The sequence below is a fragment of the Chryseobacterium glaciei genome (genome assembly GCF_001648155.1).
GTDB classification, from domain to species: Bacteria; Bacteroidota; Bacteroidia; order Flavobacteriales; family Weeksellaceae; genus Chryseobacterium; species Chryseobacterium glaciei.
Window position 1 is genome coordinate 4541990 of sequence record NZ_CP015199.1, and the last position, 57671, is coordinate 4599660.

General features: G+C 33.1%; 58 protein-coding genes (2 of these 58 running past the window's edge). 22 read left to right on the plus strand and 36 right to left on the minus strand.

Features of this window, described 5'->3' with window-relative positions; translation table 11 throughout:
* The 4 genes in view from A0O34_RS20560 to A0O34_RS20575 are tightly spaced (at most 57 nt apart) and all read left to right on the plus strand, a layout consistent with a single transcriptional unit that may run on beyond the window.
* A protein-coding gene (locus A0O34_RS20560) for a D-2-hydroxyacid dehydrogenase (RefSeq protein ID WP_066758858.1) crosses the window boundary here: on the plus strand, positions 1-490 show its 3' portion. The gene continues 476 nt to the left of window position 1, outside the view; the window shows 490 of its 966 coding nt (coding positions 477-966); the start codon falls outside the window, past its left edge; it ends in the stop codon at positions 488-490.
* Positions 491-493: 3 nt separating this feature from the next.
* Positions 494-1738, plus strand: coding sequence for a DUF1015 domain-containing protein (locus A0O34_RS20565; protein ID WP_066758860.1), 1245 nt, complete (start codon positions 494-496; stop codon positions 1736-1738).
* Positions 1739-1795: 57 nt separating this feature from the next.
* Positions 1796-3202: a M28 family peptidase gene (locus A0O34_RS20570; RefSeq protein ID WP_066758862.1), complete on the plus strand. Its 1407-nt coding sequence runs from the start codon at positions 1796-1798 to the stop codon at positions 3200-3202.
* A 1-nt stretch (position 3203) separates the two neighbouring features.
* Complete coding sequence (locus tag A0O34_RS20575) at positions 3204-4562, plus strand: M20/M25/M40 family metallo-hydrolase (protein WP_066758864.1); 1359 nt, start codon at positions 3204-3206, stop codon at positions 4560-4562.
* Positions 4563-4629: 67 nt separating this feature from the next.
* On the opposite strand, the gene A0O34_RS20580 is transcribed toward A0O34_RS20575, so the two are convergent.
* Genes A0O34_RS20580 through A0O34_RS20600 form a run of 5 tightly spaced genes read right to left on the minus strand, consistent with a single transcriptional unit; the run spans position 4630 to position 8891 of the window.
* The gene (locus A0O34_RS20580) at positions 4630-5775 is read right to left on the minus strand and encodes a hypothetical protein (RefSeq protein WP_066758866.1); all 1146 of its coding nucleotides are present in this window, start codon (positions 5773-5775) and stop codon (positions 4630-4632) included.
* Between the two features lie 42 nt (positions 5776-5817).
* Positions 5818-6390, minus strand: coding sequence for a DUF6705 family protein (locus A0O34_RS20585; protein WP_066758868.1), 573 nt, complete (start codon positions 6388-6390; stop codon positions 5818-5820).
* Positions 6390-6962, minus strand: coding sequence for a DUF6705 family protein (locus A0O34_RS20590; RefSeq protein WP_157886083.1), 573 nt, complete (start codon positions 6960-6962; stop codon positions 6390-6392). The genes A0O34_RS20585 and A0O34_RS20590 overlap by 1 nt, the downstream gene beginning before the upstream one ends.
* Positions 6962-7540 carry a DUF6705 family protein gene (locus A0O34_RS20595; RefSeq protein ID WP_066758872.1) on the minus strand — a complete coding sequence of 193 codons (579 nt, stop codon included), beginning with the start codon at positions 7538-7540 and terminating at the stop codon, positions 6962-6964. The genes A0O34_RS20590 and A0O34_RS20595 overlap by 1 nt, the downstream gene beginning before the upstream one ends.
* A gap of 16 nt (positions 7541-7556) precedes the next feature.
* A complete protein-coding gene (locus tag A0O34_RS20600) occupies positions 7557-8891 on the minus strand; it encodes a hypothetical protein (RefSeq protein ID WP_066758874.1) in 1335 nt (444 codons plus the stop codon).
* A 130-nt stretch (positions 8892-9021) separates the two neighbouring features.
* On the opposite strand from A0O34_RS20600, the gene A0O34_RS20605 reads away from it, so the two are divergent.
* Together A0O34_RS20605 and A0O34_RS20610 are read left to right on the plus strand one after the other, a co-directional pair.
* Positions 9022-9387: a helix-turn-helix domain-containing protein gene (locus A0O34_RS20605; protein WP_066758876.1), complete on the plus strand. Its 366-nt coding sequence runs from the start codon at positions 9022-9024 to the stop codon at positions 9385-9387.
* A 347-nt stretch (positions 9388-9734) separates the two neighbouring features.
* Entirely contained in the window at positions 9735-10469 is a 735-nt protein-coding gene (locus A0O34_RS20610) for a DUF6261 family protein (protein ID WP_066758879.1), read from the plus strand.
* 315 nt (positions 10470-10784) lie between these two features.
* On the opposite strand, the gene A0O34_RS20620 is transcribed toward A0O34_RS20610, so the two are convergent.
* From A0O34_RS20620 to A0O34_RS20645, 6 genes are all read right to left on the minus strand, one after another.
* Entirely contained in the window at positions 10785-11948 is a 1164-nt protein-coding gene (locus A0O34_RS20620) for an aspartyl protease family protein (protein ID WP_066758883.1), read from the minus strand.
* A gap of 28 nt (positions 11949-11976) precedes the next feature.
* A complete protein-coding gene (gene kwaB, locus A0O34_RS20625; protein ID WP_066758885.1) occupies positions 11977-12939 on the minus strand; it encodes an anti-phage protein KwaB in 963 nt (320 codons plus the stop codon).
* Between the two features lie 2 nt (positions 12940-12941).
* Positions 12942-13499 carry an anti-phage protein KwaA gene (kwaA, locus tag A0O34_RS20630; protein WP_066758887.1) on the minus strand — a complete coding sequence of 186 codons (558 nt, stop codon included), beginning with the start codon at positions 13497-13499 and terminating at the stop codon, positions 12942-12944.
* Between the two features lie 148 nt (positions 13500-13647).
* Entirely contained in the window at positions 13648-14685 is a 1038-nt protein-coding gene (locus A0O34_RS20635) for a peptidylprolyl isomerase (protein ID WP_228394390.1), read from the minus strand.
* A gap of 77 nt (positions 14686-14762) precedes the next feature.
* Complete coding sequence (locus A0O34_RS20640; RefSeq protein WP_066758891.1) at positions 14763-15272, minus strand: FKBP-type peptidyl-prolyl cis-trans isomerase; 510 nt, start codon at positions 15270-15272, stop codon at positions 14763-14765.
* Positions 15273-15362: 90 nt separating this feature from the next.
* Positions 15363-16436, minus strand: a complete 1074-nt coding sequence (locus A0O34_RS20645; RefSeq protein ID WP_066758892.1) for a branched-chain amino acid aminotransferase — start codon at positions 16434-16436, stop codon at positions 15363-15365.
* A gap of 84 nt (positions 16437-16520) precedes the next feature.
* Here A0O34_RS20645 and mnmC2 point away from each other — a divergent pair, with 84 nt between their 5' ends.
* A complete protein-coding gene (gene mnmC2, locus A0O34_RS20650) occupies positions 16521-17195 on the plus strand; it encodes a tRNA (5-methylaminomethyl-2-thiouridine)(34)-methyltransferase MnmC2 (protein ID WP_066759894.1) in 675 nt (224 codons plus the stop codon).
* A 124-nt stretch (positions 17196-17319) separates the two neighbouring features.
* Positions 17320-17736 carry an NUDIX domain-containing protein gene (locus A0O34_RS20655; protein ID WP_066758894.1) on the plus strand — a complete coding sequence of 139 codons (417 nt, stop codon included), beginning with the start codon at positions 17320-17322 and terminating at the stop codon, positions 17734-17736.
* 34 nt (positions 17737-17770) lie between these two features.
* Here A0O34_RS20655 and A0O34_RS20660 read toward each other — a convergent pair whose 3' ends face one another.
* A complete protein-coding gene (locus A0O34_RS20660; protein WP_066758896.1) occupies positions 17771-18475 on the minus strand; it encodes a DUF4294 domain-containing protein in 705 nt (234 codons plus the stop codon).
* Between the two features lie 51 nt (positions 18476-18526).
* Here A0O34_RS20660 and chrP point away from each other — a divergent pair, with 51 nt between their 5' ends.
* From chrP to rpe, 3 genes are read left to right on the plus strand one after another with little or no spacing between them, the layout of a single operon-like run.
* Positions 18527-19600 (plus strand): chryseobasin maturation metalloprotease ChrP, encoded by a 1074-nt coding sequence (gene chrP, locus A0O34_RS20665; RefSeq protein WP_066758898.1) that lies wholly within the window; start codon positions 18527-18529, stop codon positions 19598-19600.
* Position 19601: 1 nt separating this feature from the next.
* Positions 19602-19901 carry a hypothetical protein gene (locus A0O34_RS20670; protein ID WP_066758900.1) on the plus strand — a complete coding sequence of 100 codons (300 nt, stop codon included), beginning with the start codon at positions 19602-19604 and terminating at the stop codon, positions 19899-19901.
* A gap of 27 nt (positions 19902-19928) precedes the next feature.
* Positions 19929-20579, plus strand: coding sequence for a ribulose-phosphate 3-epimerase (gene rpe / locus A0O34_RS20675; protein ID WP_066758901.1), 651 nt, complete (start codon positions 19929-19931; stop codon positions 20577-20579).
* A 229-nt stretch (positions 20580-20808) separates the two neighbouring features.
* On the opposite strand, the gene chrI is transcribed toward rpe, so the two are convergent.
* Positions 20809-21294 (minus strand): chryseobasin maturation helper ChrI, encoded by a 486-nt coding sequence (gene chrI / locus A0O34_RS20680; protein ID WP_228394327.1) that lies wholly within the window; start codon positions 21292-21294, stop codon positions 20809-20811.
* A gap of 193 nt (positions 21295-21487) precedes the next feature.
* On the opposite strand from chrI, the gene A0O34_RS20685 reads away from it, so the two are divergent.
* Positions 21488-23332 carry an alpha-L-fucosidase gene (locus tag A0O34_RS20685; RefSeq protein ID WP_066758904.1) on the plus strand — a complete coding sequence of 615 codons (1845 nt, stop codon included), beginning with the start codon at positions 21488-21490 and terminating at the stop codon, positions 23330-23332.
* A gap of 90 nt (positions 23333-23422) precedes the next feature.
* Here the strand turns inward: A0O34_RS20685 and A0O34_RS20690 are convergent, their stop codons facing one another.
* From A0O34_RS20690 to A0O34_RS20725, 8 genes are all read right to left on the minus strand, one after another.
* Positions 23423-23839 carry a nucleoside-diphosphate kinase gene (locus A0O34_RS20690; protein ID WP_066758910.1) on the minus strand — a complete coding sequence of 139 codons (417 nt, stop codon included), beginning with the start codon at positions 23837-23839 and terminating at the stop codon, positions 23423-23425.
* Positions 23840-24155: 316 nt separating this feature from the next.
* Positions 24156-25082 carry a ribosome small subunit-dependent GTPase A gene (gene rsgA / locus A0O34_RS20695; RefSeq protein WP_066758912.1) on the minus strand — a complete coding sequence of 309 codons (927 nt, stop codon included), beginning with the start codon at positions 25080-25082 and terminating at the stop codon, positions 24156-24158.
* 127 nt (positions 25083-25209) lie between these two features.
* Positions 25210-26292, minus strand: a complete 1083-nt coding sequence (locus tag A0O34_RS20700; RefSeq protein ID WP_066758914.1) for a chorismate mutase — start codon at positions 26290-26292, stop codon at positions 25210-25212.
* Positions 26293-26702: 410 nt separating this feature from the next.
* The gene (locus A0O34_RS22655; RefSeq protein ID WP_228394328.1) at positions 26703-27233 is read right to left on the minus strand and encodes a hypothetical protein; all 531 of its coding nucleotides are present in this window, start codon (positions 27231-27233) and stop codon (positions 26703-26705) included.
* Between the two features lie 86 nt (positions 27234-27319).
* The gene (dnaX, locus tag A0O34_RS20710) at positions 27320-28405 is read right to left on the minus strand and encodes a DNA polymerase III subunit gamma/tau (RefSeq protein WP_066758916.1); all 1086 of its coding nucleotides are present in this window, start codon (positions 28403-28405) and stop codon (positions 27320-27322) included.
* A 97-nt stretch (positions 28406-28502) separates the two neighbouring features.
* A complete protein-coding gene (locus tag A0O34_RS20715; RefSeq protein ID WP_066758918.1) occupies positions 28503-29132 on the minus strand; it encodes a TetR/AcrR family transcriptional regulator in 630 nt (209 codons plus the stop codon).
* 15 nt (positions 29133-29147) lie between these two features.
* A complete protein-coding gene (locus A0O34_RS20720; protein ID WP_066758920.1) occupies positions 29148-30404 on the minus strand; it encodes an aminotransferase class I/II-fold pyridoxal phosphate-dependent enzyme in 1257 nt (418 codons plus the stop codon).
* Positions 30405-30748: 344 nt separating this feature from the next.
* Entirely contained in the window at positions 30749-31492 is a 744-nt protein-coding gene (locus A0O34_RS20725; RefSeq protein ID WP_066758922.1) for a response regulator transcription factor, read from the minus strand.
* A 94-nt stretch (positions 31493-31586) separates the two neighbouring features.
* Between A0O34_RS20725 and A0O34_RS20730 the strand changes: the two genes are divergently transcribed.
* Positions 31587-32234: a DUF1349 domain-containing protein gene (locus A0O34_RS20730; RefSeq protein ID WP_066758923.1), complete on the plus strand. Its 648-nt coding sequence runs from the start codon at positions 31587-31589 to the stop codon at positions 32232-32234.
* A gap of 188 nt (positions 32235-32422) precedes the next feature.
* Here the strand turns inward: A0O34_RS20730 and A0O34_RS20735 are convergent, their stop codons facing one another.
* The 3 genes from A0O34_RS20735 to A0O34_RS20745 form a co-directional block, all read right to left on the minus strand.
* On the minus strand, positions 32423-33643 hold the full coding sequence (locus tag A0O34_RS20735) for a hypothetical protein (protein ID WP_066758925.1): 1221 nt from the start codon (positions 33641-33643) through the stop codon (positions 32423-32425).
* A gap of 409 nt (positions 33644-34052) precedes the next feature.
* Positions 34053-34922, minus strand: coding sequence for a LysR substrate-binding domain-containing protein (locus A0O34_RS20740; protein WP_066758927.1), 870 nt, complete (start codon positions 34920-34922; stop codon positions 34053-34055).
* 63 nt (positions 34923-34985) lie between these two features.
* Positions 34986-35195 carry a hypothetical protein gene (locus A0O34_RS20745; protein ID WP_066758929.1) on the minus strand — a complete coding sequence of 70 codons (210 nt, stop codon included), beginning with the start codon at positions 35193-35195 and terminating at the stop codon, positions 34986-34988.
* Positions 35196-35729: 534 nt separating this feature from the next.
* On the opposite strand from A0O34_RS20745, the gene A0O34_RS20750 reads away from it, so the two are divergent.
* Positions 35730-36062, plus strand: coding sequence for a hypothetical protein (locus A0O34_RS20750; protein ID WP_066758931.1), 333 nt, complete (start codon positions 35730-35732; stop codon positions 36060-36062).
* Positions 36063-36189: 127 nt separating this feature from the next.
* Here the strand turns inward: A0O34_RS20750 and A0O34_RS20755 are convergent, their stop codons facing one another.
* Complete coding sequence (locus tag A0O34_RS20755; protein ID WP_066758936.1) at positions 36190-37038, minus strand: hypothetical protein; 849 nt, start codon at positions 37036-37038, stop codon at positions 36190-36192.
* Between the two features lie 287 nt (positions 37039-37325).
* Between A0O34_RS20755 and A0O34_RS20760 the strand changes: the two genes are divergently transcribed.
* The 3 genes from A0O34_RS20760 to A0O34_RS20770 all read left to right on the plus strand — a co-directional run bounded on the left by A0O34_RS20760 (position 37326) and on the right by A0O34_RS20770 (position 40257).
* The gene (locus A0O34_RS20760; protein WP_066758938.1) at positions 37326-38309 is read left to right on the plus strand and encodes a helix-turn-helix domain-containing protein; all 984 of its coding nucleotides are present in this window, start codon (positions 37326-37328) and stop codon (positions 38307-38309) included.
* A gap of 131 nt (positions 38310-38440) precedes the next feature.
* Positions 38441-39628 carry an MFS transporter gene (locus tag A0O34_RS20765; RefSeq protein WP_066758940.1) on the plus strand — a complete coding sequence of 396 codons (1188 nt, stop codon included), beginning with the start codon at positions 38441-38443 and terminating at the stop codon, positions 39626-39628.
* 212 nt (positions 39629-39840) lie between these two features.
* Positions 39841-40257, plus strand: a complete 417-nt coding sequence (locus A0O34_RS20770; RefSeq protein WP_066758942.1) for a hypothetical protein — start codon at positions 39841-39843, stop codon at positions 40255-40257.
* Positions 40258-40322: 65 nt separating this feature from the next.
* Here the strand turns inward: A0O34_RS20770 and A0O34_RS20775 are convergent, their stop codons facing one another.
* Entirely contained in the window at positions 40323-42047 is a 1725-nt protein-coding gene (locus A0O34_RS20775) for an SNIPE associated domain-containing protein (protein WP_066758944.1), read from the minus strand.
* A 272-nt stretch (positions 42048-42319) separates the two neighbouring features.
* On the opposite strand from A0O34_RS20775, the gene A0O34_RS20780 reads away from it, so the two are divergent.
* Positions 42320-44710, plus strand: coding sequence for a hypothetical protein (locus A0O34_RS20780; RefSeq protein WP_066758947.1), 2391 nt, complete (start codon positions 42320-42322; stop codon positions 44708-44710).
* A gap of 79 nt (positions 44711-44789) precedes the next feature.
* Here A0O34_RS20780 and A0O34_RS20785 read toward each other — a convergent pair whose 3' ends face one another.
* From A0O34_RS20785 to A0O34_RS20795, 3 genes are all read right to left on the minus strand, one after another.
* A complete protein-coding gene (locus A0O34_RS20785; protein WP_066758949.1) occupies positions 44790-45200 on the minus strand; it encodes a hypothetical protein in 411 nt (136 codons plus the stop codon).
* Positions 45201-45213: 13 nt separating this feature from the next.
* Entirely contained in the window at positions 45214-45924 is a 711-nt protein-coding gene (locus A0O34_RS20790; protein ID WP_066758952.1) for a glycohydrolase toxin TNT-related protein, read from the minus strand.
* A gap of 620 nt (positions 45925-46544) precedes the next feature.
* A complete protein-coding gene (locus A0O34_RS20795) occupies positions 46545-47363 on the minus strand; it encodes an SDR family oxidoreductase (protein WP_066758954.1) in 819 nt (272 codons plus the stop codon).
* 152 nt (positions 47364-47515) lie between these two features.
* On the opposite strand from A0O34_RS20795, the gene A0O34_RS20800 reads away from it, so the two are divergent.
* Positions 47516-47950 (plus strand): winged helix-turn-helix transcriptional regulator, encoded by a 435-nt coding sequence (locus tag A0O34_RS20800; RefSeq protein WP_066758956.1) that lies wholly within the window; start codon positions 47516-47518, stop codon positions 47948-47950.
* 13 nt (positions 47951-47963) lie between these two features.
* Here the strand turns inward: A0O34_RS20800 and A0O34_RS20805 are convergent, their stop codons facing one another.
* Positions 47964-48446 (minus strand): GNAT family N-acetyltransferase, encoded by a 483-nt coding sequence (locus tag A0O34_RS20805; RefSeq protein ID WP_066758958.1) that lies wholly within the window; start codon positions 48444-48446, stop codon positions 47964-47966.
* Positions 48447-48587: 141 nt separating this feature from the next.
* Between A0O34_RS20805 and A0O34_RS20810 the strand changes: the two genes are divergently transcribed.
* On the plus strand, positions 48588-49196 hold the full coding sequence (locus tag A0O34_RS20810) for a DNA-3-methyladenine glycosylase (protein ID WP_066758960.1): 609 nt from the start codon (positions 48588-48590) through the stop codon (positions 49194-49196).
* Positions 49197-49201: 5 nt separating this feature from the next.
* Here the strand turns inward: A0O34_RS20810 and mug are convergent, their stop codons facing one another.
* On the minus strand, positions 49202-49711 hold the full coding sequence (mug, locus tag A0O34_RS20815; RefSeq protein ID WP_066758962.1) for a G/U mismatch-specific DNA glycosylase: 510 nt from the start codon (positions 49709-49711) through the stop codon (positions 49202-49204).
* 204 nt (positions 49712-49915) lie between these two features.
* Here mug and A0O34_RS20820 point away from each other — a divergent pair, with 204 nt between their 5' ends.
* A complete protein-coding gene (locus A0O34_RS20820) occupies positions 49916-52807 on the plus strand; it encodes an AsmA-like C-terminal region-containing protein (protein ID WP_066758964.1) in 2892 nt (963 codons plus the stop codon).
* Positions 52808-53065: 258 nt separating this feature from the next.
* Here A0O34_RS20820 and A0O34_RS20825 read toward each other — a convergent pair whose 3' ends face one another.
* The 4 genes from A0O34_RS20825 to A0O34_RS20840 all read right to left on the minus strand — a co-directional run bounded on the left by A0O34_RS20825 (position 53066) and on the right by A0O34_RS20840 (position 57089).
* Positions 53066-53680, minus strand: coding sequence for a hypothetical protein (locus tag A0O34_RS20825; protein ID WP_066758966.1), 615 nt, complete (start codon positions 53678-53680; stop codon positions 53066-53068).
* A 180-nt stretch (positions 53681-53860) separates the two neighbouring features.
* Positions 53861-56005 carry a catalase gene (locus tag A0O34_RS20830; RefSeq protein WP_066758968.1) on the minus strand — a complete coding sequence of 715 codons (2145 nt, stop codon included), beginning with the start codon at positions 56003-56005 and terminating at the stop codon, positions 53861-53863.
* Positions 56006-56216: 211 nt separating this feature from the next.
* Positions 56217-56435 carry a hypothetical protein gene (locus A0O34_RS20835; RefSeq protein WP_066758970.1) on the minus strand — a complete coding sequence of 73 codons (219 nt, stop codon included), beginning with the start codon at positions 56433-56435 and terminating at the stop codon, positions 56217-56219.
* A 93-nt stretch (positions 56436-56528) separates the two neighbouring features.
* A complete protein-coding gene (locus A0O34_RS20840) occupies positions 56529-57089 on the minus strand; it encodes a helix-turn-helix domain-containing protein (protein ID WP_066758972.1) in 561 nt (186 codons plus the stop codon).
* 233 nt (positions 57090-57322) lie between these two features.
* On the opposite strand from A0O34_RS20840, the gene A0O34_RS22745 reads away from it, so the two are divergent.
* The gene (locus A0O34_RS22745; protein ID WP_257737073.1) at positions 57323-57454 is read left to right on the plus strand and encodes a hypothetical protein; all 132 of its coding nucleotides are present in this window, start codon (positions 57323-57325) and stop codon (positions 57452-57454) included.
* Positions 57455-57535: 81 nt separating this feature from the next.
* On the opposite strand, the gene A0O34_RS20845 is transcribed toward A0O34_RS22745, so the two are convergent.
* Positions 57536-57671 carry the 3' portion of a YciE/YciF ferroxidase family protein gene (locus tag A0O34_RS20845; protein WP_066758974.1) on the minus strand. Its footprint extends 455 nt past the window's final position, so 136 of the gene's 591 nt are visible here — the last part of the coding sequence; its start codon lies off the right edge, out of view — the gene reads right to left on this strand; the stop codon is at positions 57536-57538.

Sequence of the window (57671 nt, forward strand, 5' to 3'; positions counted from 1 at the left end):
GGAAGTTGTGAAGATGGGAATTGCTTTAGGAATGAAAATTAAAGTCTTAACAAGAAAGCCTAAAACAAAGGTTCTTACGTTAGACTTTTTTGATGGACAGACTATAAATTTTGAAATCAGTTCAACTAATGATTCAGATGAATTCCTTAAAGACGTTGATTTCATTAGCATTAACACTCCAAAAACGAACGAATATATCATAGATACCGCCCAATTTGAAAAAATGAAAGACGGTGTTTATATTGTCAACACTGCAAGAGGCGGCGTTATTAATGAGGTTACTTTAATTGATTTTATTGAGTCAGGAAAAGTGGCTGGAGCAGCTTTAGACGTTTTTGAAAACGAACCTACTCCGGAGCTTCCATTATTAATGAATCCGGCATTATCCCTTTCTCCACATGTAGGTGGAAATACGGTTGATGCTCAGGAAAAAATCGGATTAGAACTTGCAGAACAAATTATTAAGCTACAAAAAGAAACTATACTATAAAATATGCCTATTTTTAAACCTTTTCGCGGAATAAGACCTCACAAAGACTTTGAGAGCACTTTCCCTACGCATCCTCTTGATAATTTTACTCAGGAAGAGATTGCGGAGAAAGCTCAAGTTGAAAATACTTACATCAATATGATTAAGCCATATGTTGTAAGTAAATCCAAAGATATTGACCGAAATTTAAGGAAGATCCGTTCTACTTTTGAAGAATTAGTGGAAGAGAAAAAACTCGTCCAGGACAGTTCGGCGTATTATCTTTATGAGCAGATCTATCCGAGTAAACAGATTTTCAGAGGCTTGTTGGGTTTAGCAAGTATCGAAGATTTCTGGAGCGGAAAGATCAAAAGGCACGAAAGTACCATTCCTCAGAAAAAGGAAAAACTGGCGCATTATCTTGAAAAAGTAAACTTGCAGGCAGAACCTGTGTTGTTGACCTACCCTTCCAATTCAAAGATTGAATTATTGATGAATCATGAGGAAAAGAATGTTCCTATTTTCAATCATGTTGATACAAAAGGAATTAGACATAAAATCTGGAGAATTGATAACCGATTGAAATTACAACAGTTCAAGGAAGTTATTGATCAAATTGATGCATTTTATATTGCAGACGGACACCACAGAATCGGTTCTACAGCATTAAATGCAAAGTATCATAAAGACAAAAACAAAAGACACAACGGTACTGAGGCTTATAACTTTGTGTATAGTTTTATAGTTTCCAACCAGTCTATTAAAATTCATGATTATAATAGAATTGTAACTGATCTAAATAATCTAGAAACTGCGGATTTTTTAAAGCAATTAGAAAAATATTTTCTGATTCACGAAAAAGAAGGTACGGCATATTATCCTTCTCAAAAATTCCACATTTCTATGTATTTGGATGGTAAATTCTACTCTCTTCACGTAAAGCATGAGCTTCGTTCTCAGGAGATGTCTCTGGATAATCTGGATCACCATCTTATTGATAAATACATCTTTAAAGACATTTTAAAAATTGATGATCCCGACAGTTCTGATAAAATTTCTTATGTAAAAGGAACTTCTAATCTTGAAGGAATTAATCTTTTAAAAGAAAAAATAGACAGCGGAGAAGGAAGAGTCGGATTCGGAATTTTTCCGGTAAGCTTTAATGATATGATCAAAATTTCTGATCTGAAATTAAGCATGCCTCCAAAATGTACATTCATTGAGCCTAAATTGGTTACAGCCTTGCTAATGTACGACATGAAACAATAAAATATTCTTATTTTTTTCCTACTTTTATGCACGGAAAAGAATAAGGTAAATAAAAAAATGAAAAAAATATTCATTATCATACTTCCACTCTTTTTGAGTGGATTTTTATTTTCTCAGAAAAAACCTCAAAAAAAGCCGGTAAAAAAAGGAATCGTCACCAAGATGAACTATCATGATGAGTTTAAGAAAATCTCAGACGAAATCATGACTAATGGCACTGCCTACGAAAACCTTGGAGAATTAACCAAAGGCGTTGGATCACGTTTTAGTGCAACTCCGGGCTATATGAAAGCGGTAGAATGGGCTGAAAAGAAGTTTAAAGATGCAGGTATCGAAATGATCTGGAGACAGGAAGTAAAAGTTCCTGTTTGGATACGCGGAAAGGAATCTTTACAAATAAAAGCCAGCAATGGAGATTGGAAAAATATTAAAATGCTCTCTTTTGGAAATTCTGAAGGAACAGGCGGAAAAGACCTTACAGCTGAAATTGTTTTAATTAATACCACTTCTGAGCTTAATGCCTTATCGGTGGGACAGTTAAAAGACAAAATCGTTTTCGTTAATCTTCCGATGGACCCGAAAATCATTAACACAAGTGATTCCTATTTAATTACAGCAAAATCTAAATTAATATCTGCTTCCGTCATTGCAAAAACAGGAGCTAAAGCTTTAATTATAAGATCATTAACAACGGCAACAGATGATACACCGCATGCAAAAATGGTGTATTATGAACCGGAAGACAAAGTTAAAATTCCTGCGTTATCAATCGGAGTAAGATCTGCAGATGAACTTGAAAAATTATTAAAAAAACAAAAAGTAACCGCCAAATTAAACATGTCTGCCGAATCAAAAGGCGACACGACCAATCCAAATATCATTGCTGAAATTCAAGGTAAAAAAGATTCTAAAGTGATTGTATTGGGAGCTCAGCTAGATTCTTGGGATTTCGCGGAAGGTGCTCATGATGACGGCACAGGAGTCGTTCAGTGCATTGAAGTGTTGAGAACGTTAAAAGCGCTTGGCATCGAAAATAATCATACCATCAGAGTTGTTTTGTACGCAAATAGTGAAAATGGTGGACAGGGTCGCGACATGTATGCAGCTTACGTTAAAAAGAGAGATGAGAAGCATATTTTCGCTTTAGGAACAGATGCCGGCGGCTATTCTCCGAGAGGTTTTTCATTAGATATGTCTCCTCAGAGAAGAAGATTGATATTTGACTGGAAAAGCTATTTCCTTCCATACGGCATTTATGATTTTGATCAAACCGATGCCATTCAGGATATTTCTCCTTTGAAAAAACTGGATATTCCTTTGGCTGAAATGGTTGTCGACACTCAAAGATATTTCGATTATCATCATTCGGTTGAAGATACTTATGATAAAGTAAGCAAGAGAGAGCTTCTTTTAGGCGCCGTGGCTATGACACAAATGATTTTTATGATCGATAAAAATTGGTAAAATGAAAAAACTATTAGGAATATCATTATTACTTCTAAGCTTGACGGTTTTTGGTCAGGTTAAAGAAGATTCAATACAATTCAGTAAAATTTCAACAGAGATTTTAAATAACGGAAAAGGATACACCGAATTAAAAGATTTAACTAAAAATATTGGTCACCGTTTAAGCGGTTCCGAAGCTTACGAAAAGTCCGTAAAATGGGCTGAACAGAAACTTAAAGATGCCGGAGCAGATAAAGTCTGGCTTCAGGAAGTAATGATCCCCGTTTGGGAAAGAGGAAAAGAATCTTTGCAGATTAAAACCTCCAACGGAACTTGGAAAGGCTTAAAAATGCTTTCTTTAGGAAATTCTGAAGGTACAGGTGGAAAAGATATTTCGGGAGAAATTATCATGGTAAAATCCATGGAAGAATATGAAAAACTTCCTGCCGAAAAAGTAAAAGACAAAATAATTTTCTTTAATTATCCTTTCAGTCAGTCTTTTGTTGAGACTTTCATAGGATATGGTGATGCCGCAAAATATAGAACAACAGCCGCCTCTTTAACGGCCAAAAAAGGTGGAAAATTTGCGATTATCCGTTCGCTTTCTTCTGCTTTTGATGATGTTCCTCACACAGGAGCAATGCGTTATGAAGATAAAGTCAATAAAATTCCAGCAGTTGCTATTGGAAACACAACCGCAGACGAACTGGAAAATCTATTAAAATCTCAAAAAATCACTGCAAAACTCAATTCTAATTGCGGGATGAAAGGCGAGAAACTCTCCCACTCTGTTATCGGTGAAATCACAGGCAAAAAAGATAAAAGTGTCATCGTTGTCGGCGGACATTTAGATTCTTGGGACGTTGGCGAAGGTGCCCATGACGACGGAGCCGGAATTGTACAAAGTATTGAAGTTTTAAGAACCTTCAAAAAGCTTGGAATTCAGAATAATCATACAATACGAGTTGTCTGTTTTGCCAACGAAGAAAACGGTGTAAAAGGCGGAATTCAGTACGGAAAAACAGCAAAAGACAACAATGAAAAACATCTTTTTGCATTAGAATCTGATGCCGGAGGTTTTACTCCAAGAGGAATTGCCCTTGAAATGGATGATGCCAAAAGAAACCAGATCAAAGGCTGGTCGGCTTTATTCTTCCCTTACGGAGTGTATAATTTTGAAGGAAAATATTCAGGAACAGATATTTATCCGCTTCATGATATGGGAGTTCCAACGGCGGAGTTGGTTCCCGATTCTCAAAGGTATTTTGACATTCATCACACCGAAGAAGATACTTTCGAAAAGGTTAACCGACGAGAGTTGCTTTTAGGAGCTGTCGCCATGACGCAGATTATTTATATGATTGATAAGAACTGGTAAAATATAGGAAAACCGCTGATTGGATCAGCGGTTTTTGTTTTTATTGTTTTGTGAGAATTATTAATTATTATTTTTCATAATATTCAATTTTCCTTATCCATTTGTATAGATCTTTTCCGTCTACGTTTTTGATAACTTCTGTCCAGTTTTTTTGTTTGTCAAAGGTATATTTGAAGGTGATAACTGAAGGTTCTTTTTTATTATATGTATCTAAATAAAATATTTTGCTTATATAATTATCTTTATACTCAAACCTTATATCATTTGAAACTTTATTGTTATAATAAATTGTTCTTCTTTCCAACTTTTTATCTTTAGTGTAAATGTAAATGATGCACATCGTTTTTACATTATCATCAAAGCTTTCCTCTTTCAACCTTTTTCCATTTTCAAATATAATGTAAGAAGATAATTTTCCATTAATGAAATCACTCTGTTTTGTTAAGTTTCCGGATTTATCGTATTCATATTTAAGATGCCGACCTTGAGATATTTTTTTATTCTGATAATCATCTTTATAGTTGAAATATTTCTCTTCCATTACTTTGTATTGATTATCATAAATTTTTATTTGGCTTAATTTCTTATGATAAACCGAGTCTTTAGTTTCAGTATAGCCCTCACCTACTTTTTTCCAAATATCATTGGTAATGGCAAAAATACTATCTGTCTTTGTAATCGTGTCAAATTTTGTAACAAATAATGGGTTAAAACTTTCAAGATTATTCGAATATTTTTCAACAGGCTTATCCTTCCTTTTATAGTAAAGCTCTCCAAATTTCGCCGTTTTGCTATCTTTATCATAAAAATAATAAGATGTTTTTTCAGAACGTTCGTTTTTAGACTTTTCTGTAATTAATCTATTCAAATTATCAAAAGTATAATCATAATCATCAACAATTTCCCCTGACTTATAATACCACGTTTCTTTAATAATATTTCGATTTTTATCGTAGTAGGTTTCATTGTTTATATATCTGCAAAAATCTGTTTCGAACCAAGAGCCCACCATATTTTTTCTTAAATTTTCAGGTTTCATTATAGTTGCATGACCATATTCATCATCAGCTTTCAGAAAAGTAAAGGGGCCAGATTCGTTTAGAAAAACGACAGATTCTTTCACAAACTTAAGCTTTCCTAAAATTGAATCTTTAATAACCTGAGAATTAAAATAAGCAGATAAAAAAATTAAAAAAAATAATATTTGTTTCATATTTCATCATTTGAAAAAGCCTCTTTGCAGAGGCTTTGTGTTTTATTGTTTAGTAAAAATTAAATCCTTTGTTTCGGGTAGATAAATATTAATATCAGTTCCAGAAGGACATTTATTACTGTCAATTATCGTACTATTTGGTATATACTCCCACGATATTTGTGTAGAATTGAGTTTTTTCAAACGTATACTTCCCCAACCCACTCCACAATTTGTTCCTCCATAATTAAATGAAATTACGTTTAGTGTAGGTCTGATTCTTAAACTATAAATTGTATGTTCTATTTGATTAGACTGAAAGCTCATATTTTGGGTATCTTGAAGTATAACACCTAAAGAATTTTTTATCTGATATTTTATTGATAATACATCTCGATAGAACTTTCTTTCACCATACTGTATTAATTTATGAGGCTGTTTACTAATAAACAAGAAAATTTGGGTTCCATTAAAACTAGCATTCCAACTACCTATATATGGAGTAAGCTCATTATTTAAATCCTTTAAATAAGAGCCTGCAGGGACATCATCTGGATAAGTATTTAAAGGATAAGTTTGTTGTGCTTTACAAGAAAACACAACAAACACTCCTAAAAATATTATTAAACTCTTCACTATTGTTTGGTAAAAATTAAATCCTTTGTTTCGGGTAGATAAATATTAATATCAGTTCCAGAAGGACATTTATTACTGTCAATGATCGTACTATTTGGTATATACTCCCACGATAGTTGTGTAGGATTTAGTTTTTTCAAACGTATACTTCCCCAGCCTACTCCACAATTAGTCCCTCCATAATAAAATAAGATTTCATTTCCATTATCTTCTGCCCATTGACTATAAATTGTATGTCTTATTTGTTGTACTGGTATGGTTATGCTTTGAGTATTTTGAAGAGTTATTCCAGAAGAATTTTCAACTATATATTTTATAGATAAAGCGTCTCTATAAAATTTATATTTACCTTGGTCAAAAAGTTTATGAACTTCTTTAGTAATAAATAAAGTTATTACTTTTCCTTGAAAATTAGCTTTATAAGTGCCGATATATGAAACCAATTCATTATTCAAATCCTTTAAATATGAATAATTAGGCGTTTCTGTATAATCTGTTTTTAATGGATAAGCTTGTTGCGCCTTACAAGAAAACACAACAAACATTCCTAAAAATATTATTAAACTCTTCACTATTGTTTAGTAAAAATTAAATCCTTTGCTTCGGGAAGATAAATATTAATATCAGTTCCAGAAGGACATTTATTACTGTCAATTATCGTACTATTTGGGATATACTCCCACGATATTTGTGTAGGATTTAGTTTTTTCAAACGTATACTCCCCCAACCAACTCCACAATTTGTCCCACCATAAGATAGCATGACTAAATTATAATATGGATTAATCATTGTGCTATAAATAGTGTGTTGAATCTGATTAGATTGAAAATTCATGTTTTTAGTATCTTGAAGAACAGTTTGTGAAGAATTCTTAACAATAAATCTGATAGATAAAACATCTCTGTAAAATTTTTGATCTACATAGTCTATTAGCTTATGAGACTCTTTTGTAATATATAAAGTGATTTGATTTCCATTAAAATTTGAATTGTAAGTACCTATATATGGATTTAGTTCATTATTTGTATCTTTTAAATAAGAATAATTAGGAATATTTCTAAAATCCGTATTTAATGGATACTCTTGTGCTTTACAAGAAATTAAACTTATAATAAAGCCTACTAATAATATTTTTTTTAAATTTTTCATTTTTATTTTTTTAATGTTAAGGGCAAGTTACAGGAACAGGTTGATTAGCACTGTCTAATTGAATATTCTTTATTACTCCACCGCTTTCTATTCTTTGCAAATTAACTTTTCCATCTAATCCCATTTTTTTTAAAGTATCAAAAAATAATGCTTCAACTCCTTTATTATTTAAATTTAGATGGTCTGTGGAATATTGAGGATCCAATAACATAACATCACTAATATTCTGATATTTAATACTATAATTATCCAAGTCATACTGCGAAAAAGTCACCAAAGCACCATCATAATTTCCGTTGAACTGTATTACATAATGCATGCCATTAGGCGCAACCATTCCAAGATAAGCATTAGATGCATTAGCGGGATTAGAAGTTGGTTGTGCTAATGCAAACTGCAAAAGCTGTTCGATATCAGCAGGAGAAAACATGGGTGTTCCCGTTGTATGGTTATGATAACCTCCTTGGTAGCCTGTTTTGTCTCCAAAATCTACATTATGTTTTCCGCCAACAATAAGGTTTGAAGGTGTACCGTCAGCTTTAAATTTAACTCCTTTTTCTCCAAAATTAGGATCAGATTCAGGTAATATAGATTGGTCTTTCAAATCTTTAATCTTAGCTTTTACTTTAGGATTCGTTAAGTTACTTTTCGTTTTCGCACAAGGATCTTCCGGAGGTTCTGGATCTTGAGGACCATCTCCGCCGCCTCCTGGATAAGGATAGGGATCGCCATCTCCACTTCCACCTGTACATTCACCATCCGGCCCCACAATCCCAACACAGCCTTCCTGTTGTACATTTTTGCATGACGTTACATGATAGGTAGACCAGCTCCCTTGTCCGGAACCAGGGTTAGAGTCGCCACCACCGCTAGGCAACCAAACAGATATCGCTCGTGTGGTACAAACCAGCCTATTTGTCTCATTACTGGCTTCATTGGGTAAAGCTTTTTTCGTACGGGTCGAAATGATGTTCTGGAAAAAAGCAATATCATCCGCTTCATTGGTATAAATAAAATATATATTCTTTCCATGTCTTGGCACCTGTAATACTGAAACCACTTTTTTATTTTCTACCACAGGAACCATTAGAAAGCTTTCATCAAAGCGATCCATTGTTGTAGCATAATCCCAAAAAGGCGTACCATTAAATTTTTTAATTTTGGTTTCGTTTTCGCGATAGACCTGAATTACATTTTGAATGTATTTCTCATCTTCTTTCCAAAGAGATTTGTTTTCGTATTCCTTAGAGGAAGGATCTAGTGATGAAGAGAGATCATCATGAACACAGGAATACAGCGAAATGCTGAGAACTGCTAAGATAAGCAGCCTGATAATAAAGCTTTTTTTCATTAATTGTTTGTTTTTTACGTTGTAAATATATAAAATAATTCTCTATACAAGGAGAACTTCTACAAAACTAAAATAAAATTTGTCCCAACATCATAAGAATTTTTATATTTTTGATAAAAATTCTTATAAAATGAGTATAGGTACTAGGGTAAAGCAATACAGGGAAGCTAAAAACTGGTCTCAGGAAGATCTGGCAATACGTCTTGATACTACACAGACCACGATTTCCAATATAGAATCTGATAAAAATATCCCCAATTCTTTGCTCTTAAAAAAGATTGCTGATGAATTAGAAGTTAATTTAAATGATCTATACGATGATAAAATAACAAATATTAGTAATATAGAAAAGAATGACGGTGTTGTAAATACAGGAAGTGGAACCGTAAATATGCAATCACCAGAACTACTAGAAGCTATCCTAAAAAATCAGGAGCAGATTGCCAAACTGATGGAAGCTCAAAGTAAACTGATAGAAAGTTTACTGAAAAAATAAGATCATATCGCCCCTAAAATATAGGTTTGCATTGTCGGAGTTTCCGAAAGTGCAAACCTTTTTTATTTCTTATCATCGGAAGTTCCGACGGGTTAAACTTAATTCATTTCTCTTCGTCGGAGTTTCCGACAGCATGAATCTGTTTCGATTTAGGTCGTCGGAATTTCCGACAATGCAAAGCTGTATTTTGGGAAGAAGAAATGAACTTTTACACTACATTTTATCATCAAACATAAAATTATAGATAATATTCTATGTCTAAATCACTAATAATTAATATAGAAACACTGTTTTTGGCATAAAAATAGCTTCAGAAATCCCTGAAAAACACAATTAATACACACAAGATGAAAAAATTAATCCCGGTGGATCTTATGAAGCTCCATCATGCCGAATTCGGGCAGTTTATCGTACGCTTTTTTGAAGACTTCAACAACTCTTCGCTTGATGCCAACACCGATACTGATTTCAAGAAGATGTTTGATGCTATCCAGGCACAAATCCCAATCTATAACAGTTCTTTAGATCAGATAAGAGGAAGTGAAGAAACGTCAAAAATTGCAGCCGCAGACGCTGTTCGTGATGCAGATCTTCAAGCGTTGAGAGACGCCGTAAGACCTTACAGAAACGCCAAAACACAGACCGAAAAAGATGCTTACGTTACCATAAAAATGTTATTGAATCAATATAAAAATGTACAGCATGCTTCTTACGAGGAAGAAACCAACAGGCTTACAACATTAGTTGGAAAGCTTCTTTCTTCGGATTACAGTTCTGCTATTTCTTCATTGGGTATTGTAAAATTCACCAATCATTTGTCGGATTCCAATGCTGCATTTAACACGATCTTTTCCTCTCGGTATTCAGGAAACTCTCAAAAGCAGAACTTTGATGTTAAAGCTTTAAGAAAAGTTTTAACTCGCGATTATAAGCAAATGGCCAACTATATTGTGACATTGGCGAATGTAAAGGAAGACCCGTTCTACACTGATCTACTGACAATCCTGAACAACGGAAGAAACTATTTCTCAAAAACAGTTCTGGCAAGAAGAAACGGAAACAAAACAGAAACACAACTTTAAAAATTATAATGATGAAAGATTTATTTGAAATGATATTCAGAACACGGGAAGATTCCACAAAAGTACAGGTTTTAAGCATTTTCTTATTGATTGGCTTTGGTCTTTTTTGCCTGCTCATTTTTACGGCAAAAATTCACTTAAACAGCTTACTGGTATATGCGACTGCTTTTCTTGCTTACGTAGGTTTTTCCCTACTATTTATAAGTTCTCTGCTAAGAAATATGAAAAGAAAATAAACAGATATTGACAACAATCTCTGCACAAAAAAACCGTCCTTTTTAAAAAGACGGTTTTTTGTTTAATACTATTTTATAATTATTTCAAATACTCATTTTTATCAAGTTTAAAATCAAGGATTTTCCCGTCTCTTTTTACCTTGACTTCAATTGTTTTATAATCCTTTTCTACTCTATTGATCATATAATTACAAGCAGATTCTTTATTTAAATGATCTAGATCAATAGCATTGATGCTCAAAATAGAATCTCCGATCTGAACAGGTGAACCATTATCTTTAAATACAAAAACCACAACAGGTTTTGCATCTATAAAACGATATCCGAAACCGAAAGATTCCAGTTTTGGAGGATTGTTTTTGATGCGTTTCATGTAGATTTTGTTGTTTTTCCAGTCCATGATGAAAATAAAGTCTTTGAAGAATTCGTTTCCGATCAGGCTTGTACTTCCGGTCATCACCAATTCATTCTGGAAAGTTTGGTTTCCAAGCGTCATTTCCTCCGTTCTGAAAATATATCCCGGAACCGGTTTCCCTGCACCAAAAGCTCCGACGGAATTCGTTCCATACGTTTCAACTGCTTGTTTTACTTTCTTTGAATTGTAGTTACTGTCCGATATTTTCAATCTTCCTGTAAATCCTGTATCGAAAGTAAGTTCAATTTTTTTATCTAAAATTTTCGCCAGAACGGTTGGTGTTTTCTGCGTTTTTGCATCAAATGGAATGACAGTTTCATAGTCTTTCAGATCAAAATTCGCCAGGTCTTTTGTCGTTTCAATCGAACTTTCTGAATAATTGATTCTCCAAAACAGTTTTGCCATCTGGTTTGCTCCCAAAATACCATCAATTTTGAAACAACCCAACTCCGAACCATTTAAGTCCATTACAACAACTCCGATGTTTTTGAAAATAACATTGTCAACCGTCATTTCCGGTAACTGCGTAAAGATCTGTTCCTGCTTATTTTTCTGCGAATCTTTTACTTTGCTTGAGTGCTTTTTTTCAAGATTCAGTTCGCTGTAGATAGAGTTGGAAATCACAGTCGGCGCACCGGAATCAAACAGAAAATTGTATATTTTTCCATTGATATTGACCTTTACAAACGGTAAATCGCTTGCGTAAGTTAGATTGATCTTCTCAACTGTATTTTTTAATTGCACTTCTCCGTCTTCGAAGAATCTTTTGCCTTGCGCGGAAATGAGGATTGTGAAGAATATAAAAAATAGTTGGGGGATCTTTTGCATTGGGTTATTTTACACGAAAATAAGGTTTTTATTCTTCTTCATCTGCAAGAGTTAATTTATTTTCACTTTCATAATCTAAATCTGTTAAATTTGACTTTAAATAATCATCATTAAAAATTCCAATTACAATTACTTTTGACACGTCTGTATCAAGAACAATTTTATCACTAGTAGAGTTTAATCTAATTCGTCTACTAAGCCTTGGATGATTTGAAATAAAGCTTACTATTGTAGATTTTTCCAATTGTAGGACAGGAGATTCGGCTTGGATTCTTAAAACTCTTTTAGCATATTTAATGTTATCCATGAAAAGATGTAATTCTTCTATATTATCAATTAAATCTAAAGAAGAAATCAACTCAAGTTTTATCCTAGCTTGATTTTTAACAATTTCATTATATCCATATGCAGAAGCAAAGGTTTTTAAATTATTTACAATTAAAGTATTATCTGCAAATAAGAAATCTATTGAAGTATTTATTTGTAAAATACTTGATGATAGTTTTTCAAATCTATTACCTCTAGGAATTAATCCTAACATCTTATCTTGCCTAACAATAGTTACTGGATAGACATGCTTATAAATTGAGAAGTAATTATCTTCACTTCCTATTGTAATAATAATAGCTTTTATAGATTGTATATCATCATTTGAAAATGAAAAATCTGGATAATCAGTAAATGGGTTAAACTCATTAATAACTGAAAGTTTTTCAGGAAATTCATCTAGATCATAAAGGAAAAGTGTATCAACTGTTTCATGAGTTGCTGAAATATTTCTTAAATTAATATTGCTATTATTTATGATTTTTTCATTTATTTCATTAACAAAAATTTCTTTTAATTCATCCGCTAAATTTTGTGAAATATCTGCGTTTAAAATGACTTCAGAATTATCTTCTTGCTTTTTAATAATATGAATGCATATACCAACAGGAACTGATGTATTATTTATTAATTTTAATCTTTCTTTTAATTGATTTAATTCCATATTTAAGTTTTATTTGCTATGTATATATTATCACTTAATAATTTGCTTTTTATCCAATCATCTTTTTTAATTATATCTTTAGTGATTATAATTATACCATCATTATTCGCAGTAGAAATTTTATAAATATGATAACCTAATAAAGCCAAGGTAGGATTTGTATAAAACATATTTGTTTTTACATATATGAATCCTATTATAATTAAGCTTAAGAAAAAAATTAAGCCATTTCGATTTTCACCCAAATTGAAGCTTAAAAATGGTAATATATAGGTAACTAAAAATGTTAAATGTTCCCAGTTTAGATTTTCTATTTTTGATATTTTTTCAGGTAATGACCGATTACCATTAATTATATATTTAAATTGGAAATAAAAAATAAAACCTAAAATAACAATTATTAGAGATATTGATGGAATAATATTCATTTCAAGAATGTCTTGAAAACTTATAAATCCACAATTGATACCAAAACAAGTTGGAAAGCTAACTTTATTTATAAATAGTAGTATAAATAAAAGCCATAATGACAATACATAAAGTTGGATTTTTAATTTCATTAATAACAATTTTGTTGCACCAAAAATATATAGTCTTTTTGCTTAAAAATTACGGGAATCCGTACTCCTACTTAATTTCCAAATTTTACCATATAAAAACGAAAAAGCCGCCCTAAAAAGGACGGCTTTCAATATCATAAAACTTCAATTACTGAACTTTCACAAGCTCAACATCAAAAATCAACCAAGCATTTGGAGGAATTACTCCTCCAGCACCTCTTTCTCCGTAACCCAATGCTGGTGGGATTAATAAAGTAGCAGTTTCACCTTCTTTTAATAATAGGATACCTTCGTCCCATCCTTTGATCACTCTACCCATTCCGATAGGAATTTCGATAGGCTCGTTTCTCTTGAATGAAGAATCGAACTCAGTTCCATCTACCAATTTTCCAGCGTAGTGTACAGAAATATTGTCACCTGCTTTTGGAGCTTTTCCGGTAGTTGTTTTTGTGATCTTGTAGTATAATCCTGATTCAGTTTTTTGCATTCCTACCTGTAAATCCTCAACCATTTTCAACTGATTTGCTTTGAAATCCTCTTCTTTTTTCTTTCTGTCAGCTTCTTCCTTGGCTACATACGCTTTATTATTTTCAGCGATCTTAGCTTTTCCCTCAGTGAAAGTTTTTGCTGCATCGTAGTTTTTGTACTCGTCTCCTTTGCTGAAAATAGATACTTTTTCAAGTACAATATCAGTTTTAGGCTTATCCTGAGCTCCTTTGTCTACATTAGCGATAGCATCAATAACATCGTTACCTTTTACTACTGCTCCGAAGATTGTGTGCTTTCCGTCTAACCAAGGTGTAGCTACTTCAGTAATGAAAAACTGAGAACCGTTTGTGTTTGGTCCAGAGTTCGCCATTGATAAAATACCTTTTCCTGTGTGGTGAAGATCGTTTCTTTCGTCTTCGAATTTATATCCAGGATCTCCAGCTCCAGTTCCTTTAGGATCTCCCCCTTGGATCATGAAATCTTTGATTACTCTGTGGAAGATCGTTCCGTCATAGAAAGGAACTCCTTTAGCCTTAGATTTGTTATCAATTTTACCTTCTGCAAGACCAACAAAGTTAGCCACAGTTACAGGCGATTTTTTGTCTTCAAACTTTACAATAAGGTTCCCTTTCGTTGTTTGAAGATTAGCATAAAGTCCGTCTTTAAGCCCTTCGTAAGTTTCTTTGTCTACGTTCATTTTTTTATAAATTGGTGTACAACTCATCAGCGAAACACTAGCCGCTGCCAGAATTATATTCTTGTTAAACAATTTCATTATAATGCTTTTAATTTTATGATTAATGGGATATCATTATCTATTTTTTTCTCGTCTCCATAGGTTCCGTAAGCCAGTGCAGACGGCACCAAAAGCGTAACTTCTTCCCCATCGTGTATAAAACGCAGTGCATTTTCTACGGCTTTTAATTCATCAAAGTGTCCGAATTTGGCATCTCTTCTTCCTAAAGGCTCCTCATAGATCTTGGTTTGATCAAAATCATACAGATCATAAGAATAAGAGATAAGGGAATTATCCTGTCTTCTTTCTCTTTGATCAAAACCTTCGGCAGTTACCCAGTAATTAAGCTGTGTAGGATAGAATTTTACAGTCTGTGTCGCTATCCATTGCTGGATCTGGTTTCTTTCCACTGAATTCAGATTTTTCATTCTGTCTTTAGAGACATCAAGATCTTTTTTACTCAAGACCCCACCCACAGGAGGATGAACCTGTGTATTTCTGTTACAGCTCAGTAAGCCTAATATCGATATGAAGAGAATTTTTTTCATAAACTTTTGCGAAAATACGCATTTCACAGGATATAAAAAACAAAAAAAGCCAAGAATCTCTTGGCTTTTATATAATTTTTCTGTGTTGAATTAAACTGTTTCAAGAACATTTTTCTCAACCACGACTCTCCATCCGAAAGTATCTTCTGCAACGTTCGTCTGAATATTAACTAAATCATTTTTAAGTGTAGCAGCAAAACTTTCATCGTCAGAAAGTACAGGTAACTGTAATTTATCACCGTTATATCCTAAAGCCTGGAAAACCGTAGTTACAACTGCAGTTCCAACGCCCCAAACTTCTTTCAATGTTCCGTTCTTCTGAGCTTCTACAACAGCTTTTACAGGAATTGGTTCAACCTTTACTTCAATCCCTCTTTTCTTAGCTAACTGAATAAAACTGTCTCTTGTAACACCATCTAAAATTTTCTCAGAAGTTGGCGGCGTATAAATTGTATCGTTAATTCTAACGAAAACATTCATTGTTCCACTTTCTTCGAAATATTCGTGAGTAGCATCATCAGTCCAGATAATCTGCTCATATCCTTCGTCCATTGCTAATTGAGTCGGGTAAAAAGATGCCGCATAGTTTCCTGCTGCTTTAGCAGAACCTACACCACCGCTTGCCGCTCTTGAATAATGGTCTGAAATTTTAACAGAAACTGGCTCTGTATAATAGCTCTTTGCAGGTGTTGCAACGATAGCGAACATATATTTATTAGAAACTCTAGCTTTCAATGCTTCTTCCGTAGCGAAAATTAATGGTCTGATATACAGTGACATTCCCTCTCCAGAAGGAATCCAGCCTCTGTCTAAATCTACCAATGCCTTTAAACCATCTAGAAACATTTCTTCCGTAACTTCCGGCATTGCAAGACGCGTAGCCGACTTGTTGATACGCTCAAAATTCTTTTCAGGCCTGAAAAGGAAAACCTGCCCGTCTTTGTCTTTATAGGCTTTCATACCCTCAAAACAAGCCTGTCCGTAGTTTACCCCCATCATCGCTGGTGTAAACATTAAAGGACCATAAGGAACTAATTTTACATCCCCCCATTTTCCGTCCTCATACTCACATATTATCATATGATCTATAAAAGTATTTCCGAAAGAAAAATTGTTTGGGTCGAATGTAGAAATTCTGGAGTTTTCAGTTTTTTGAATTATCATTTCTAAAATTTTTTATGATGTTCTACAAATTTAACATAATTTTCTAAATATAAAAATTTTACATTAAATTTGACAAAAAAAAGCTTGAAACGAGAAATTAAGACCACGAATGACGGTAGTAAAACTTTGTTTATCAATGATTTAAATGAAAACTACCACTCTCATCACGGAGCACTGCAAGAAGCAGAACATGTGTTTATTAAAAACGGATTAAATCTAATAAATGATTGCGAAATTAATATTTTAGAACTCGGTTTTGGAACAGGTTTGAATGTTTTGGTTACAATTAATGAATATTTAAAAACTGACAAAAATCATATCATCAACTATTTTACCTTGGAAAAGTATCCCATAAATGAATCAGAAATTGAAGATTTGGCCTACTTTGAGCATTTTGATAACCCAGAATTAAAAGAAATTTATCAAAAAATTCATCAAGCAGAATGGGGAAAATCGGTTGAAATTATTAATGGAATCAATCTTAAAAAGATCCAATGTGACTTCTTTGACCTGAAAGACATTGAGTTACCTAAAATCAACCTTGTTTATTTTGACTGTTTTGGAGCGAGAGTTCAGCCTGATCTTTGGGAAAAGCCATTATTTGAAATGGTTTCAGATAAAATGAGTGTTAACGGCTTATTAACAACCTACTCTTCTAAAGGAAGCGTAAGAAGGATTCTTCAGGAACTTAATTTTAAAGTAGAGAAGAAACAAGGTCCACCGGGAAAAAGGGAGATGATTAATGCTGTGAAGTTATAGGTTGGGAGTTTGAAGCAAGAAAATGGAAGTTTATAGACCTATTAAATATATAGTAGTAAACTTCCGGCATCCATCTTCTAACTTCCAGCAAAAATTCCTAAATTAGCTATACAAATTATTATATATGATAGATAAGATCAACGTGAGAGTCTATGCCTGTGCTGTAAAAGACAAAAAAGTTCTGACACTATTTGAAGAATACGCAGGAGAACCTTTAATGAAATTTCCGGGAGGCGGTTTAGAATATGGAGAAGGACTTATTGAATGCTTACACCGCGAATTTGATGAAGAACTTAATGTGAAAATAGAGATTGTAGAACATTTCTACACACAGGAAAATTTTCTGGTTTCGCGTTTCAGAGAGAACGAACAATTACTTACCATATATTATATAGTAAATATTACCAATGAAGAGGATTTCATCATCCTTGATCCTTGTATTGAAAAAACAGAATGGATCCCAATCGACAGACCGGATAATCCGTTTCCATTACCAGTAGATAAAGTAGTATTCGATAAGTTAAAAGAAAAATACCTGTAAAATTTACAGGTATTTTTTATTGTTATATTATTTGTTATTTTGGGGATTTAAAAGTACTTGCGCCAGGATAAGGCTGCAGGTAACCAGAGTTCCAATTGGACTGCAGAAGAGACTCTAAAAATTCGTCTGTTCTGTTTTTACGTGGGTTGTATTGGTCTTTAAGATCGATATCTGCCATTTTACCTTTTACATTCCACCAGAATGCGCTCCATCCACCTCTTAATTCTTTAATAATTTCAAATACATTTTTGCCGGTAGCTCTGTTCATCAACTTTGCAAAAACCTGACCTTCCGTTGTGGTAAGATCTCTTAATTGCTTTTCATATTGATCAGCCAGCATATTTTGCCTGTCTTTTATATATTTTCTTTTTGCTTTACTATCCAGATCGGTCATTTCCTTCTGAATATCTCGGTATTGCTGAAGAGCAGTCACAAATAAAGGATAAACTCTGTATAATTTTTTATTTAGAAAATAATAATAATTTTTATCTAATTGATTGTTAAATTTCGGTTTATTCACTAAAACCAATTCATCCATTGCCACCACGGTTTCTCCATTGATCTCGTAGATTCTGGCTTTTTGGCTTTCATCGTAGTAGTATTTATTGCCAAATTCATCCACTTTTAACAACTCTTGTGGGTACTGGCTCAAAGGCTTCGCAATCACGGAATCCCTTTGTCCGAAAACAAAGACCCCAAAAAAGAAAAGAAAAAGATAAACAATCTTAGTAAAATTCATTATTTTTACACGTATTAGAACAAAAATTAAACGCAAAAATCATTCCTTTTTATGAAATTTGAGAAGAAATCTTTGAAATTTTTAGAAAAATACTTAAACACTTCATCGCCAACTGGATACGAACACAAGGGACAGGAAGTCTGGATGGACTACATCCGACCTTACGTTGATAAAATCGAAGTAGATCATTACGGAACTTGCTATGGGATAATCAATCCAGATGCACCATTTAAAGTAGTCATTGAAGCACACGCTGATGAGATCTCCTGGTATGTAAATTACATTACAGATGAAGGATTAATCTATGTAATCCGAAACGGAGGCTCAGATCAGACCATTGCACCGTCAAAAGTCGTTCACATTCACGGAGAAAACGGAATTGTAAAAGGAGTTTTCGGATGGCCGGCAATTCATACAAGAACCAATCAAAACGAACCAATTCCAAAGATCGAAAATATTTTTATCGATTGTGGAGCAACCACCAAAAAAGAGGTTGAAGAAATGGGGATTTATGTTGGCTGTATGATCACTTACCCAGACGAATTCTTCGAAATGAATGACCGTTATTTCGTTTGCAGAGCTTTAGACAACAGAATCGGTGGTTTTATGATCGCGGAAGTGGCAAGACTTTTAAAAGAAAACAAAAAAACAATTCCATTTGGGTTGTATATCACGAACTCTGTCCAGGAAGAAGTTGGATTGTATGGAGCCGATATGATTGCAGATACGATCAAACCTAATATCGCCATCGTTACAGATGTTACCCATGACACAACGACTCCAATGATCGAAAAGAAAAAAGAAGGCGACCAAAAATGTGGTGACGGGCCTGTAGTTTTCTTTGCTCCAAGCGTACATCACGTGATCAGAGAATTGATTATTGATACTGCAAAAACGAAGAAAATCCCTTTCCAAAGAGCGGCAGCAAGCAGAGCTACTGGTACTGATACTGATGCTTTTGCACACTCTAACGGCGGGGTTCCGAGTGCATTAATTTCGTTACCTTTGCGTTACATGCATACGACCGTGGAAATGGTTTCTAAAGAAGACGTAGGAAATGTAATTAAACTGATTTACGAAACGCTTCTAAAGATAACACCGGAAATGAAGTTGAAATATCATTAAAATGAAATTAATTTCTGATTTAATTAAAAAACCAACATTCATATCAATAGTAAGTATATTATTATTTGTTTTGGGTCTTCCTTTAATTATTTATCAGTTTTTCACACTTGATTCAAGTTCAAGTTTAGGAATTGCAATTGAAATAATTATTTTAATGTTTGTGTTAGGATTATTAATCATAGACAGGTTTTTAGTTAAAAAAGTAAATACCATAAGACTTTCGATAATAGAAATTGTTTTAATTGGTGGCTATTTAATGTACTATTATTTCACAAACAATAATTCTTTTTCAATCGGTTAAAATAAAGTAAAAGTATAAAAAGTAAAAATGAAAACGAAGCTTATTGCTCCTTCCCTTTTATCTGCAGACTTTGGGAATCTGCAAAGAGACATTGAAATGTTAAACAATTCTCAGGCCGACTGGTTGCATATTGATGTAATGGACGGGAGATTTGTACCCAACATTTCATTCGGTTTTCCTGTGATGAAAACTGTTCAGCAACATGCCAAGAAATTTGTAGATGTACATTTGATGATCTTAGAACCTGAAAAGTATGTTGAAGAATTCATCAATCACGGTGCTGATCTTATTTCGGTTCATTATGAAGCTTGTACGCATCTTCACAGAACGATTCATCATATTCAGAGTTTGGGAGCGAAGGCTGGGGTTGTTTTAAACCCTTCAACTCCGGTTTTAATGTTGGAAGATATTATCGCTGATGTTGATCTTGTTTTATTAATGAGTGTAAATCCAGGATTTGGCGGACAAAAATTCATTGAAAACACTTACAAGAAAATAGCTGAAACCAAAGACTTAATTTTAAGCAATAATTCTACTGCTCTTATTGAAATTGATGGCGGTGTAAATCTAGACAACGCTTCAAAACTGTTCGAAGCCGGAGCAGATGTCTTAGTTGCCGGAAATGCAGTTTTCTCATCAGAAAGCCCAGAAAGAACCATTGAGCTTTTAAAAATTTAATTATTTAGCTTTTAAATAAAGAAAAAGGCAGCTTGTGGGCTGCCTTTCTTACTCTGTAATCTGAGCTTATGATGGTTATTAGTTTTCGTTTTTTAAAGCTTAGTGTTTAAACTTCCTGTTGTAATTCTGATGTAAAGATCTATATTAATTTCATTAAAAACATCCGTAAAAACACTGAATTTCCGTTAAGTATTTATACTTAATAGAGATTTTAGCGAAAGAAAAATTCTTATTCAACTTTATTCCAAACGCAGGCACAAACTACTAAAAGTATGCTGATTACAGAAAAAACGGTTCTGATGTTGTTTAAAAAATTCCATCTGTTTTCGAAATTATCCCGCATTTGCTTAATTCCTTCTTTTGTAGAATTTACAATATCAAACTTGTCTAATTGATCATTAAGCGGAACATTTCCAACTATTGTCACTCCGAATACACCGATCAAATAAGTCAATGTAGCCAAAAGAAGCAAAATAAAAACAGGATTTTGCGCCCGATATAAAAAGGTAGAAATCGGAAGTAAAACTGCAGTTCCCATAAAACTCACAAAAAATACAAGATTCAGGATCTCGCGGTTGATCGACTGCATTGCTTTTAAATATTCTGTGTCTGACAATTTCCCTAATCCCAATACGACAGAACAGGAATACGCATAGAAAAGTCCGGCTATCAAGGCTGTGAGGACAGCTGTGACAATTAAAAGTATCGTTGTCATTTTCATATATTTAATTTGATGATTTAGTTTTTTGCTGAAACATAAAAATAATACATTAAAAACAATTTTAAGTTTAATAATTTTTAATATTTAATTATAGATTCATAATACTTTCTTGTTTTATACAATTAATCAATGATTATAAAGAAATTTTTATCAACTTTTCTTATTTTAGTCCGCAAAACAGAGAAAGATGAAAAGTAAAATTACCGGAACATTTTTATTGGGATTAATTTTATCAACCAGCAATCTTAATGCTCAAGATAAAACAGCCGACAACAAAAAAATGGAATGGTTTCAAGACGCCAAGTTGGGAATTTTTATCCATTGGGGAATTTATTCGGTTGACGGAATTTCAGAATCATGGTCTTTTTTCAATAATTATATCAATCATGAAAATTATATGAAACAGCTCGACGGATTTTCTGCTTCACAATATAAACCTGATGAATGGGTAAAATTAATTAAGGATTCCGGAGCAAAATATGCTGTCATCACCACAAAACACCACGACGGAGTTTCTCTGTGGGATTCTAAAGCTGAAAAAGCGACGACTATTCCTAAAAACTCTTTGGCTAAAAAAGATGTATTGGCGCCATTTGTTTCTGAGCTTAAAAAATCAGGGTTAAAAACTGGTCTCTACTACTCTCTTCTCGATTGGAGCCATCCTTATTACGACAATAATACGAGGACAAAAAAACGATATGAAATTAAAAACGATCCCAAACGTTGGTCAAATTTTGTCAATTATTACCAAAGTCAACTGAATGATCTTTCCAGTCAATTTAAGCCAGATTTATTATGGTTTGATGGTGACTGGGAGCACTCATCAGAAGAATGGCAGGCGCCAAAAACATTAGAAAATTTAAGAAAATATAATTCAAATATTATTATTAATTCAAGACTAAATACACACGGAGATTACGAAACACCTGAGCAGGGAATTCCTGTTATTAACCCTCAAAGTGATTATTGGGAATTGTGCTACACGATGAATGATGCGTGGGGTTATCAGCCTTTTGACAAGAATTATAAAACGCCAAATATGATTGTAAGAACATTGGCAGACGTAATCAGTATGGGCGGAAATTTATTGCTTGATATTGGCCCAAAAGCTGATGGAACAATTCCAGCCGAGCAAGTTGAAATTTTGAAAAATCTGGCAAGATGGACTTCAAAATATCCTGATGCCATTTATGGAACCAGACACGGAATCCCTTTTGAGAATTACAAAGGAAAATCTGCCATGTCAAAAAACGGAAAAAAATTATTCCTTTATTTGGAAGAAGCGAAAGATTTTACGAAAATTTATGGTTTAACTTCTATGCCGAAATTAGCAAGAATTATAGGAAATGATAATGGAAAAGTAAATTTTAAAGCTGAAAATACCGGAAATCTGACAGTGAATTTTTCAAATGTGAAATTTGATCAGGATGTAACGGTTGTTGAATTGGATTTTAATGACAAAATAACCTTTTCCAACAATATAAAAAGGGATAAACCTTCGCTCAATCAAATTTTAGAAGATAAAAATTCTAAATCTGCCACCTTCGAAATCGCTGAACAACTTCATGACGGAAATAATATTTTCAACAATTCAGGATTAACAGGTGACGGATTGGATATGAAGTTTCCAAAATCATCAAAAACAAATACTGAAACCATCAATTGGATCAGTAAACATGCAGAAGCTTTATTTGAAACTGAAAAAGGTCTGCCAAACGGGCATTATTCCGGCAACAGTGTTCTTTCAAAGGACAAGCAGACAATTTACCTTTTTGTTGAAGGAACTCCAACCGGGTCAATTGCTTTAAAAGGGATAAAAAATAGTATTGCAAGAATCAGAATTGTTGGGGACGGTTCTTTGGCTAATTATAGATCTTACAACAAATTATATTGGAGTGACAAGCCAGGAATCGTTTATATTGACATTCCAAAAGAGAGACTTGACAGAAATATGACAGTAATTGCCGTTTTACTGGACAAACCCATCGAATTATACAGAGAAAAGGTAGGCGCCGTTGAAAATAATCTTTAAAATCTGCCAACAATATGACAGTATGGCGTAAAAAAACAAAAATCCAGAAAAAATTTCTGGATTTTATATTTTAAATAAGAAAATTCTTAATTAGAAAATCTCTCTTCCTGAAAAATGGAATTGAGCTTCGATAAGAGCGTTCTCGTTAGAATCTGAACCGTGAACAGCATTCTCTCCAATGCTTCTTGCAAACATCTTTCTGATCGTTCCTTCCGCAGCTTCAGCCGGGTTTGTAGCTCCGATCAAAGTTCTGAAATCTTCAACAGCATTATCTTTTTCAAGAACAGCAGCAACGATTGGCCCAGAACTCATGAAATCTACCAACTCTCCGTAGAAAGGTCTTTCAGCGTGAACTTCGTAGAATTTTTTTGCATCAGCAACAGTAAGTTGAGTTAATTTCAAAGCTTTGATTTTAAAACCACCTTCTGCAATTTTACCTAATATAGCACCGATATGTCCGTCTGCAACAGCATCAGGCTTAATCATAGTGAATGTAATGTTAGACATAAATGTATATTTTTTTTAATGGCGCAAAATTACGAAAAATATTTTTGATTTGAATTTTAATTTTTTTTTAACATAAAAATAACTTTTATTAAGAAATGATGAACAAAAGTTGGCACAGTAATTGTTTATTCTATTCCGATTCTCATGTTTAATTTGAGTTTTCATGGTTATTAGTTTTTACCCAGCCTCGGCTGGGTTTTTTATTGCCCAATATTCCCCAAAAAGGTCATCCAACTCAAACATTATGACATAGTTAAACTTCTGTTTAATTATTTTTCAAACAGGATATATTATATTTTGTTATTATTAAGTAAATTTATTTTTGTGACAATTCTTCCGCTTCGTCCATCAACTTAATGTAAGTAGAATATCGGGTTTCTTGGATTTCGCCCATTTCCAATGCATCAAGAACAGCACATTTTGGCTCATTGATGTGCATACAATTGTGAAATTTGCATTCTTTCCTCTTTTTAAAGATCTCAGGAAAATAATGCTGTACTTCTTCTTTTTCAATATCAATCATTGCAAACTCGCGGACTCCGGGAGTATCAATCACATTTCCGCCAAAGTTCCAGAAATGCATCTGGGCAAAAGTGGTGGTGTGTTTTCCTTTAAGATGGGTGTCTGATATTTCTGAAGTTTTGATATTCAGACCTGGCTGCAAAGCATTCACCAAAGTTGATTTTCCACATCCGGAATGGCCGAAGAAAACAGAAGTTCTGTCTTTTAGAAGTTCCTGCAAATCGTTCAAATTTAATTGAGAATAAGAGGATATTTCCAAGGTGTTGTATCCGATGTCCTGATAAACAAACTCGATATCTTTTACCAATTCAATTTCAGGTTCATTTAAAACATCCATTTTATTGAACAAAAGTAAAGGCTCGATATTGTACGCTTCACAGCATGCCAAAAATCGATCTAGGAAACCAAGAGATGTTTCAGGGTGTTTCAGGGTAAAAATAAAGCAAGCTACATCGATATTGGATGCAATAATGTGTGCTTCTTTTGAAAGGTTAACGGATTTTCTGATCAGATAATTTCTGCGTGGATCTATTTTTGTGATCCAAGCAACATCATCCTGTTCCAACTGAAATTCCACAAAATCTCCTACAGCAAGCGGATTGGTAAGTCTGGTTTTAATTAATTTGAATTTGCCACGAATTCTGGCCTCGAAAATTTTACCAGTTTCCATTTCTAAAACCTGATACCAACTTCCTGTAGATTTAATGATTTTTCCTTTCATATATATTACTGGGTGCAAATATAAGGAATTAGGAAATAAGAAAAAGGGCTTAGGATTTAGTTAATAATTAAAAATATTTCATCTTAATTTCCCTAAATCCTAAGCCCTAAAATCTATTTCCTGTTAACTACTTTCTATCGATCATAATGCTGTTCTGAACCTCAATAGATTCTTCGTGAATCGCTTTGAAAACTTTCTCGATAAAATCCTGAGACATACCTGTTTCCCTAGCTTTTTGAGTAGCGTATTCTGTAATCACTTTCCAACGTTCCGGTTGGAAGATAGCGATATCATTCTCTTTTTTAAGCTTACCAATTTTTTCTGAAATTTTCATTCTTTGAGAAAGAAGTTCGATCAATTGGAAATCCAGATCAGAAATTAACGTTCTGTGTCTTCCCATTTCACCGTCAAAACCTGCCAATCCGGAGTTCCTGATTTTTAAATTTCCGATTAATTCAGCTAAAACTTCTGGCGTGATTTGTTGAGAAGCATCACTCCAAGCTTCATCAGGATTGCAGTGAGATTCGATAATCGCACCTTGGTAACCAACGTTCATTGCTTCCTGCGTAATATCTGCCAAACCGGTTCTGTTACCACAAATGTGAGAAGGGTCGATCAACATTGGGATATTCGGGAACTGACTTTTGAAGTCTAATGCAATCTGCCAGTTCGGATTGTTTCTGTATTTTGTTTTTTGGTAAGTAGAAAAACCTCTGTGTATTGCTCCAAGGTTTTCAATACCTTGACCTAATAGTCTTTCTAGCGCTCCGATCCATAATGCTAAATCTGGGTTTACAGGGTTTTTAACCAAAACCGTTTTATTCGTTCCTCTCAACGCCATCGCAATTTCCTGAACGGTAAACGGGTTCACGGTAGAACGCGCTCCGATCCAAAGAATATCAACATCGGCTTCCAATGCAGCAAAAACGTGGTGTGCGTTGGCAACTTCTGTAGCGGTTTTGAAACCATATTCTTCTTTTACTTTCTTTAACCAGTTTAGCCCGATCACTCCTACTCCTTCAAATCCGTTTGGTTTTGTACGGGGCTTCCAAATTCCTGCACGGAAAATGGGAACCTGCGCACCTGTTTCTTTAATTCTCCTTGCTGTTTCCAACATTTGCGCTTCACTTTCCGCGCTACATGGCCCTGCAATCATCATTGGTTGAGGGAATTCGTTGATCCAGTCGTTTTTTAAGTCACTTAAATTCATATCGTTAATTTATATATATTTATTTTACTGTTTATATCAATAGGCAAATTATTATAAAATTTAATTTATAATTTCTTTCAAAAAATGCCGTTAAAAAAATTAAGTGGGATTAGGAATTGTGATAGAAAATCAATCTATTCCTTGTATTTTTTTGAGAAAGAAATTTAGTTAGTAATACCAATAAAATCGATAATACGTTCCAAAATTTCTAAGATAGCTAAAAGACAAACCAAAATAACTGCTAAAGAAATCAGCAGTTGCAAAACCAAAAAGGTTTTTAGAATTAGGTTTATGTAAAATTGTTTGTTCCACTTTTATGTTGTGAATCTTCTATTTTCAGCTATTTAAATTTATAATTTGTGTTTGTCAAAAAGTTATTTAAAACAAAATTATTTGACAAATATATAAAATTATGACAAATCAAACTTCATTAAATCATCAAGATCTTTCAGCAAAGGATTTTTCTCAATGAACTTTTCGAATATCTTCTTAGTCGTAACAACCTCAATTTTAAGGCTTTCGAAGTCTCTTTTATACTCAATTTCAATAGAATAATTATGTACTTTTCTTTTGAAATGATTAAAAAATTCTCCGCTTATTTTATCAAATTCCACTTTTGCAGAGTCTGAAGGATAAGAAACCTGAATATTATGCTCGTCTATTTTAACTAATTTAAAAGCTTTAATAGCATTAAAAACAAATGTATTCTTGGATTGCAATTGTTTCAATAGCAAATTCCATTCCATTTGTAAATCGGTTTCAGTAAAATGGTTTTGTGGAAGGTCTTCAGTTTTTGTGGCAAGCGTGCTATCTTCCTTTTTTTCAACTTTCTCTTCTTTATTCATAAAAGAATTGATACTGAAACCGGAAGAAGATCCCTGTTTAGATAAAGGCTTAGAAGTTTTTTTAATAACAATTTCCTGAGGTTCATTAGAAATCACAGGCTTTTCAACCTTTTCTTCTTTCTTTACCTCTATTTTTTGCGGAATTGCTACTTCAATCTTTTCATGAAGGAAGGGCGCTAGTATTAAGAATTTTTTTTTTTAGCAAGGTCAGCATTAGCCGTCAGTGAGGACAATTGCATTAATGCAATCTCTACCGTAAGTCTTGGGTTCTTTGAGTTCTTATAATTGATATCGGCATGATTACAAATCTCGATGCCGTCTATTAATTGTTGAGCGTTCCATTTTTGGCCTTGCTCTACAAATTTGGTTTTTGTTTTCTCTCCTACTTCGATTAAATCAATTGTAGAAGCATTTTGAGCCATCATTAAATCTCTGAAATGATTTCCTAATCCGGCAATGAAAATATGAGAATCGAAACCTTTTTTTACAATTTCATTAAAAGCAAAAAGTACTTCGGGAATTTTATTTTCCTTGGCAAGATCAACAATATTTAGATATTGATCGTAATCTAAAATATTAAGCACTTCGGCAGCTTTTGCCAACGTAATATTTTTTTGAGAAAATGTAGAAAGTCTGTCGAATATAGAAAGAGCGTCTCTTAAAGCACCATCGGCCTTTTGAGCGATTAAATATAAAGCATCATCTTCATATTGAATATTTTCTTTCTGAGCAATAGTTTTAAGGTGCGACTGAATATCTTCAATCACAATTCTTTTGAAATCGTAGATCTGACAACGCGATAAAATCGTTGGAATGATTTTATGCTTTTCTGTGGTTGCCAAAATAAATATTGCATGCGCAGGAGGTTCTTCCAGCGTTTTAAGGAAAGCATTGAAGGCAGCAGAAGACAACATGTGTACCTCATCGATGATATATACCTTGTATTTACCAACCTGAGGAGCAAAACGCACCTGATCTATCAACTCTCTGATATCATCAACAGAGTTGTTGGAAGCAGCATCTAATTCATAGATGTTGTATGCAAAGCCATCTTCTGAAACGGAACCGTCTTTTTCGTTGATCTTTCTTGCCAAAATTCTGGCACAAGTCGTTTTACCAACGCCTCGGGGTCCACAAAACAGTAAAGCCTGAGCCAACTGATTTTCTTCAATTGCATGTTCTAACGTATCCGTAATATGAGATTGCCCAACAACCGTGTCAAACTCTTGTGGGCGATATTTTCTTGCAGATACGATGAAATTTTCCATTGGTCAAAAATAAGAAATATTGTTCTAATTTGAAAATTTAAATTTTCAAAATTTCATGTAAATCATACTTTTCTACAAATGGAAAATTTCAAACATATTATTTTTTATCTTCGTAAGCAAAGTCGATCAACTCAACGATAGCTTTTTCAATTTCTGCTCTACCTTCGTCAGTCTTCATATCGATACCACAAAACTTGTTTGCGTTGTAACCTGTATAAAGATTTAAGTAATATGCTCCAGAAATAATTAGCGCCATAATTGCCCTGTATCTAGTAGCATTTTCTCCAAAGTGAGGGTCTGTAATATGCTGAAACAACATATCTCCTACTTCTTCACGCTGTTCTACTAATTTTCTAAGAATCGGTTTACTTTCTGAAAGTTCCCAAAGAATGATTTTTTGAAGTTCTTTATTTTTTTTCAAGTTATCAAACTGGTTAAGCAAAGCAATTTTTGACAATTCTTTACCTCCATCTGAAATATCAACTTCTACATTCTGATTGAATTTTGTCCAATAATCCTGAGATTTGATATACTCATCGATCAACTTATCAGTACTTCCAAAATATTCATAGATAAGTTTTTTATCGAAACCTGCAACGGCAGCGATCTTACTTACTTTTAAACCTGAGTAACCTTTTACTCTTAAAATTTTACCAACTGCGGCAAGTAATTTCTGTTTAGTTTTTTCTTTGTCCCTAATGGGACCTTGCACAACTTTTCTGGGCATAATACTAGTATTATTTTATTTTTTTGCAATATGCAATTTTTTGTTTATATCTTCGAACGCATTCAGCGTTTTATCAAGATGTTCTTTTTCATGTCTCGCCATTACACTCATTCTGATACGCGCATCTTTTCTAGGAACGGCAGGATATAAAATCGGGTTTGTATAAATTCCTCTTTCAATGAGTAGTCTTCCGACGTCTCCTGTTACATAAGGATCTCCAATTTTTACCGGAACGATCGCAGAACGTGTAACTCCTGTATCTAATCCCAAATCATCCAACCCTTTTTTGAAATAATTAATATTATCCCAAAGCTTCTGTCTCCAGATAGGCTCTTCATCAATTAACTCAATGGCCTTAATAATTCCTGCAGAAGAAGGCGGTGCCGTTGCAGAAAAAATCTGTTGTTTAGACTGGAATCTCAAAATTGCCGCTATTTTCTTATCTGCAATTACATATCCTCCCAAATTACCAAAAGTCTTACTAAACGTTCCTGTAATAATGTCTACTTTATCTAATAGATCGGCTTCTTCAAGCGTTCCTCTTCCCGTTTCTCCTAAAATTCCAACCCCATGTACATCGTCTACCATTAAAAAAGCATTATACTTTTTTACTAGCGCATAAATCTCTTTTACATGCGAAGTATCCCCATCTTGTGAATACACTCCATCTATAACTACGAGTTTTGTACGGTAAAGGTTTTCTGAAGTCTTCAAAATGTGTTCCAAAGCTTCTAAATTATTGTGAGGAAACGTTTTTTTATTTGTGTAGGCACAACCTTCATGTACACTTGCATGTACTGCCATGTCTAAAATAGCGATATCCTCTTTCTGCATTAAACATTGCAATGTAGCACTATTAGCTGTATATCCTGTAGTAAAAACTACAGCTTCCTCCTCTTTTCTTCCAAAAAAAGAAGATATCTTTTTTTCCAGATCATTATGGTAATCAAAATATCCGCCGATAAGCGGAGTTGCCCCCGTTCCGGTTCCATATTTCTGAATTCCTTCAATTGCGGCCTGTTTTACTTTCGGATGTTGTGTAAATCCTAAATAATCACTGGAAACAAAGCTCACATATTCTCTATCCTGATTGGCAATATTTACGTGAACTAATGAGTTGGTTCCTGTTGTATTTTTCAATCTGTAATTCATGTGGCCGTTGGACTTCATGTACTCTAAAAATTCATAAAAAATCTCTGCTCTTTGAGATATATTATGGTCTGGAATATTCTCAAAATCCTTAAATGTGGCTGTTGTAAAGTTAATGTTCATCCTTAATTTTGTTAGCTGTTTAAAGAACAAATATATGATTATTTCACATGGCTAACTTTGAATTTTCAATTAAAATTTATTATGCATATAATATTTTAATCATATAGTTTGAAAATCAACATATTTCACACTTATTGGATCATTTTAATATTTATTAACATATTCGAAAAGCCTTTTCATTAATCTAAAATTAGTGAAAAATAAAACACAAAACCTCATCAAAAACAAAAAAAGACAACCACTTTCGCAACCATCTTACTTCAATATAAAATATTTAACTATTTACTTAATAACTCCACATTTATTCAATGAAAAAATCATTTAATAAAAATTTTATTTTAGACTTAATAAAAGCTATCATTAAATGCCTTGATTGAGTTTTTTACATTCAGTTTTTCCAGGATATTTTGGCGATGACGGCTGACGGTATTTACACTTATAAAAAGAAAATCTGCAATTTCTTTGCTTGTGAAACCTTCACCTACGAATTTCAAGACCTCCAATTCTCTTTGAGACAAGATATTTTTGTAGTTTAATTTATCCTCAACCACCACTTCTCCTTTTGTAGAATTTATAATTAAAAAATCCGATGGTGAGAGAATCGACTGATCTAAAGCAATACTATACAGACAAAGCGCAAACCTCAGCTTATTATTGTAGGGTGAATAAGTGTAAAACATACGATGCTGCACAAATCTGTATTCTTCATTTTTATCTTTCATCCTGATTCTGGATACAACATTATAATTAATACGCTCTTCAGGTTTAAGCGAATCCATGAGTTTAAAAAAACGTAATTCGTGAATGTATTTCTTCAGTTTATCATCAGGATGGATTTTCTTTAAGATCTCTTCTTCCCAAATTGAATCTATAACGGTTGGGTTTTCTTTAAAATTTAAACCTAATTCCAACGCAGATTTTGAAGTATAGACGTAGCTTTTGTTCGCCTGCATATCACTCAATACTGAAACAATATTTTCAATTTGAGAATACATTGATGCCTGTTGTTTATATATCTCAATATCCAACAGACAGGTACTTCCATTTTTGTTCAGCAGTGTTTTGTTAAGCGTGTCTAATATCTCCATAAATGGTTATTTATAAGTATTGATGAAATAACGGTAAAATTTTACTTTTGCTAAATTAATACTTTACACTCAGTTATACCGATAAAGAAAGATAATGAAGAGAATAATTTTAAGTTTCTGTGTACTTCTATTGGCTCAGAAAAGCTTTGCTCAGACGTTAGAAAAAATGACATGGTTCAACGAACCTGAAAAATGGGAAATTAAAAACAATGTTTTATCAATGTTTGTTACTCCACAAAGTGATTACTGGAGAATTTCACATTATGGCTTCACTGTAGACGATGCGCCTTTCTATTATACCACTTATGGCGGAGAATTTGAAGCGAAAGTAAAAATTACAGGAAATTATAAGGCAAGATTTGATCAAATGGGATTGATGCTGAGAATTGATAAAGACCATTACATCAAAGCCGGCGTCGAATTTGTAGACGGAAAATACAACCTTAGCACCGTTGTCACTCATACAACAAGTGACTGGAGCGTGATCACCTTAGATAAAACACCTCCCGCAGTTTGGATAAAAGCAGTAAGAAGGCTGGATGCAGTAGAAATTTTTTATTCTTTTGATGATAAAAATTATATCCTGATGCGTAATGCACATTTACAGGACAACACTCCTGTGATGGTTGGCTTAATGGCTGCGTGCCCGGACGGAAATGGCTTCAATGCAACTTTTGAGAATTTTAAAGTGAAGCATCTTCCCGATGAACGACGCTTACAATGGCTTGAAAACCATAAATAACGATTGAATTACACTTCAATATACAGTCAATTTTTATTAACCTCTCATTTTTTTTGGGAGGTTTTTATTTTTTTAGGTTAAATAAAAAACCGGATAAAATTATCCGGTTTGTATTTGTGTGTTTTAGAATCTAGTTCTGTTAAAATATTTCCATTAATTATTATGAGGGATAATAATTTAAAAATACATTAAGTAAGTCTTGTAAGAACTATTGAATATGTTCTGGAAACATTCCCATTATTGGTAATATTTATAGTACCGGATGAAGGTATTACTAAAGTATAATTTAAAGCTGTAGAATTTCCTCCATCTGCACATCCCGGCTTACCAGCCCATGTTGTAGCGGTAGTTGTTTTACTTGTTTCAGTAAAAGTTGGCCCTTTGGTAGTACTATTACTTATTAAACCATCTATTCCTTTAATAGAAAAGTTACTATTAAATGCTATATTAAATACAAAATATTCAGCAACAACAGCGTATGAGCATCCATCAAAAGCAGTCACAGTAGCTTTATACACGGAACCGTCAACCATACCACTGGTAATAAATGTACTTGTAGCACCACTCGCAACAGTAACCGTATTTGAAGTAACCGAACCAAAAGTACTTGAAGGTGATGCTTTTACCAGAACGCCATTAGCATCAGAATACACAGGAGTTACAACAGTTGCTCCTGCTACCGGAGTAATTGTTCTTACTCTGGTTGTACCATTTACATCTAAAGTATTTGTAGGAGCTGTAGTTCCTATTCCTACGTTTCCCGTACTCATCAGAACCATACCTGGCGCTGCAGTGGCTATAGATTTTGAATGAAATTGAAGAACGTTATCACTAACCCCTAAACCATAGAAATCGCTTCCAACTGAATTATTATAAACCGCTAATTTTTTTCCAACAACATCCGTGACCGTGCTTCCCGCATTTGTTCCTAAATCCAACCTGTTATTGGGCGTCGTCGTACCTATTCCCATATTTCCATTTGCAAGCATTGTAGCAACAGTTGTCAATGTTTGACCATCACCATAGGTTCCCACAGAATTTGCTCCTACGTTAAACTGTAAACCAGATTCTGCCCCCGAAACATTAATAGAAGGAATGCTTGGAGTAACATTAAACCAAATATTATCCCAGCTTCCACTAGCTGTAGAACTTTTCATACCAAACAGAGTTCCTACGACATCTACTTTTGCAACTGGAGCAGTAGTACCAATACCAACACTCCCTGTTGCGGTAACTGAAACGTCATTCGCCTGCTGAGCTGCCGTAGGAACACCCGTTGCAGCGTTGTCTTTTGCAGCATCAATGTTAAATGCACCTTGTGGATTAGCAGTATTGATCCCAACCTGAGCGTTAATTTGAATAGCAAAACCTGAAATTGCCATTACAATAGTTAATACTGTTTTTTTCATATGTTAAAAGTTTTTAAGTTTCGGTTTTGTGAAAATACAAATTTTAATTTAAAAATTCAACAATTATATCAACAAATCAATATAATTTTCAATAAAATAACCATTTGTTAAGTAAACTTTAACAAACATATCATATTATTAATAAACAATGAATATTCGTTTAATTTTAAAAAAAATGAATATGTCTAGAATTTATTTTGCTACTACAGTATTCAGTATTATTCTTAAAAATTAAGTAAAAAACGTTTATTATATCCATTATTAGTAAATATTTGATTGATATTATACAGATAATTTTTACATGAAAATAAGTTTTGATTTATTGTATAATCAAAAAATTATAGAAGTAATAAACTAGTGCAAGTGGAAAGAAATCTTAATTCAATTATTAAGTTAAATAAAGGATAATTTATTGAACAATAAGAAAAGTATAGAAAACAGTCATTGCTTTCTTTTCGTAGGCATCTTTTAAGGAGATAAGCATTGCCGTACGGATCATATTTTTCCCTTTAATCGGGATAGTGAGGAGATCGTCTTTCCCCACCACTGTTGTTTGTGCTAAAATGGTAAACCAATTTCCGCTTTTAGTAAGCTCAAGCAAGGTAGGAATATCATTAATTTCAATTAAAATATTGGGTGACAAATTATTACTTTCAAAGGCTTCGGTAACAAATTTTGTTGTGCTGTACCCTTTTGTAGGCAATGCAAGTGGCAAATTCGTGATTTCTTTTAACGTAATACTTTCTTTATTTTTAAAATCAGATTTTTTTGAAGCAACCAAAGTCATTGGTGACGTAAAAAGCGGCGTGTAATTAAATATCTTTTCCTTATTCCCTTCAGCAAAAGTAAGGGCAAAATCCAGTTCAAGATGAGTCAATTTTTCGATTAATTCGGAAGTGGTTCCAAAAACAATGTTTACTCTCACGCCCGGATATTTTACAGAAAACTTAATGAGAGCCTCAATCAAAGTAGAACGCATCCCGTAAGTAACGCCAATTGTAAGCTCACCGATTTTAAGATCTTTTAAATCTCGTAAAGCCAAAAAACCTTCCTGCGATTTTAGAAGACTTTTTTCGGCGTATGTTGAAAACACAGCTCCGGCTTCCGTTAATGTAATACGCTTCCCTATCCTATTAAATAAAGGAATTCCCAATTCATCTTCAAGCTGTTTGATCTGCTGCGAAAGCGTGCTCTGACTTATAAATAAATGATTGGCCGCTTCCGTAAAATTAAGCAATTCTTTGGCTTTAAGAAAATAACGAATTTGTCTGAGTTCCATATTTGTAAATCGGTTTTAACGATGAATAATTTTCACCAAAGGCGAATTACAAATTTATGGATTTTAGCATCTTCCGAAGCGTTTGATGAGATTTAATTCTGAAACTTTTTCCTCTTTAAAGGTAAGTGATAGAATAATTTTTCTGCCAAACCAGGTTTTTCCGACTTCGTAAGTCCAGATTTCGTTATTAAAATAATTAAACCCATCTCCTAGTTCTTTGATAATTTCATTGCGGGATTTACCCAACAGGTGGCTAAAATTTTCTTTTTTCATTTTGTGTGTTTGATTTCTATTATCAAAACAGAGACCAAAATGTTAAAATCCGTATTTTTCAGTTATTACAAGTGATTAATTTATAGTTAATTAAAATAATATTTTATAAAATATCTCCACTTTTGTCCATATATTTTTTGTTTTATTATTCTAAAGTGATTATTCGATTTCAAAAATATTATTTATCGAATAATAACCCCTACATACCACAAAAATGATAATAATATTTAAATTTTCAGAGGAAATAATACATTAATAATGGTTTTTGTTACAAATTTTTAATATTTTTGAAACAATGTAAGTATTTGGTTAGATTTTTGAAGTGAAATATTTTATATAAAATTAAGTTAATCGCTTATTTTTTCAACATTAGTTTAAATATTAATATCATGAAACTTTCAAACTTTACTTCTTCACGAAAAAAGATTATTCTGATATTGAAAAAATCATTTTCAATACCCGTCTGTTGATCTTCACAGATCCGCTTACCATGTTTTGAAAATATTACAGACTTACTAAAACTCTTACCACATCATGATTTTTGAAAATGAACAACATTCTGTTTTACAGGATACGCATAATCTTTCGTTTGTAGCAAACGTTATTAATTTCCATGGAGATAAATCTTTTATTCTAAATTCTTTACATAAAATAAAAAATAATACGATCTGTAAAATCAAGCGAAAATTAATCAATAAATACATTAAAGATTATACCCTTCATCTCAACCAATACATTGAAAATGAAGACATTAATTCAAAGCCTGAAAACTATGAGCTTTCGCCTGCCTATGTAAGACAGTCTTATAATAAGGTTGTAAAAGAAAATGAATATTTGCAGAGACTTTTAACTTTAATTAATGATTAAAATTCAGTGAAGTTCACAAAATCATTTACTATTTTAAACAAAAAAAGAGAGGACAAACGCCTCTCTTTTATATAATTTTTTCCTGTGTGTCTATAGAATCGAAACTTGTTTAAATCAAACCAATAGATTAATATAATCTTTGTACTGATAAAAACAGCTCTCTTGTATTGTCAGCCGTGCTGGAATCTGACGTTGTATTATTACTCGTTCCTGTAGTAGATTTATTATCAACTCTAAAAGCATAATAAACTCTGTACCATCTTGGCTCCGGCTCCTGAATCGTGATGTCAAAAGTTACCGTTTCATTGTGAGTCTGCGTAAGATAAACGCCATCATCAAATTGTCTGTAAGCTCCCGGTGACAGCTTTATATTTCCATTATCTGAATCACCTGTATGGGTAGACATTTCTGAAACCCAGATTTTCATATCAGAACTTCCGACATTATAAAGACGTGGATTAAAAGTAGTTGATGAGCCCGTTCCTGCTGAGCTATTATCAAACTGAGCATCAAGCCTTAAAACACCTCCCAACACAGGAAGATCCGTAAGATAAGTACTTGCCAAAATATTTGTTCCGGAAGTACTTGCCGGAATGCTTCCGTGATAATAAACCAGTTCACCAATCATAATATCAGTATCACTTCCGCCGAAAGCAAATTTCCAGGTTTCACCGTTGAACATGTAATATCCGGGCTTGTCAACCTTTGCTGTTTTTACAGAAGCCGTTCCTACAGCCTGAGTTACATAAACCAATGCTCCGGTCTGCTCTGCAAGATAAACCAAATCCTTAGCTTTAAGCTGATCTCCCGTCATTCGGGGAGCAATTACTCCGTCTGCTGAAGTTGCCACACCAGGTTTTCCGACAACGTCTAATGTTGCTTTTGGAGATTCTGTATTGATACCTATTTGTGCGTAAGTTTCCGTTGAAAAAAAACTCAATGCTAAACCTAAAAGAGATAATTTTAGTTTCTTCATGTTTTATAATATATTATTTGTGTCTAATTTATAATGAGTACAATTTTGGAGAAATCGTTTTATTTTATTAACTCTTTTTTATCTTTGTACTAATAAAATTCTTGATTAAGAACTGATGCAAAGTTATCGGCCTCGCTAAATCAAATTTTAAACACATCAATGAAACCCTGAAAATAGCTTACATTATTTATTCAACTTAAAATCAATGATTTAATACAATTAATTCCTAGATTTGACTGATAAAAAAAATAATTGTGGCTGTGATTAAGTAATATTTTAAACAACAAATGATAATTACAGATCCGATAAAACTTCAAAAAATAGAGAAACATAAAAAAGATCTCGTACATTATTATGTCATCTTAATGTCGGCTGTGCTTTTTATATATGCTCTTATTTTTACGTTTTATATTCCGGATAAGACGATCTCATGGTATCTTTATGGCGGAGCATTTTTTCTGTCGTATTCTTATTTTATCATTCGTAAAAATTATTCTATCAATATTCTGGTTCATACCTATATTATTCTTGCGTCTTTATATAATTTCTACATTATGCTTGCCTTTTGGAATAATTCTGTGGCAAGCTTCGTTTGGCTTATGCCTATTCCTTTGGCTGCATATGTGTTTTTTAACAGGAAATATGTAATTATTTACAGCGCATTTATCTTTGTTAATATTATTTTAGCCTATTTGGTTTCTAAAAATTTTGATTTTAATTTTCAGGAGCATACTAAAGAGGATGTAAAACTGACGGATACTTTTTTAGTGATTTCTAACGTTGCCATACTTTCACTGATCATTTATTTTAAAGACAAAATAAGACGAGAAGAAATTTATCATGAGATTGAACAAAAGCAGCAATCTGAACCGAGAATAACCGTATCTGTAGAAAAAGATCCTGCATTTGGAGATGGACTGTTTGAGAGAATAGAAAATATGATGACAGAAAAACACTCTTATAAAGATGTTAATTTTAATATTTCAAAACTGTCTACAGAGCTGGAAGTTAACAGCACGTATATTTCAAAAGCGATCAGACAGCACGGTTTTCCAAATTTTAATAATTACTTGAATATTCACCGTATCAATTGTGTGAAAAAACTGCTGAATGAAAATGATCTTGAAAAAGTGACCTTAATGTATATTTACACGGAGGCAGGATTTTCGAATCAGTCAACTTTTAATCGTGTTTTTAAGCAAATTGAAAAAATTACGCCTTCCGAATATATCAATACTTTGCAAGCGATCAATGCTCCAGAAAATATTTGATTCTAAATCGGTTTCAGCGATGAATATTATCGAAATAAAGCGTTTTAGAAATTAAAAAAATATCAGAAAATTTACAGATTATAAAATCCGTCAAGAATTTAATTCTAAAAAGGTTTTAATTCTAAAAAATCATGATCATACCTGAAAAAGCAGACAAAAGCAGTAAACGTTTCCGATATATAAAACTTTGTATCTTTCTTTCGGGGCTTTCTGTATTTGCTCAACTTTATCTTTTTCAGCCTTTGTTACCGATGGTTGCAGAGCATTTTCATACAACTGTTGGCGACAGTTCTCTACTCGTTTCGTCCGCTACAATAGGAATGGCTTTGGGATTATTCTTTTTTGCCTTTAAAGCTGATAGTTATTCAAGGAAAAAACTGATGATCTTTTCATTGCTTTCTTCTGCTGTACTGACAATTATTTCAAGTTGGGTTCAAAGTTTACCTTTATTAATCGCGATTGGTGTTATAAAAGGTTTTGTGATTTCAGGAGTTTCGTCGGTTGCACTTGCTTATCTTACGGAAGAAGTTGAACTTTCTGTGGTGGCTTTGGCCATCAGCATGTATCTCAGCGGAAATACCATCGGCGGGATGAGCGGAAGAATTTTAGCAACCATAATCGCTGGAGAATTGGGCTGGAGAAATGCCGTTTTGATTATCGGAATTGAAAGTTTACTATTAGGTTTACTCTTTTGGAAATTTTTCCCGAGTTCAAAGTTTTTTAATCCTCAAAAAACAGATTACTCTCTGAAAATGAAGCAAATGATGAAGTTTCTTACGGATTCTTATATGCTTCGTCTATACCTAATTGCAGCACTTCTGATGGGAAGCTTTGTGAGCGTTTATAATTATCTTACGTTTCGATTGGAATCTGAACCATTTTCATTAAATCATTTTTGGATTGCTTTTATATTTCTGATGTATACTTTCGGGGTTTTCGGGACGATGATCACAAGCAGGTTATCAAATAAAACAGACCGGAAAAATATTCTGAAAGGTTCTATCCTATTCATGCTTGCCGGAATTTTATTTTTACTTTCTGAAAATATTTATATTGTGATTTTCGGGCTTGGATTATTTACCCTTTCATTTTTTGCAGCACATACAATGGCAAGTCAGATGACGGCTTTACGTGCAAAGGAAGGAAAATCTTCTGCAACGTCTATTTACTGGCTTTTTTATTATTTTGGTTCAAGCATTTTAGGAAGTGGTACAGGCTATATTCTCCATGCAACTTCTTGGAAATTCTTTATTTTCTTCCTTATTTTTTCTATTATCATTGCTTTTTCACTTACTATTGATAAGATTTCCCGTAAATAAAAGAATATCACATACCACACACGTACCATATTATTTAATTAAAAAATGATTTTATGTTACCGTAATCAACATATAATTAATTATTTAAGAAAAATATTAACAATTAATTATTAAAAAGATTAAATAAATTTACCGTGTAAGGCATAATATTTGTAAACATAACTGTACCAATACGCACTTTCAATATACTTTTAACCTTAACACAAAATATTATGAACGTTGTAGATCTTAAAATTAAAAATTTAGTGGAATACAGAAATCAGATATTTACAATAACTGAGATATTCCAGGATAATGAAAAAGATTATTTTGTAAAAATAGAGAATGATATTCACAGTTTTTCTGTTTCAGCAGAATCTATTACACCTATTCAGATTACTGAAGAATGGTTAGAGAAATTCGGTTTTTCAAGAACATACAGATCAGAACAGCGTATCAGATATGAAAGACCGGAAACGTTCATTAAATATGATATCGACCTGAATCCCAGAAAGATCGTAGAAGGTTTAAAAATCTACGGAAATTCTATTAAATGTAAATATATCCATGAGTTCCAGAACATTTTTTCATGTTTATTCGGAAAAGAACCTGCTCCCGTGAACTATGGCCTATTGAAGACCGAATCTTAGTTTAATATATTATCACAAAAAATCCACAGCTTTTCAGTTGTGGATTTTTTATGTTTAAGCGAATTTTATTCTTCAACTAAAACTTCTTCATAGCTTACGGGATCTACTTCTTCCTGATATTGCTCCCATTCTGCTTCAAGCTGTTTGTTGGTTCGCATTTCTTCCTCAAGTTTCAGAGTTTCTCTGTATTGTTTTGCTTCGGCAGCTAATGTCCATTTACAGCCAATTCCGATGGTTTCGATGTAATTTTTAATATCATTAATACCTAGTTTAAAGAATTCTTTTCTAGGATTTATTTTATTAAGCTGGCTTTTCATAAATTTCTTATGAAGCTGTCTTTCCAACGTCGGAGCATCATCAGAATAGATCATTGCATGCACATCAAACTCAAACGGAACGCTCGCATCTCCAAGTTCTCTTACGCGATCCAATGGCTCTAAACGTCTTGTCATTCCTATTTTATAAATATCTTCCCCAAATGATCCTATATTTGAAATAACATACACATTTCCCGATCTTGTCTGCTGAGCCATTGAAATTGCTCTTTGGTTTTTCTCTTCAGCTTGTTCGAGTTTATTTTGTAGCTCTTCTAATTTTTGTTGGAAAAGTAGTTTTTCCTCTTCATTTGCTCTGGAAACCTGAGACTCAGCTTTTTCAATCAGTCTTTTTAAGGTTTGCTCTTCTTTTTCAGCATCTTTTATTGCTTTTTCAAATTCTTTACGGGCTTTTTCTTCTTCTCTTATCTGCTCACGAATTTGTCTTTGTTCTTCCTGTTCCTGCCATCTTAGCTCTTGTGCTACGACTGCCCATTTAAGCTCTTCAAGCCTTGCTTCATGATAAATATTGGAAATTCTAGCTTTCCTGAATGCTTCTCCATTAAAATTAACCAATTGAAAAGCGTCATTTATTTTTTGTTTAAGAATTCCATAATTATCTTTTTTTACAGTAGATAAAATACTTTCTACTTTTCCGTTGTAAGCATCAATTACAAAATCTATAGCAATATTTTTCCTATATTCATCAACATATTCACAAAGACCTGCCTGTCTGTTTGTGATCATTAATTTGTTGTTTAAACGAAGTTTTTTAATATTCTCTCCGGCTTCTTTATGACTGAAATCGTCTGCAAGCTCGTCTAACAAAGTATATGTTGGAATGATATATTCATTTCCGTATCCTTTAATAACATTTTTCATTGCTTTAATTCGATCTGCAATAAGATCTGCTTCTCTCAGACTGCGATAAGCGTCACCACCAATTGATTCTGCTTTGTTTTCTGCATTTTCGATGATTCGTTGAGACTCTCTTACGGCATTTTCATACAATAATTCTACTTCTCTGGTACGTTTTTCGGTGTATTCTCGTGTAATTCTACGGGATTCTCTCGATTGTTGTTGAGCAGTATCTAATTCCAGCTGTGCATTTTCTTTTAATTTTATACTGTCTTTTTCAGCTTTTTTTAAAAGATATTCGCATTCTACTTGAATATTGAGGATATCCTGATATTTGCTTAAAGCATCGTTATTATTTTTAAGTTGAATATTTTTTTCTTCGATAGATCTTTTATCAATTTGAAGGTTAGATAATTCCGCTCTCAATCTCTGAATTTTGTCATTTAATGATCTTTTATCAGTCTGATGACCGGATATTTCATTTTTTAACTGATTAATTTCCAAATTCAGACGAGCTATCTGAGCATCTTTTTTAGCTAGTTCTTTCTTGATATTGCCTGATTTCATGAAAGCAAACATCATCAAACAAAAGAAAATAATGATTAATACAATTCCCATGGTTAGATTATAAATTAGTTTTTAATGATTAATTATCGCAATAATACTAATAATAATTTGACATTTTTTACGGTTAACCATAAATTATAAATCGAAATAAATTGTCCGAAAAGTCTTCATATCAAATCCAAAATACAGTAATAAACTTCTATTTTGCCGATCTCAAATAGTTAAAATCTCCTTAAATTTTACAATTATTAGTTAAATATCAATTTTGGAAATCTTTAAATAAGTAATTTAGCATAGCATTTTAAAAATGCGCTAATATCTCTATGAAAAATATATTCTTTTTATTGCTTATTTCAAGTGTACAACCCGTACTGTCACAAACTAAACTGGAAAAAGCAATTACCAATCTTGAGAATAATTACGAACAAGAAAAAGTATACTTACTTACCGACAAATCACAATACGCAGCAGGTGACCAAATATGGTTTAAAAGCTTTGTATTTGATGGTTATAATCGAACGGCACTATCTACCACTCTATTTGTTGAATTGTACGATTCTGATAAAAAATTAATAGACTGGAAAACCATACTTTTAACCAATGGTGAAGGCAGCGGAGATTTTAAACTGAAAGCAGATCTTCCTGAGCAGGTTTATTTCGTTAGAGCTTATACGCCTTACATGACTAATTTTAGTGAAGATTTTCAGGTTGTTAAAACGATTCCGATTTACAATCCCAACTCTGCTGAATCATTAGAGATTTCTAAAAATTCTAATTGGTCTGCCAAAGCTTTTCCGGAAAGTGGAAATTTCATCAACGGTATGCCTACAAAATTTGCAGTAAGACTATCAAGCGATAATTCTTTACCCGAAAGCTGGACAGGAAAAATAATAGATGCACAAAATCCAAATGTGTCTATCACAACTTTTACATCGTTTGATAAAAATGTTGCCTCTTTTAAAATAACTCCAACTTTAGGCAAAAAATATCAAGCCATCATTCAGGATAATACAGGAAAAAAACAGACTATAGATTTACCGGAAGTTGCTAGCAGCGGTCTTAATTTAGAAGTTTCCAGCTCTAAGGATGGTGTTAAATATAGCTTAAAAGGAGTCAATCTAAAACAACAGCTCCAAAATTATAAAATTGTAGGAACCATCAATAATCACCTTGCTTATAAAGCCAATATTAATCAGTTAACGAATGAAGCTTCAAGTCTTATTCCTACGAAAATTAGTAATGGAGCAAACGGTATTCTGCAATTAGCTATTTTTGATGAACAGGATAATCTGGTTGCAAAAAGACTTTGTTTTATTAAGCCTAATAATTTAAAGGTTGAGAAAGCAGAAATTATCGGTAAAAATTTAAAGGAAACACCACGATCTTTCAATAGCATTGACCTTTCCCCAGAGTCGTATTTTAAAAATTATACGGTTGTCGTAAGTGATGATGGAAGCAACAACACTGAAGATGAAAATATTCTGAGTAGTCTTTGGCTTACAGGAGATTTTACTTCCAAAATAGACACACCGGCACAATATTTTTCTAAAAATGCCAATAGTGAGGCTTTGGATGCCCTGCTTATTTCTGAAAATTGGAAAAGATTTGATTGGAATTCCGTCCTTAGCGGAGCTACACCTACTATTAAAAACAACTCTCTAAAATTTCTTTCTTATAAAGTAAAACCTATTAAAGACAATGCAATACTGAGAGATGCTGCTGTAACTTTAGCTTTAAAATTAGGCGAAAACCCACCGTCTGCTAGCCTATTTAAAACTGATCAAAGCGGATATGTTTATTTAGACAACCTTAATTTCAATGAGCCTTTGGGTATTTCGTTATTTGTAAATCAGGAAAAAGGTAAAGAATCAAGTACTGATAATTTATTTGTCACAGTGGAACCTCTGGTAAATCCGACACAATTTAAAGGTAATTTCCCAAATACAAAATACAAATTGGTAAAAGCTACTGAGAATAAAAAACTTCCTACAACGATCTCCAGAGCCATCAATACTCAGAAAAACAATAGAAAAACAGAGAATGTTGATGTACAGATTGAAGAAGTAAAATTAGTAGGAAAAAAGCAAGATCCAAAAGAAGAATTAAACAAACAGTTGTCTACCGGAATGTTTAATTCTATGAATTCAACAATATTTGACTTTGTAAATGAAGATCAACATGCCGGATCAGGCAATATTTTAGATTGGCTACAGGGAAGAGCTGCCGGTTTAACATTTCAAAGAAACAACTCAGGAGAGAATGTTCCTTACATTCGTGGCAGTCAGGCTAAGTTATATTTAGATGAAATGGCTACTGATGCTAGTATGATTTCAAGTCTTCCTATCAGCAATATTGCGATGGTTAAAGTTATAAAAGAATCAGGATTAATTGGCAATGCTGTACTAATCTACACTATGAAAGGTAATTTGAAATCTAAAAATACCGAAAAAGAAACCAAAAAAAATAACTTAGCTATAGTAAAAGGTTACGATAAACCTTCAGAATTTCCTATTGAAATGTTAGATGATTCTACAGCCAAAGTAGAAAATGATACTCGAGAAACCCTATATTGGAATCCCAATTTATTTGACAGCGATTACGTTCCTCCAAGAATTAAATTCTATAATAACGACAGCGCAAAACAATATAAAGTGCTTATCATAAGCTTTGACGAAGACGACAATATACTTTATGATAATCAAATCTTGAAATAATCTATTGCTTTAAATAAAAAATCTGTCTCAGTTGTGAGACAGATTTTTTCTTTTGTATTGAATATTATTAAATATTACATTATTCATACTTCCAAACACCCGAAATTTCTAGTAAAGTCAGTCCCGGTTGTTTTTCACCATAACTAAATACACAAATGTATTTTGAATGGCAAGATGAACAATCTGTTCCAAAATAAAGGGTTGGCAGATCATGTACCGTCAACTCTCCAAAATGTTGCATTCTGCTTGAAGTTTCGGAAACTATTTTGTTATTTAATAATTCAGCCTTAGATAAAACCTTGTCTTCGCTGTAAATTTGAAGAATCGGAAACCCGGATTCGTAAGGTTTTATTTCGATTGAATTTTCGGAACCGCAACTGCAACATGTAAATTTTGTTACAGCGGATGGAATAATTTCATCATTGCTAAAAAAGCTCTTTGCGACAAGCGCTTTTTCAACAATATTTATTTTTTTTGATATTGAATACATTTCAATTTATTTATTACTGAATAACCGTCCCTGCTAAGTTATTGTATTTTCCGCTCGGACTTTTTTTGATGGTAACTTTTATATAACCTTCCTGCGCCAGTTTATTCCATGTTTTCTGATAACCAGTTGCAGGATCTATTGAAATTTTCCACATCGTTTGTTTCCCTTTTCCCACCTGACCGAACCAAGGAATAACATCTGCCGTTTGAGATTTGAAAGGTAATAAATTATTCAAAACATCAATCTCGTAGTAGAAATCATATTTATTTTCTTCTTGATTCAAAGCTCTTTGACTAAAAGTATACACATATCCGTTTACGATCGGGCTTGTAAAACTTCCTCCCAAATTGGGTATTCCAGTTCCAGTGTAGTTACCGATTGCTCCGCTGTATCTGTCAAATTTTTGCCCCATTGTAAGAGGAACTTCGTCAACGATATTGTATCCGCCGTTTGCAGGTGGCCATCCGCCATTGAGATTATTGGTTTTAAATAAAGTTTCTAATTCGCTCCATTTCCCTAGCTTGTACAGATCAAATGCCTGATTTCTAATTGGCTGACTCACCGTTCCGCCTGTGTCATACGTTAAAGCAAATTCATCTGCATTTTTATAGAATACATGGGTAACACCTCCCGTTTCATCAATAACTTCATCATTATCTGAACTACAAGAAACTGACAATAATGTGACCGATAAAAATAAGACATACTTAAAAAGATTTTTCATAATGGTATATTAATTTTAATTGAATTTTAAAAATAAAAACAGCCCTTAAATCACCGATTCCAAGGCTGTCTAACTAATGATCTTAACTAATTGAATTCTATGATATTTTAAATTGTATTTTGTAAAAAATAAAAAATTTTTAATGTGTAAATTGCTGCTATACAATTCCCTAGTCAATCAATATTTTTGAAATAGGAAGTAATTAATGCTTTGTTTAACCTTTTCTATTCCGCCATAATTTAAATGGTTTCAATTTTTTTATTATGATGTGCTTAGAAAAGCAAGCATTTTATTATATTAAATCATTAATACATAACTGATAAAAAGTGAAAATTTTTTCACACTATTATATTTGATACAAACAGTACACTATAAATACTCTCGTTTAAGTGATAAATTTAAGTTAAAAAAATTAAATATTAATGAAATTTTTAAAAATAATTTATTAATAATATTTCAACCGCAACAATAAAGTATAATATCGAAATAATCATTACATAATTTCTCATTTACTATGATTTTAATAATGGAATTTTTCATAATAATATTCACATCAAAAAATCCTTTAAATCTAAGACTTAAAGGATTTTATATTAGAATATAAAGAAAATTGCACCAAATTACTTACCATGAGCAGCTTCGGAAACCTCTTTCCACTCTTCAAATCCGGCAAGACGTTCCTCATAGACCTTTTTCACACTTGGATAAGCCATTTTCCCAAGCAATAATCTCAATGGAGGATTTTCAGCATCAACCAATTTTACGATAGCATCGGCAGTTGCTTCAGGATCTCCGAAAATATCAGGAGTTGCACTTGCCATAAACGCTTCTTTGATTGGATTATAAACATCAATAGACTCCGTCTGAACAGCCGAAGCACCCGACCAATCTGTAGCAAAACCGTTGGGTTCTACTAAAGAAATTTTAATTCCAAATCCTGAAACTTCTGTTGCCAATGTTTCACTAAAGCCTTCTACAGCAAATTTTGAAGCATTGTACAAACCTAAAATCGGCAATGTTATCAATCCCAAATAACTTGAAACCTGAATAATATGACCCGATTTCTGCGCTCTCATGATCGGAAGAACAGCCTGTGTCATCCACAAAGTTCCAAAAAAGTTTGTTTCCATCTGACCTCTCGCCTGCTCTTCTGTTGTTTCTTCAACCGCTCCGAAAAGTCCATAACCTGCATTATTAATCAAAATATCAATTCTTCCGAAATGCTCGTTTGCTTTTTTTACGGTTTCAAAAGCAGCGTTACGATCTGTAACATCCAATTGCAATGGAAATACATTTTCTCCGTATTGATCTACCAGATCTTTCAGATCATTTGTATTTCTTGCTGTTGCGACAACTTTATCACCTCTTTTTAAAAATTTTTCAGCCCAGATTTTTCCAAATCCTCTTGATGCTCCTGTTATCAAAAATACTTTTGCCATTTTTTTTAATTTAATTATTAATCACTTAATTCTATTGTTGCTAAGATTTGCATAAATGCTCTCAAAAGCATAATTTTGTAGTTGCAAATTGCAAGTGCAAATATAAATACAATTACTTTCAATTTGCAAGTAATTTTTAATTGATTTCATAAATGAAAGATATATCACATCGCTCAACATGCCCTGTCAGCTTTTCACTCGATTTTTTTGGTGATAAATGGACTTTGCTTATTGTAAGAGATATGATCTTAAAAGGATATACAACTTTTGGAGATTTTCAGCAATCCGACGAAGGTATTGCTACGAATATACTGACTGACAGGTTAAAAATGCTGGAGAAATACGGTTTTGTAATAAAATATCCGTTGGCAGGAAAAGCCCGTACAGGATATTGCCTTACAGAAAAAGGAATAAGTCTTATTCCCGTTGTTATTGAATTGGCGATTTGGGGATCAGATTCTGAATGCACGGAAGGCACTTTAAATGTCGCCCCGAAAATTGAAAAAGGGAAAGACGCTTACATTCAACAATTAAAAAAAGAATTGACTGCAACTTTAGAAGCAAAAAAACTGTTGATTGCAAAATAGATTTAAATCGAATTTACTTTGATAATTCATATTCAATTTCATTATCGTCTAAATCTGCAATTTTCTTAAAATTAAGTCGCTCAAGAAGTTGTATCGCTTTGCTATTCTGCTGGCTTGTTGCAGCCCAGATACGTTTTAAACGCATCGTATTCAGTCCATAATCAATGGCCAACTTCATTGCATCAGTCATATAACCTTTTCCATAATATTTTGGTAAAAGAATACATCCCAGTTCACCTTCGCCATCTTTCAGTCCGCGATAATAACCGCAAGTTCCAACGATTTTATCGGTTGAATTATCTACAATACACCAATGAATTGAATCTCCATTCGCGCAATCTTCATCGATTTTAGCTTGCATTTGTCTTGCTTCTGCTGATGTTTTTGCCTGAATTGCATCATAGAAAGAAATCTCCACAATATCTTTAATATCTGAATCTGAGATCTGTCGTAAAGTTATTTTCTCACCTTTTACATTTGGGAAATTGAGTTTCATAGTAATGATTAATTTTATATTTGAATATCGATAAAAATACTCATTATTTAATCATTAATACGAATTATAGTTTCTTTTACAAGCCCTTCTTCAAATAAAAACAATTTTCACTATTTTTATTAAAATATTAATTGAATTAGTTTGAAATTACCATTTTCCTATTACCAAAATCCAGATGTCCTTTTTCTGGCAAAAGATCTTCTAGGCAAGGTACTTTTCACCGAAATTGATGGTGAAATTACAGCAGCCATAATTGTAGAAACAGAAGCTTATTTTGGTATTCACGACAAAGCTTCCCATGCATATGGCGGAAAACGTACAGAAAGAACCGAAATAATGTATGCTCAAGGTGGGATTTCGTATGTTTATTTATGCTACGGCATTCATCACCTTTTCAACGTTGTAACTTCCATTGAAAATGAGCCTCATGCTGTATTGGTAAGAGCCGTTGAGCCATTAATTGGTCAGGAAATAATGGAACTCAGAAGAAATATGCCTTCCACAAAATCGGCAATTTCATCCGGTCCAGGTTCTGCAGCAAAAGCTTTAGGAATTAATCGTTCTTTCAATAAAAAAGAGCTTACCGGAGAAGAGATCTGGCTTGAAGATCATAACATTAGGTATAATCCTGACGATATTATCGCAAGCCCTCGTGTTGGCGTTGCATACGCTCAGGAAGATGCTTTATTGCCATGGCGATTTTTCATTAAAGGCAATAAATATGTAAGTAAACCTAATAAAGTAGAATAAGAAATCTATTCTTCAAGATTTTGAATTTCAATATAAAATTTACCGTAAGAAACAACAAGATCATCAAGTGAAAACCCTCGGTTTAGACCGCTTGTGTTTGGTAAAACCCAGACTTTAGCACCGCAAAAATCTTCTGTTTGCAATCCCCATTCGATTTGTTTTTTTCCTGAAAAAGCTTTGTATGCAGCTTTACCAAGAAAACCAATATATTTTGGCTGAAACTTGGTCATTTTTTCTTTAAAAATTTCAAGAGAATTATCAAATTCTTCCTTGGAAAGTTCGTCTGCGCGGGAAGTTGGCCTTGCAACAGCCGTCGTAAGACCATATCCAAAATCTAGAATACTGGTATCGTTTTCAGCTTCAATTTGATGAGAAGTAAAACCTGATTCGTGCAAAACTTTCCAAAAACGGTTGCTTCTTCCCGAAAAATGATGCCCGTCTTCTGAAGATTTCAAACCGGGATTGATTCCGCAAAAGATAACGGTGAGATTTCTGGCGATAATGTCTGTTAACATTCATTGAATTTAATCATTCAATATATCAATTTTGAATTTATGAATATGAAAAATTTCTACAATATTTTTAAAATTTTAACCTTTTAAATACATTAGATATCATTTTGGAATTTTCCATGATAAATGGCTTGATTTTAGATAAGCATTAACTTATTATCGCTATTTATATCTAAAAAACATTGATAAAATCAAAATTATCGATTTATGGAAAAGTTTAAAAAAATAATTTTGAAAATTCTAAAATGGACGGGAATTTCATTAGCCTCAATTCTATTTTTGATGTCTATTATTCCGCTTCTATTTCCCGGAACTATTTCTGAGCAGGTAAAAATATTTGCCAATCAACATCTTGCCGGAAAACTGGATTATAAAAAAACGCATCTTACATTTTTCAGACACTTTCCTTCGCTTACGGTTTCTGTAGATGATCTTATTTTACAAGGTTCAAAACCTTTTCAGAACGATACTTTATTGGCTGCAAAAGAGGTTGCTGTAGGAATTAATTTAAAAAACCTGATCTTCAACCGTGAAGTTAAGATCGATGAAATATACGTAACCGATGCTTACGCCAATGTTTTTGTAAACACAAAAGGTGAAGCAAATTACAACGTTTACATTTCAAAACCTTCATCAGCACCAAAAGATACTACAGAAGCAGGTACCTCTATAAAGCTGGATCTTATCAAAATTAAAAACAGCTATATAAAATATGTTGATCATGCTGCCAGAATTTTAGTTGATGCTAAAGGGTTGAATTACACCGGAAAAGGCGGATTAAGCGAAAATATTTTCGATCTGGAAACCAACCTTGATATCGACAAAGTTGATTTTAGCCTTAACAGAGTATATTATGCAAAGCAAAAGAAATTACATGCTGATCTTATTACAAGAATCAATACCAATGCCTTAACTTTTGTATTGAGAAAGAACGAATTAAGAGTCAATGATTTACCATTAAAGTTTATTGGTTCTGCAAGTATTTTGAAAGACGGATATGACCTCGATATCAAAGCAGCTTCCGAAAAAACAACCATTCGTGAAATGATTTCGGTATTACCTCCACAATATCTGGATTGGGCAAAAGATACCAAAATTGAAGGCAATAGTGATTTGTATTTTAATGTAAAAGGAAGATTCAGCGAGCCAAAAAACCTTAAACCAAGAGTAAAAGTTCGACTTTTAGTCAAAAACGGGTTTATTTCCAACGGAAAAGCGCCTGTTCCGATGAATAATCTTAATATGGATTTAAATATTGACCTTCCATCATTAAATACTGATCAATTGGGAATAGATCTTAAAAAATTAAGTTTCGACCTTGGTCCGAATAATAAATTTCTTGCCTATGTACGAACAAAAGGTCTGAAAGAAATGAATGTAAATGCCAATATCAGAGGTGCTGTAAACCTTCAGACACTGCAACAGGCATTAGGATTAAATGACATTGAAGTACGTGGTTTGATGGATACCAATATCAAAGCCAACGGAATTTTCAGCATGGATAAAAAACTGTTTCCAAAAACCAATGGTTATATTAATCTTAAAGACGGTTTTGTTAAGACAAAATATTACCCCAATCCTATCCAAAACATCAATTTGGCGGCTAATATTATCAATACTGATGGGACTTTCAAGAGTCTTGGAGTAAAATTGGATCCTTTTAAATTTGATTTTGAGGGAAATCCTGTCTTCATTAATGCTGATCTTCAGAATTTTGAAGATTTGCTGTATAAAGTTAAAGCGAAAGGAGTTTTAAATGTCGGTAGAATTTACAAAGTTTTTGCTAAAAAAGGCTTAGACATCAGCGGATTGATTATGGCTGATCTTTCATTGAACGGTCGACAAAGTTACGCAACAACAGGTCAATACAGTAAACTCGACAACAAAGGAACTTTAATTCTTAAAAATATAAAAGCCACAACAGAATATCTTCCGAAATCATTCTATATAAAAGAAGGAAATTTCCAGTTTGAGAATGAAAAAATGTGGTTCAGAAAGTTTTTTGCAACTTATGGAAAATCAGATTTTGCTTTAAATGGTTATCTTTTAAATACCATCAATTATTTCATTGAAAGAAAAGGAACTCTTCACGGAAAATTTGTAATGAATTCCAATTACATTTTGGTTGATGAATTTATGGCCTTGAAAAGCGGTGATAACACAGATAAATCAATCGAAGTAGAATATGCAAAAGTAGAAAATCCTAAGAGCAGCGGCGTTGTGATTGTTCCGAAAAACCTTGATGTTTCTCTCGAAGCCAACGCCAAAAAAGTTGAATTTAAAGGGTTAGGCTTAAATCACCTTAAAGGATTAGCTTCCGTAACCAAAGGTCAGGTTTACCTTAAAAATACCTCTTTCGATATTATCGGAAGCCGTATGAATATTGATGCGCGTTATCAGGACGAATCTCCGTTGACTGCCAATTATGATGCGGCGCTTAAGGTTCAGGATTTTGATGTTCAGAGAGCATACAAAGAAATTGATATGGTGCGAGAAATGGCGACTGCAGCCAAAGACGTAAAAGGAATTGTATCGTTGGATTATAAATTAAAAGGCGATTTTGATAAAAATATGAGTCCAATTTACCCGTCATTAGAAGGTGGCGGAATTGTAAATCTTCGTAATGTTGAAGTTAAAAACCTAAAAATGCTTTCGGCTGTTGGCGATAATATTGGCTCCAAAGGTTTTGATAATCCTGATATGAAAGGCGTAAATATTGAAACTCATATTAAAAATAATTTGATTCATATTGAAAAATTCACGTTTAAAGTTTCTGTTTTAAGACCTTCAATCAGCGGAACTACAAGCTTCAATGGATTGCTGGATCTCCAAATCAGAGTCGGACTTCCACCTGGTGGATGGATAGGCTTCCCGATTGTTGTAACAGGAACTCATGAAAAACCGAAAATCAAGATCTTCAGCAAAAAAGGTCAGGGAATTATAGCCGCTTTGTATAATAAAAAATCAAACAAACTGATTCGTGAAGAAAAACGTGCGGAGAAAAAAACGAAACGTCAGCACCGTAAAGATCAGGAAGATCAGGAACAAAAAGCTATTAATGCAGAGAAACAGATCACCAAAGATCTAAAGAAAAAATAAATAAAAGACTGTCTGAAAATGACAGTCTTTTTTGGTAAACTATGTAAGATTTTGTTGGAGAGTCGCAAAGACGCAAAGATTTTAATCTTTATACTGTTTTTAAGGCGTAAGAAAATCAAAGATTTTCAACAATCATTCAGAATAAAAAGCTGTAAATTTTATAGAAGATAAAATCCTTGCGCCTTAAAACGCAATCATGTAAATACCTTGGCGTCTTTGCGATTCTCCAACAATAATTAAAAAAGTTTAAAACAAAATTTAAAAATCCAAAAACTGATCAGAAAGTCTTTTCCATTGAATTTTTGAAACACCAAACATTCCGCCAACCGCGATTGAGAAGTTTCTTATTTTATCTAAAAAATTGGCGTTCCAATTCGGGCTTTCATTTCTACCATAAACGGCTGTTTTGATAACATTTTCACTTCTTGAGATCATGAAACTTGAAGTTGCCTCATTGGAATAAAAATGAGCAATATGATTACTTTTTTTGTTTCCTGGAATTGTCGAAGGCCTACAAATAATCAATAAATTTTCAAGTTCATTTTTATTGATATAATTTTCGCTTATTTCAATAATCTCAACCCAATCGTAACCTTTTGCTTCAAAACCTCCGGGCCCGGGAATATCAATTCTGATAAAATCTCCAACTTTCGGAAGTCTATCAATATAATTTCCTAAAGAATCGTGAAGTCTGAAATCAGCAAAACCTTCTCCACAATAGCTTTTCCATTGATTAACGGACAAAAATCTTTCTTTTAAAATAGCATATTGTGAAATTGTTTTTTCCGGTTTTTCATATTGCTTTATGCTTTCAGTATCATGAAAACCACCTTTTTTCTGCAACGGAATTCCGGGAATCTGTTTAGGTTTCATAATTAATATTTAATGATTAAAAACTGTTAGAAAATCGGTCAAGGATTATTTAACCTAAAAAAACAAAACCATCTTTCACAAATGTCCTTCGACAAAAGTTATTCAATGGCTTTGTTTGTATTTATTGATGAATTTAAAAGTTAAAAATATCTTTCAAAATCATTTCTTTACTTAAAAATATTAAGCAGGATTATTTCTCTCTTTTTCAAACTCCCAAACCCTGTGATTGGCGATAGCTTTAATAAAAGCAGCATCGGAATCCTTATTATCAGAAGTAATAATTGCCGGATCATCATGCTTTTTATCATTCACATGACTGGCTTTAAAAATCTCATCTGTTTCATTTCCGAAATAGATTGCTTTACAATGTTTGTAGGCTTCATTCACAAATAAAAGTGTTCCGGGCTTGTTATCTTCATTCAATAAATTGTCTGAAGACTGTTTTCCGCTACACAGATAAAGTGCATCAAAACAAACACTTGCCGTACTTGTTAAAGAATGTTTAGGTTCGAAAACCGTTCCATCATCAGCTTTTACAGGTGCTAAACTTCCGGCAATAACCTGTACGACAGCTCCTTTCGCTTCTAATTTAGACTGTAAAGATTTTACATCGGCAGCTTTTACTCCGTTTTCCATGATAAAACCTATAATTCTGCTTTCAATTTTATCTTTAACCGTATTGGCCATGCTTAATGCTTCTGAACTTTTTGTTGAAGGTTCTTTTTCAGGACTTTGCAATGTTGCAGGATCAGCATCTGCGGGAATACTTCCGTTTGGCTGCTTTAATTCTACCACTTTTACGCCTACTTTTTTAGCAACTGTTGCTGCTAAGTCTTTATTAATGAAAGCCAACTGACCTACTACTCTTTCTCGAATTGCGGGAATTGTTACTTTTGAAAGTTCAAAAATAAGCGCGTTCTGTAAATGCTGTTTTTCCGGAGCCGACTGACTGTTAAAAAACAATTTAGCCTGAGAATAATGATCTACAAAACTTTCGCTTCTTGCGCGGATTTTTTTACCGTCAATTCTTTCATTATGAGAAGAAAAACCGCCATCTTTCATCATCGCCTGAAAAGGACACCCTCCTCCAATAGAATTGGGTTCGTAACTTACTTTTCCTTTTACGATCTGCTGACGCATGTGTCCGTCACGTTGGTTATTATGAACCTCATTTAAAGAACGGTTGATCGGGATCTCATGGAAATTTGGAGATCCTAAACGGGATAATTGAGTGTCTGTATAAGAAAATAATCTTCCCTGCAACAACGGATCATTCGTAAAATCTATTCCGGGAACCAAATGTCCGGGGTGGAATGCAATCTGCTCTGTTTCAGCGAAAAAATTGTCCGGATTTCTATTCAATGTTAAAGTTCCGACCATTTGAACAGGAACTTCTTCTTCCGGAATTAATTTGGTAGGATCGAGTAAATCGAAATCAAATTTATGTTCATCTTCTTCAGGAATGATCTGCACGCCGAAATCCCATTCTGGAAATGCACCGTTATCGATGGCTTCCCAAAGATCTCTTCTATGAAAATCTGAATCTTTACCTGAAATTTTAGTCGCTTCATCCCAAGCTACAGAATGGACTCCCAATTTTGGTTTAAAATGGAATTTTACAAAATGAACCGCTCCTTCATCATTAATAAATTTAAAGGTGTGAACTCCAAACCCTTCCATCATTCTAAAACTTCTCGGAATCGCTCTGTCGCTCATCGCCCACATAATCATGTGCATACTTTCGGGCATTAATGAAATAAAATCCCAAAAAGTATCGTGCGCGGAAGCAGCTTGTGGAATCGCATTATCCGGTTCAGGTTTTACGGCATGTACCAAATCAGGAAATTTCATTGCATCCTGAATGAAAAATACGGGAATATTATTTCCTACCAAATCATAATTGCCTTCTTCCGTGTAAAATTTAATGGCAAAACCTCTTACATCACGAGCAAGATCGGTACTTCCTGCGCTTCCTGCAACCGTAGAAAAACGCACGAAAACAGGGGTTTCTTTGCCTTCTTCAGATAAAAATTTTGCTTTGGTGAATTCTTTCAGGCTTTTATTTAACTTAAAAGTTCCATGAGCTCCAGATCCACGGGCATGAACGATCCTTTCCGGAATTCTTTCATGATCAAAATGGGTGATTTTCTCGCGAAGAATAAAGTCTTCCAATAAACTTGGACCTCTTTCTTCCGCTTTTAAGGAATCCTGATTGTTGTTGATTTTTAAGCCCTGATTGGTCGTCAGTTTCTGATCAGCATTGTCTGTGGTGTGATTTTGAAGCTGATCTACCTTTTCATTAGGCGGTGTTTTTGGGTCTTTCATAGTGTATATTTTAGTAGTTAAGTGTGTGTAATTGGTGTGTGATTCTTATTTTAATATTTAAAAAAGATCATGATCAATAATTCATCTTTTTAATTTCTGTCGACAATTCAAAAAAAAGGATAGAGACCAATGAGTTTCTATCCTCTTATTAAAACTCGTCGAAAACATATGTACTATTTCCTCTTAGTTTTAATCAGTATTTAAAAATAGTTTATGAAAGATTTACTTCTTTTATAATATCCATTACTTCTTCACGGTTTTTTCTGAGTCTGTTACCCATTCTGTCAAGAAGATCTATTTCTTTGCCTTCATCAAACTTTAGATCAAAATCAGTTAACTGTGAAAATTTATTTTTCAAAAGTCTTGCATTGATGTTCCAATCTCCGATAATCTTAAAATTATTATTGGTTATATTTCTATTTATTTCCATGATCAGAGGATTTGTATGTTATTATACAAATATCGAACCTTTACAGTGCAAAATATTGCAAATCAATCAAAATAGTTTACATATTTCACACAATTAAATATCTTCTAGATTTTTAGTCCGTTTTTGCTTCAACTGTTTATAAAAAGACGGTGAAAGCCCTGTTATCTTCTTAAACTGATTGGAAAGATGAGCTACACTGCTGTAATTAAGTTTATAAGAAATCTCAGTAAGGTTTAATTCGTCATACAAAAGCAATTCTTTTACCTTTTCAATTTTATTCACGATGATAAAATGCTGTATGGTAATTCCTTTTACTTCAGAAAATGTGTTGGCCAAATAGGTGTAATCATAACCCAATTTTTCACTTAAATAATCAGAAAAATTCTCCTTCGGCACCTCGTCAGAATAATGGATCATTTCTGTGATCACATTTTTAATTTTTTCGATCAGAATGCTTTTTTTATTATCAAGCAATTCAAGACCGTATTTTAGGAGGTTTCCTTTTAAAATTTCACGTTGCTGTTTGGTGATATCATTCAATATTTCTACAATACCAAGGTCAACAACCGCATGTTTTATGCCGAGGTTATTAAGTTCTTCGTGTACAACCATTTTGCATCGAAGGCTTACCATATATTTTATATATAATTTCATGGCAGTATTGAATATTTCACAAAAATTAATTAATAAAACAGTTTAAATAACGGCTTATAATCTACTCAAAGTTACACTTTTAATCATTTATTATTTTATAATGTGGTACGCTAATTCCTTATTTTTCTCAACTCGTTTGAAATAAAATCTATGATTTATGCAACAAATAACAATCTATGTATAAACCTTTCGTTTTTTTATAGACGAACTTTACCCTAAAGTAAAATAGTATTATGTCAAAAGAAAAAGACGTCAAAAAGAAATCTGATAAAACAGCTCCTTTGAAAACGGCAAAAGAAAAAAAAGCAGATAAAATCGCTAAAAAAAATGATCGTGATAATGAGAGCAAAAACACAAGCGCTTAAATAAATAACTAAAAACCTTGTTGGTACTATTACTAACAAGGTTTTTTTTATCTAAATTCTCCTCATAAAGAGGATTTTTTTCTATTTTTTAATCGCTTTACTGTTTAAAGTAATATCAGCGACTTTTGACAATAATTTATCGCAAATTTTCTCTTCATTTAACGTTGCTAAGAGATTTTTTAAGCAAGTTTTTTCTTTAAGAACTTTAGCATATGCC

Excerpts from the sequence above, each read along its gene's own strand:
- A0O34_RS20640 (WP_066758891.1), bottom strand. The coding sequence starts at position 15,272 with ATGAAAAAAATTCTCTTCATATCGATATTAGGCTTACTGAGCTGTAAC.
- A0O34_RS20720 (WP_066758920.1), bottom strand. The coding sequence starts at position 30,404 with ATGAACATTAACTTTACAACAGCCACATTTAAGGATTTTGAGAATATT.
- A0O34_RS20820 (WP_066758964.1), top strand. The coding sequence starts at position 49,916 with ATGGAAAAGTTTAAAAAAATAATTTTGAAAATTCTAAAATGGACGGGA.
- A0O34_RS20620 (WP_066758883.1), bottom strand. The coding sequence starts at position 11,948 with ATGCAAAAGATCCCCCAACTATTTTTTATATTCTTCACAATCCTCATT.
- A0O34_RS20740 (WP_066758927.1), bottom strand. The coding sequence starts at position 34,922 with ATGGAACTCAGACAAATTCGTTATTTTCTTAAAGCCAAAGAATTGCTT.
- A0O34_RS20600 (WP_066758874.1), bottom strand. The coding sequence starts at position 8,891 with ATGAAAAAAAGCTTTATTATCAGGCTGCTTATCTTAGCAGTTCTCAGC.
- A0O34_RS20770 (WP_066758942.1), top strand. The coding sequence starts at position 39,841 with ATGAACGTTGTAGATCTTAAAATTAAAAATTTAGTGGAATACAGAAAT.
- A0O34_RS20825 (WP_066758966.1), bottom strand. The coding sequence starts at position 53,680 with ATGAAACCTAAACAGATTCCCGGAATTCCGTTGCAGAAAAAAGGTGGT.
- rsgA (WP_066758912.1), bottom strand. The coding sequence starts at position 25,082 with ATGAAAGGAAAAATCATTAAATCTACAGGAAGTTGGTATCAGGTTTTA.
- chrP (WP_066758898.1), top strand. The coding sequence starts at position 18,527 with ATGAAATTTGAGAAGAAATCTTTGAAATTTTTAGAAAAATACTTAAAC.
- A0O34_RS20565 (WP_066758860.1), top strand. The coding sequence starts at position 494 with ATGCCTATTTTTAAACCTTTTCGCGGAATAAGACCTCACAAAGACTTT.
- A0O34_RS20735 (WP_066758925.1), bottom strand. The coding sequence starts at position 33,643 with ATGAAAAAAACAGTATTAACTATTGTAATGGCAATTTCAGGTTTTGCT.
- A0O34_RS20595 (WP_066758872.1), bottom strand. The coding sequence starts at position 7,540 with ATGAAAAATTTAAAAAAAATATTATTAGTAGGCTTTATTATAAGTTTA.
- A0O34_RS20750 (WP_066758931.1), top strand. The coding sequence starts at position 35,730 with ATGATTTTTGAAAATGAACAACATTCTGTTTTACAGGATACGCATAAT.
- A0O34_RS20670 (WP_066758900.1), top strand. The coding sequence starts at position 19,602 with ATGAAATTAATTTCTGATTTAATTAAAAAACCAACATTCATATCAATA.
- A0O34_RS20655 (WP_066758894.1), top strand. The coding sequence starts at position 17,320 with ATGATAGATAAGATCAACGTGAGAGTCTATGCCTGTGCTGTAAAAGAC.
- A0O34_RS20755 (WP_066758936.1), bottom strand. The coding sequence starts at position 37,038 with ATGAAGAAACTAAAATTATCTCTTTTAGGTTTAGCATTGAGTTTTTTT.
- A0O34_RS20840 (WP_066758972.1), bottom strand. The coding sequence starts at position 57,089 with ATGAAATTATATATAAAATATATGGTAAGCCTTCGATGCAAAATGGTT.
- A0O34_RS20570 (WP_066758862.1), top strand. The coding sequence starts at position 1,796 with ATGAAAAAAATATTCATTATCATACTTCCACTCTTTTTGAGTGGATTT.
- A0O34_RS20610 (WP_066758879.1), top strand. The coding sequence starts at position 9,735 with ATGAAAAAATTAATCCCGGTGGATCTTATGAAGCTCCATCATGCCGAA.
- A0O34_RS20685 (WP_066758904.1), top strand. The coding sequence starts at position 21,488 with ATGAAAAGTAAAATTACCGGAACATTTTTATTGGGATTAATTTTATCA.
- kwaA (WP_066758887.1), bottom strand. The coding sequence starts at position 13,499 with ATGAAATTAAAAATCCAACTTTATGTATTGTCATTATGGCTTTTATTT.
- A0O34_RS20805 (WP_066758958.1), bottom strand. The coding sequence starts at position 48,446 with ATGAAACTCAATTTCCCAAATGTAAAAGGTGAGAAAATAACTTTACGA.
- A0O34_RS20635 (WP_228394390.1), bottom strand. The coding sequence starts at position 14,685 with ATGAACGTAGACAAAGAAACTTACGAAGGGCTTAAAGACGGACTTTAT.
- A0O34_RS20745 (WP_066758929.1), bottom strand. The coding sequence starts at position 35,195 with ATGAAAAAAGAAAATTTTAGCCACCTGTTGGGTAAATCCCGCAATGAA.
- chrI (WP_228394327.1), bottom strand. The coding sequence starts at position 21,294 with ATGACAACGATACTTTTAATTGTCACAGCTGTCCTCACAGCCTTGATA.
- A0O34_RS20775 (WP_066758944.1), bottom strand. The coding sequence starts at position 42,047 with ATGGGAATTGTATTAATCATTATTTTCTTTTGTTTGATGATGTTTGCT.
- A0O34_RS20790 (WP_066758952.1), bottom strand. The coding sequence starts at position 45,924 with ATGAAAAATCTTTTTAAGTATGTCTTATTTTTATCGGTCACATTATTG.
- A0O34_RS20765 (WP_066758940.1), top strand. The coding sequence starts at position 38,441 with ATGATCATACCTGAAAAAGCAGACAAAAGCAGTAAACGTTTCCGATAT.
- A0O34_RS20690 (WP_066758910.1), bottom strand. The coding sequence starts at position 23,839 with ATGTCTAACATTACATTCACTATGATTAAGCCTGATGCTGTTGCAGAC.
- A0O34_RS20780 (WP_066758947.1), top strand. The coding sequence starts at position 42,320 with ATGAAAAATATATTCTTTTTATTGCTTATTTCAAGTGTACAACCCGTA.
- A0O34_RS20645 (WP_066758892.1), bottom strand. The coding sequence starts at position 16,436 with ATGATAATTCAAAAAACTGAAAACTCCAGAATTTCTACATTCGACCCA.
- rpe (WP_066758901.1), top strand. The coding sequence starts at position 19,929 with ATGAAAACGAAGCTTATTGCTCCTTCCCTTTTATCTGCAGACTTTGGG.
- A0O34_RS20580 (WP_066758866.1), bottom strand. The coding sequence starts at position 5,775 with ATGAAACAAATATTATTTTTTTTAATTTTTTTATCTGCTTATTTTAAT.
- A0O34_RS20785 (WP_066758949.1), bottom strand. The coding sequence starts at position 45,200 with ATGTATTCAATATCAAAAAAAATAAATATTGTTGAAAAAGCGCTTGTC.
- A0O34_RS20715 (WP_066758918.1), bottom strand. The coding sequence starts at position 29,132 with ATGCCCAGAAAAGTTGTGCAAGGTCCCATTAGGGACAAAGAAAAAACT.
- A0O34_RS20830 (WP_066758968.1), bottom strand. The coding sequence starts at position 56,005 with ATGAAAGACCCAAAAACACCGCCTAATGAAAAGGTAGATCAGCTTCAA.
- A0O34_RS20760 (WP_066758938.1), top strand. The coding sequence starts at position 37,326 with ATGATAATTACAGATCCGATAAAACTTCAAAAAATAGAGAAACATAAA.
- A0O34_RS20605 (WP_066758876.1), top strand. The coding sequence starts at position 9,022 with ATGAGTATAGGTACTAGGGTAAAGCAATACAGGGAAGCTAAAAACTGG.
- A0O34_RS20795 (WP_066758954.1), bottom strand. The coding sequence starts at position 47,363 with ATGGCAAAAGTATTTTTGATAACAGGAGCATCAAGAGGATTTGGAAAA.
- A0O34_RS22745 (WP_257737073.1), top strand. The coding sequence starts at position 57,323 with ATGTCAAAAGAAAAAGACGTCAAAAAGAAATCTGATAAAACAGCTCCT.
- A0O34_RS20575 (WP_066758864.1), top strand. The coding sequence starts at position 3,204 with ATGAAAAAACTATTAGGAATATCATTATTACTTCTAAGCTTGACGGTT.
- A0O34_RS20730 (WP_066758923.1), top strand. The coding sequence starts at position 31,587 with ATGAAGAGAATAATTTTAAGTTTCTGTGTACTTCTATTGGCTCAGAAA.
- mug (WP_066758962.1), bottom strand. The coding sequence starts at position 49,711 with ATGTTAACAGACATTATCGCCAGAAATCTCACCGTTATCTTTTGCGGA.
- dnaX (WP_066758916.1), bottom strand. The coding sequence starts at position 28,405 with ATGGAAAATTTCATCGTATCTGCAAGAAAATATCGCCCACAAGAGTTT.
- A0O34_RS20700 (WP_066758914.1), bottom strand. The coding sequence starts at position 26,292 with ATGAATTTAAGTGACTTAAAAAACGACTGGATCAACGAATTCCCTCAA.
- A0O34_RS20725 (WP_066758922.1), bottom strand. The coding sequence starts at position 31,492 with ATGGAGATATTAGACACGCTTAACAAAACACTGCTGAACAAAAATGGA.
- kwaB (WP_066758885.1), bottom strand. The coding sequence starts at position 12,939 with ATGGAATTAAATCAATTAAAAGAAAGATTAAAATTAATAAATAATACA.
- A0O34_RS20660 (WP_066758896.1), bottom strand. The coding sequence starts at position 18,475 with ATGAATTTTACTAAGATTGTTTATCTTTTTCTTTTCTTTTTTGGGGTC.
- A0O34_RS20800 (WP_066758956.1), top strand. The coding sequence starts at position 47,516 with ATGAAAGATATATCACATCGCTCAACATGCCCTGTCAGCTTTTCACTC.
- A0O34_RS20835 (WP_066758970.1), bottom strand. The coding sequence starts at position 56,435 with ATGGAAATAAATAGAAATATAACCAATAATAATTTTAAGATTATCGGA.